49 protein-coding genes (2 of these 49 cut by a window edge) are annotated in these 56,653 nt (G+C 64.7%); 26 read left to right on the forward strand and 23 right to left on the reverse strand.

Translation table 11 applies throughout. From position 1 onward, the window contains the following. The 4 genes in view from RRX38_RS02195 to RRX38_RS02210 are tightly spaced (at most 14 nt apart) and all read right to left on the reverse strand, a layout consistent with a single transcriptional unit that may run on beyond the window. Window positions 1-170: the 5' portion of a (2Fe-2S)-binding protein gene (locus RRX38_RS02195; RefSeq protein WP_315961312.1), read on the reverse strand. 121 nt of this gene lie to the left of the window's left edge; only the first 170 of its 291 coding nucleotides appear in the window; the start codon lies at window positions 168-170; the stop codon falls past the left edge of the window. Window positions 171-184: 14 nt separating this feature from the next. Beyond that, entirely contained in the window at window positions 185-979 is a 795-nt protein-coding gene (locus tag RRX38_RS02200; RefSeq protein WP_315961313.1) for an ABC transporter permease, read from the reverse strand. Between the two features lie 4 nt (window positions 980-983). After that, window positions 984-1,853 (reverse strand): ABC transporter permease, encoded by an 870-nt coding sequence (locus tag RRX38_RS02205; RefSeq protein ID WP_315961314.1) that lies wholly within the window; start codon window positions 1,851-1,853, stop codon window positions 984-986. Continuing rightward, window positions 1,850-2,869 (reverse strand): ABC transporter ATP-binding protein, encoded by a 1,020-nt coding sequence (locus RRX38_RS02210; protein WP_315961315.1) that lies wholly within the window; start codon window positions 2,867-2,869, stop codon window positions 1,850-1,852. The genes RRX38_RS02205 and RRX38_RS02210 overlap by 4 nt, the downstream gene beginning before the upstream one ends. 257 nt (window positions 2,870-3,126) lie before the next feature. On the opposite strand from RRX38_RS02210, the gene RRX38_RS02215 reads away from it, so the two are divergent. Next, window positions 3,127-3,954, forward strand: coding sequence for an IclR family transcriptional regulator (locus tag RRX38_RS02215; protein ID WP_315961316.1), 828 nt, complete (start codon window positions 3,127-3,129; stop codon window positions 3,952-3,954). A gap of 26 nt (window positions 3,955-3,980) precedes the next feature. Here RRX38_RS02215 and RRX38_RS02220 read toward each other — a convergent pair whose 3' ends face one another. Together RRX38_RS02220 and RRX38_RS02225 are read right to left on the reverse strand one after the other, a co-directional pair. Continuing rightward, window positions 3,981-4,439 carry an N-acetyltransferase gene (locus tag RRX38_RS02220; protein ID WP_315961317.1) on the reverse strand — a complete coding sequence of 153 codons (459 nt, stop codon included), beginning with the start codon at window positions 4,437-4,439 and terminating at the stop codon, window positions 3,981-3,983. Continuing rightward, window positions 4,432-4,734: a DUF3144 domain-containing protein gene (locus RRX38_RS02225; RefSeq protein WP_315961318.1), complete on the reverse strand. Its 303-nt coding sequence runs from the start codon at window positions 4,732-4,734 to the stop codon at window positions 4,432-4,434. Before RRX38_RS02225 ends, RRX38_RS02220 begins: the two co-directional genes overlap by 8 nt. 188 nt (window positions 4,735-4,922) lie before the next feature. Here RRX38_RS02225 and RRX38_RS02230 point away from each other — a divergent pair, with 188 nt between their 5' ends. Further along, window positions 4,923-6,977 (forward strand): PAS domain-containing sensor histidine kinase, encoded by a 2,055-nt coding sequence (locus RRX38_RS02230; RefSeq protein WP_315961319.1) that lies wholly within the window; start codon window positions 4,923-4,925, stop codon window positions 6,975-6,977. A 207-nt stretch (window positions 6,978-7,184) separates the two neighbouring features. On the opposite strand, the gene RRX38_RS02235 is transcribed toward RRX38_RS02230, so the two are convergent. Then, entirely contained in the window at window positions 7,185-8,012 is an 828-nt protein-coding gene (locus RRX38_RS02235; RefSeq protein WP_315961320.1) for an aldo/keto reductase, read from the reverse strand. Between the two features lie 206 nt (window positions 8,013-8,218). On the opposite strand from RRX38_RS02235, the gene RRX38_RS02240 reads away from it, so the two are divergent. After that, entirely contained in the window at window positions 8,219-9,400 is a 1,182-nt protein-coding gene (locus RRX38_RS02240) for an MFS transporter (RefSeq protein ID WP_315961321.1), read from the forward strand. A gap of 53 nt (window positions 9,401-9,453) precedes the next feature. Here the strand turns inward: RRX38_RS02240 and RRX38_RS02245 are convergent, their stop codons facing one another. The 5 genes from RRX38_RS02245 to ribBA all read right to left on the reverse strand — a co-directional run bounded on the left by RRX38_RS02245 (window position 9,454) and on the right by ribBA (window position 14,789). Further along, window positions 9,454-10,605, reverse strand: coding sequence for an ABC transporter ATP-binding protein (locus RRX38_RS02245; RefSeq protein WP_315961322.1), 1,152 nt, complete (start codon window positions 10,603-10,605; stop codon window positions 9,454-9,456). After that, window positions 10,602-11,417 carry an ABC transporter permease gene (locus tag RRX38_RS02250; RefSeq protein WP_315961323.1) on the reverse strand — a complete coding sequence of 272 codons (816 nt, stop codon included), beginning with the start codon at window positions 11,415-11,417 and terminating at the stop codon, window positions 10,602-10,604. The genes RRX38_RS02245 and RRX38_RS02250 overlap by 4 nt, the downstream gene beginning before the upstream one ends. 6 nt (window positions 11,418-11,423) lie before the next feature. Then, complete coding sequence (locus RRX38_RS02255) at window positions 11,424-12,395, reverse strand: ABC transporter permease (protein ID WP_410524861.1); 972 nt, start codon at window positions 12,393-12,395, stop codon at window positions 11,424-11,426. Then, entirely contained in the window at window positions 12,380-13,405 is a 1,026-nt protein-coding gene (locus tag RRX38_RS02260) for an ABC transporter substrate-binding protein (RefSeq protein WP_315961324.1), read from the reverse strand. Before RRX38_RS02260 ends, RRX38_RS02255 begins: the two co-directional genes overlap by 16 nt. 277 nt (window positions 13,406-13,682) lie before the next feature. Then, window positions 13,683-14,789 carry a bifunctional 3,4-dihydroxy-2-butanone-4-phosphate synthase/GTP cyclohydrolase II gene (gene ribBA, locus RRX38_RS02265; RefSeq protein WP_315961325.1) on the reverse strand — a complete coding sequence of 369 codons (1,107 nt, stop codon included), beginning with the start codon at window positions 14,787-14,789 and terminating at the stop codon, window positions 13,683-13,685. Window positions 14,790-14,889: 100 nt separating this feature from the next. On the opposite strand from ribBA, the gene RRX38_RS02270 reads away from it, so the two are divergent. Then, the gene (locus tag RRX38_RS02270; RefSeq protein WP_315961326.1) at window positions 14,890-15,177 is read left to right on the forward strand and encodes a DUF1330 domain-containing protein; all 288 of its coding nucleotides are present in this window, start codon (window positions 14,890-14,892) and stop codon (window positions 15,175-15,177) included. A 304-nt stretch (window positions 15,178-15,481) separates the two neighbouring features. Here RRX38_RS02270 and RRX38_RS02275 read toward each other — a convergent pair whose 3' ends face one another. The 7 genes from RRX38_RS02275 to RRX38_RS02305 form a co-directional block, all read right to left on the reverse strand. After that, window positions 15,482-16,201 carry an SMI1/KNR4 family protein gene (locus RRX38_RS02275; RefSeq protein ID WP_315961327.1) on the reverse strand — a complete coding sequence of 240 codons (720 nt, stop codon included), beginning with the start codon at window positions 16,199-16,201 and terminating at the stop codon, window positions 15,482-15,484. Window positions 16,202-16,221: 20 nt separating this feature from the next. Next, window positions 16,222-16,785, reverse strand: coding sequence for an NUDIX hydrolase (locus tag RRX38_RS02280; protein ID WP_315961328.1), 564 nt, complete (start codon window positions 16,783-16,785; stop codon window positions 16,222-16,224). Between the two features lies 1 nt (window position 16,786). Continuing rightward, window positions 16,787-17,539: a GntR family transcriptional regulator gene (locus RRX38_RS02285; RefSeq protein ID WP_315961329.1), complete on the reverse strand. Its 753-nt coding sequence runs from the start codon at window positions 17,537-17,539 to the stop codon at window positions 16,787-16,789. Window positions 17,540-17,733: 194 nt separating this feature from the next. Further along, window positions 17,734-18,219 carry a flavin reductase family protein gene (locus RRX38_RS02290; protein WP_315961330.1) on the reverse strand — a complete coding sequence of 162 codons (486 nt, stop codon included), beginning with the start codon at window positions 18,217-18,219 and terminating at the stop codon, window positions 17,734-17,736. Between the two features lie 14 nt (window positions 18,220-18,233). After that, the gene (locus RRX38_RS02295; RefSeq protein WP_315961331.1) at window positions 18,234-19,715 is read right to left on the reverse strand and encodes an aldehyde dehydrogenase; all 1,482 of its coding nucleotides are present in this window, start codon (window positions 19,713-19,715) and stop codon (window positions 18,234-18,236) included. Beyond that, complete coding sequence (locus tag RRX38_RS02300; protein WP_315961332.1) at window positions 19,712-20,545, reverse strand: alpha/beta fold hydrolase; 834 nt, start codon at window positions 20,543-20,545, stop codon at window positions 19,712-19,714. Before RRX38_RS02300 ends, RRX38_RS02295 begins: the two co-directional genes overlap by 4 nt. Window positions 20,546-20,673: 128 nt before the next feature. Then, window positions 20,674-21,267 (reverse strand): amino acid synthesis family protein, encoded by a 594-nt coding sequence (locus tag RRX38_RS02305; protein WP_315961333.1) that lies wholly within the window; start codon window positions 21,265-21,267, stop codon window positions 20,674-20,676. Window positions 21,268-21,525: 258 nt separating this feature from the next. On the opposite strand from RRX38_RS02305, the gene RRX38_RS02310 reads away from it, so the two are divergent. The 5 genes from RRX38_RS02310 (at window position 21,526) to RRX38_RS02330 (ending at window position 27,920) form a co-directional block, all read left to right on the forward strand. After that, a complete protein-coding gene (locus RRX38_RS02310) occupies window positions 21,526-22,461 on the forward strand; it encodes a helix-turn-helix domain-containing protein (protein ID WP_315962619.1) in 936 nt (311 codons plus the stop codon). 59 nt (window positions 22,462-22,520) lie between these two features. Next, a complete protein-coding gene (locus RRX38_RS02315) occupies window positions 22,521-23,444 on the forward strand; it encodes a transporter (protein WP_315961334.1) in 924 nt (307 codons plus the stop codon). Between the two features lie 11 nt (window positions 23,445-23,455). Beyond that, the gene (locus RRX38_RS02320; RefSeq protein ID WP_315961335.1) at window positions 23,456-24,688 is read left to right on the forward strand and encodes an MFS transporter; all 1,233 of its coding nucleotides are present in this window, start codon (window positions 23,456-23,458) and stop codon (window positions 24,686-24,688) included. Window positions 24,689-24,692: 4 nt separating this feature from the next. Further along, a complete protein-coding gene (locus RRX38_RS02325; RefSeq protein WP_315961336.1) occupies window positions 24,693-26,147 on the forward strand; it encodes an amidase in 1,455 nt (484 codons plus the stop codon). A gap of 333 nt (window positions 26,148-26,480) precedes the next feature. Next, window positions 26,481-27,920: a sensor domain-containing diguanylate cyclase gene (locus RRX38_RS02330; protein WP_315961337.1), complete on the forward strand. Its 1,440-nt coding sequence runs from the start codon at window positions 26,481-26,483 to the stop codon at window positions 27,918-27,920. 1 nt (window position 27,921) lies between these two features. Here the strand turns inward: RRX38_RS02330 and RRX38_RS02335 are convergent, their stop codons facing one another. Both RRX38_RS02335 and RRX38_RS02340 read right to left on the reverse strand, forming a co-directional pair. Further along, on the reverse strand, window positions 27,922-31,050 hold the full coding sequence (locus RRX38_RS02335) for an efflux RND transporter permease subunit (protein ID WP_315961338.1): 3,129 nt from the start codon (window positions 31,048-31,050) through the stop codon (window positions 27,922-27,924). A 21-nt stretch (window positions 31,051-31,071) separates the two neighbouring features. Beyond that, window positions 31,072-32,223, reverse strand: a complete 1,152-nt coding sequence (locus tag RRX38_RS02340; RefSeq protein ID WP_315961339.1) for an efflux RND transporter periplasmic adaptor subunit — start codon at window positions 32,221-32,223, stop codon at window positions 31,072-31,074. Between the two features lie 185 nt (window positions 32,224-32,408). Here RRX38_RS02340 and RRX38_RS02345 point away from each other — a divergent pair, with 185 nt between their 5' ends. The 5 genes from RRX38_RS02345 to RRX38_RS02365 all read left to right on the forward strand — a co-directional run bounded on the left by RRX38_RS02345 (window position 32,409) and on the right by RRX38_RS02365 (window position 35,229). After that, window positions 32,409-32,975: a transcriptional regulator gene (locus RRX38_RS02345; RefSeq protein WP_315961340.1), complete on the forward strand. Its 567-nt coding sequence runs from the start codon at window positions 32,409-32,411 to the stop codon at window positions 32,973-32,975. Window positions 32,976-33,107: 132 nt separating this feature from the next. After that, window positions 33,108-33,491 carry a DUF2946 family protein gene (locus RRX38_RS02350; RefSeq protein WP_315961341.1) on the forward strand — a complete coding sequence of 128 codons (384 nt, stop codon included), beginning with the start codon at window positions 33,108-33,110 and terminating at the stop codon, window positions 33,489-33,491. An 86-nt stretch (window positions 33,492-33,577) separates the two neighbouring features. Next, window positions 33,578-34,186 carry an SCO family protein gene (locus RRX38_RS02355; RefSeq protein WP_315961342.1) on the forward strand — a complete coding sequence of 203 codons (609 nt, stop codon included), beginning with the start codon at window positions 33,578-33,580 and terminating at the stop codon, window positions 34,184-34,186. Further along, window positions 34,186-34,683, forward strand: a complete 498-nt coding sequence (locus tag RRX38_RS02360) for a copper chaperone PCu(A)C (RefSeq protein WP_315961343.1) — start codon at window positions 34,186-34,188, stop codon at window positions 34,681-34,683. Before RRX38_RS02355 ends, RRX38_RS02360 begins: the two co-directional genes overlap by 1 nt. Before the next feature lie 369 nt (window positions 34,684-35,052). Beyond that, window positions 35,053-35,229 carry a hypothetical protein gene (locus RRX38_RS02365; protein ID WP_315961344.1) on the forward strand — a complete coding sequence of 59 codons (177 nt, stop codon included), beginning with the start codon at window positions 35,053-35,055 and terminating at the stop codon, window positions 35,227-35,229. A gap of 113 nt (window positions 35,230-35,342) precedes the next feature. Here RRX38_RS02365 and xthA read toward each other — a convergent pair whose 3' ends face one another. Continuing rightward, window positions 35,343-36,155 carry an exodeoxyribonuclease III gene (gene xthA, locus RRX38_RS02370; protein ID WP_315961345.1) on the reverse strand — a complete coding sequence of 271 codons (813 nt, stop codon included), beginning with the start codon at window positions 36,153-36,155 and terminating at the stop codon, window positions 35,343-35,345. Between the two features lie 183 nt (window positions 36,156-36,338). Here xthA and RRX38_RS02375 point away from each other — a divergent pair, with 183 nt between their 5' ends. From RRX38_RS02375 to RRX38_RS02430, 12 genes are all read left to right on the forward strand, one after another. Further along, entirely contained in the window at window positions 36,339-37,010 is a 672-nt protein-coding gene (locus RRX38_RS02375; RefSeq protein WP_315961346.1) for a GNAT family N-acetyltransferase, read from the forward strand. 67 nt (window positions 37,011-37,077) lie between these two features. Next, a complete protein-coding gene (locus RRX38_RS02380; protein ID WP_315961347.1) occupies window positions 37,078-38,802 on the forward strand; it encodes an autotransporter assembly complex family protein in 1,725 nt (574 codons plus the stop codon). 65 nt (window positions 38,803-38,867) lie between these two features. Beyond that, the gene (locus RRX38_RS02385) at window positions 38,868-42,488 is read left to right on the forward strand and encodes a translocation/assembly module TamB domain-containing protein (protein ID WP_410524890.1); all 3,621 of its coding nucleotides are present in this window, start codon (window positions 38,868-38,870) and stop codon (window positions 42,486-42,488) included. 182 nt (window positions 42,489-42,670) lie between these two features. Beyond that, window positions 42,671-43,171 (forward strand): thiol peroxidase, encoded by a 501-nt coding sequence (gene tpx / locus RRX38_RS02390; protein WP_315961349.1) that lies wholly within the window; start codon window positions 42,671-42,673, stop codon window positions 43,169-43,171. Between the two features lie 185 nt (window positions 43,172-43,356). Then, entirely contained in the window at window positions 43,357-44,670 is a 1,314-nt protein-coding gene (locus RRX38_RS02395) for an MdtA/MuxA family multidrug efflux RND transporter periplasmic adaptor subunit (RefSeq protein WP_315961350.1), read from the forward strand. Then, window positions 44,667-47,777 carry an MdtB/MuxB family multidrug efflux RND transporter permease subunit gene (locus RRX38_RS02400; protein ID WP_315961351.1) on the forward strand — a complete coding sequence of 1,037 codons (3,111 nt, stop codon included), beginning with the start codon at window positions 44,667-44,669 and terminating at the stop codon, window positions 47,775-47,777. The genes RRX38_RS02395 and RRX38_RS02400 overlap by 4 nt, the downstream gene beginning before the upstream one ends. Beyond that, entirely contained in the window at window positions 47,774-50,881 is a 3,108-nt protein-coding gene (locus RRX38_RS02405; protein WP_315961352.1) for an efflux RND transporter permease subunit, read from the forward strand. The genes RRX38_RS02400 and RRX38_RS02405 overlap by 4 nt, the downstream gene beginning before the upstream one ends. Then, window positions 50,878-52,359, forward strand: coding sequence for an efflux transporter outer membrane subunit (locus tag RRX38_RS02410; RefSeq protein WP_315961353.1), 1,482 nt, complete (start codon window positions 50,878-50,880; stop codon window positions 52,357-52,359). The genes RRX38_RS02405 and RRX38_RS02410 overlap by 4 nt, the downstream gene beginning before the upstream one ends. 130 nt (window positions 52,360-52,489) lie before the next feature. Next, window positions 52,490-54,592 carry a putative bifunctional diguanylate cyclase/phosphodiesterase gene (locus RRX38_RS02415; RefSeq protein ID WP_315961354.1) on the forward strand — a complete coding sequence of 701 codons (2,103 nt, stop codon included), beginning with the start codon at window positions 52,490-52,492 and terminating at the stop codon, window positions 54,590-54,592. A 55-nt stretch (window positions 54,593-54,647) separates the two neighbouring features. Next, window positions 54,648-55,394: an SDR family oxidoreductase gene (locus tag RRX38_RS02420; RefSeq protein WP_315961355.1), complete on the forward strand. Its 747-nt coding sequence runs from the start codon at window positions 54,648-54,650 to the stop codon at window positions 55,392-55,394. A 61-nt stretch (window positions 55,395-55,455) separates the two neighbouring features. Further along, window positions 55,456-56,007, forward strand: a complete 552-nt coding sequence (locus tag RRX38_RS02425; protein ID WP_315961356.1) for an MgtC/SapB family protein — start codon at window positions 55,456-55,458, stop codon at window positions 56,005-56,007. Window positions 56,008-56,031: 24 nt separating this feature from the next. Next, on the forward strand, window positions 56,032-56,637 hold the full coding sequence (locus RRX38_RS02430; protein ID WP_315961357.1) for a DMP19 family protein: 606 nt from the start codon (window positions 56,032-56,034) through the stop codon (window positions 56,635-56,637). Window positions 56,638-56,649: 12 nt separating this feature from the next. Here the strand turns inward: RRX38_RS02430 and RRX38_RS02435 are convergent, their stop codons facing one another. Next, window positions 56,650-56,653, reverse strand: the final stretch of a protein-coding gene (locus RRX38_RS02435; RefSeq protein ID WP_315961358.1) for a hypothetical protein. 149 nt of this gene lie beyond the right edge of the window; only the last 4 of its 153 coding nucleotides appear in the window; the start codon falls outside the window, past its right edge; it ends in the stop codon at window positions 56,650-56,652.

The following is a 56,653-nucleotide window of genomic DNA, read 5'->3' on the forward strand; positions in this document are numbered from 1 at the left end:
CAGAAACCGGCGCGCGGCTCGCCACTGAAGTCGCTGCCGCGCAGGTGTTCGCTGCAGGTCAGAATCGCGGTCAGCAGCGTATCGCCCGGCATGCCCTGGGCGGGCTGGCCGTCGAGGGTGAAGGGCAGCGGCTCGCGGTCGGTTTCGGCGACCCGTTTGAACAGAGGCATCGCGGCACTCCCTCTCATTGTTTGCCCACCAGCACGCGATCCAGGCCATAGACCCGGTCGAGCAGCACCATGGTCAGTGCGGTAATGCCGATCACCAGCGCCGAGACGGCGGCCATCATCGGATCGATGGACTCGGTGGCATACACGTACATGCGCACCGGCAGGGTCTGGGTGGCCGGGGAGGTGATGAAGATCGACAGGGTGACCTCGTCGAAGCTGTTGATGAACGCCAGCAGCCAGCCCCCCGCGACCCCGGGCAGGATCATCGGCAGGGTGACCCGGCAGAACAGCGTCACACGCCCGGCGCCCAGGCTTTGCGCGGCCTGTTCGGCGCTGCGGTCGATACCGATGGCCGCGGCCAGAACCAGGCGCAGCACATAGGGGGTGATGACCACCACATGGGCGAACACCAGCCAGGTGAAGTTGCCGTTCACCCCCAGCAGGGCGAACAGGCGCAGCATGGCCACGCCTAGCACCAGGTGCGGAATGATGATCGGCGACAGCAGCAGGCCGTTGATCAAGCCCTGGCCGGGAAAGCGGTAGCGCGTCAGCGCCAGGCCGGCGGGCACGGCGATCAGTGTGGCCAGCGAGGCCGACAGGGCGGCCAGTTGCAGGCTGTTGTAGAAGGCGTCGAGAAAGTCGGCGCGTTCGAACACCGCGCTGAACCAGCGCAGCGACAACCCGGAGGTGGGCAGGCTCAGAGTGCTTTGCGGGGTAAAGGCAACCAGGCACACCACCACCAGGGGGGCGAGCATGAACAGCATCACCAGGGCATGGAAGGACAGGGCCAGCGGGCCGTTGCGGGTCATGGTGTCAGGCTCCCAGGGCACGTTTGTAGCGGCGTTCGACCAAGCGGTTCCAGCTCAGCATCACCAGCAGGTTGATCAGCAGCAGGACGATGGCGATGGTCGCGCCCATCGGCCAGTTGAGTTCGGCCAGGTACTGGTCGTAGATCATCGTGGCGACCATCTTCAAGCGGCGCCCACCGAGCAGGCCGGGGATGGCGAAGGAACTGGCGGCCAGGCCGAAGACGATCAGCGTGCCGGACAGCACACCGGGCATGATCTGCGGCAGCACGATGCGGCGGAACACCGTCCACTGGCTGGCGCCCAGCGATAGGGCGGCCTGTTCGGCGGCCGGGTCAAGCTTCTGCAGTGAGGTCCATACCGGGATGATCATGAACGGCAGCATCACGTGGACCAGGCCGATGATCACCGCGAAGGGCGTATACAGCAGCTTCACCGGCTGGCCGCCGAGGGCGGTGATGGCCTGGTTGACCAGCCCGTCGGCGCCCAGCAGCAGGCTCCAGCCGAACGCGCGCACCACCACCGAGATCAGCAGCGGAGTCAGCACCAGGATCAGGAAGATCGAGCGCCAGGGCGCGCCCATGCGGCTCAGCACCAGGGCCTCGGGTACGCCGATCAGCACGCACAGCAAGGTCACCAGCGCGCTGATCCAGAAGGTGCGCAGGAAGATCTCGTAGTAGTAGCTGTCGGTCAGCAGGCTCAGGTAGTGCGCCAGGGTGTACTGGCCGGCCTGGATGCCGGTGGTGTAGTCGAATTCGTTGAACGACAGCACCAGGGTCAGGCCCAGCGGGAACACCAGCAGGGCGAGGAACAGCAGCAGGGCCGGGCTGCTCAGCCCGTAGCCCCAGGTGCTGTTGTGCGGCTTGGCATCGTTCATGCGGCCACCTCGCCAGCGTCGAGTACACGCAGCAGCCGGTCATCCCAGGTCAGGCTCACCGCGCTGCCGGGTTCCAGCGCGGTGCTGCCGTCGTTGACGCGGACCACGGCCAGGCTGCCCAGTGTGGTATCGACGCGGTACAACCACTGGCTGCCGAGGAAATAACGGCTGCTGATGCGCCCTTCGAGCTTGCCGCTGCCGGACGCGCCGAGGCCGATCTTCTCCGGGCGCAGGCTCAGGGTCAGGGGGCCTTGCGCAGCCACTTGCGGCAGGCCGTCGGGACCTGTTACGCCGCGCAGGCGGTTGGCTTTGCCGACGAAGTCAGAGATGAACGGCGTGCTGGGGTGCTCGTACAGTTGCCAGGGGTTGTCGATCTGGGTGATGCGCCCGGCTTCCATGACCACCACGCGGTCGCTGATCGACAGCGCTTCGGCCTGGTCGTGGGTGACCATCAGGGTGGTGATGCCGACCTCGTTCTGGATACGGCAGATCTCGAACTGCATTTCTTCACGCAGGTGCGCGTCGAGGTTGGACAGCGGCTCGTCGAGCAGCAGCACCGGTGGCTCGATGACCAGCGCCCGGGCCAGGGCCACGCGCTGGCGCTGGCCGCCGGACAACTCGCGCGGGTAGCGCTCGGCGTGTTTGTCCAGGCGTACCAGGGCCAGGGTATGGTCGACGCGGCGGGCGATCTCGGACTTGGCGACCTTGCGCATCTGCAGGCCGAAGGCGACGTTGTCGCGCACGCTCATGTGCGGGAACAGCGCGTAGCTTTGGAACACCACGCCCAGGCCACGGCTGGCCGGCTTGGCATGGGTGATGTCGCGCCCGTCGAGAACGATGCGGCCGCTGGTGACTTCGACGAAGCCGGCGATCATCTGCAGGGTGGTGGTCTTGCCACAGCCCGACGGGCCGAGCAGCGAGACGAACTCGCCTTTGTCGATGGCCAGGCTCGAACTGGCCACCGCTTCGATGGCGCCGTAGCGCTTGCAGAGCTGGTCGATCAGGAGAAAGGTCATGGGCTGTGCTCCAACGCGAACGTAACCGGAACGAACCGGAAGGTTTCATTTGGGCAGAGCGCCAGCGGCGAAGAGCAATGCAGCAATGCTGATCGGACGTTGGCGCTCGCTTCTGTGGCGGCGGCCGATGTTGTGGTATCGCCCTATGGACCCGAGAGTAGGGCAAAGCTTAGGATGCCGACAAAGAGTAATTTCACTGGATGAGCGTTATTTTGAAATTATTCCACTGAGCGAAATTTAAGGTGGGAAAGATAAATATGGATTCCGTTGAGCGAAATGAAGAGGCCAGGGAAGTAGGTGTCAGTGCGGTCTCGCGGCTGTTCGCCGTGCTGCGTGCCTTGGGCGCGTGCAGCGGTGAGGGCGAAAAGGTCAGCCAGCTGGCACAGCGCGTCGGCCTGGCGCAACCCACGACGCACCGCCTGCTGCGCAGCCTGATCGAAGAGGGCATGGTCGAGCAGTGTGCGAGCAGCAAGCGCTACCGCCTGAGCCTGGACTTCTTCGCGCTGGCCGCCAAGGCCGGCCAGGCTGGCAACCTGCGTGACGTGGTACGGCCCAGCCTGCTGCGGTTGTCTGCCTCCCTTGGGGACTCGCTGTTCCTGCTCGCACGCTCAGGCTTCGATGCGGTGTGCCTGGATCGCAGCGAAGGGCCTTACCCGATCCGGACCTTCACCGGTGATATCGGTGGGCGTGTGGCCCTGGGCGTGGGGCAGGGTGGGCTGGCCATCCTGGCCTTCCTGCCGGAAGAGGAGCGCGACGAGGTGATCCGCTACAACCTGCCGCGCCTCAAGGATTTCCACCACTATGACGAAGTGACCCTGCGCGCCGAGATCGACAACGTGCGCAGCCTGGGTTATGCCGGGCGCAACACCGGGGTACTGGACGGCATGGCCGGCCTGGCGGTGCCCATCCTCGACCGCAACGGCCACGCGGTGGCGGCGCTGAGCGTGGCGACCATCAGCGACCGCCTGGGCCCACAGCGCATGCCCACCGTGGTGGAACTGCTCAAGCGCGAAGCCAAGGCCATCGGCGGGCGCATCAACCCCTTCGACCCGGTGCTGCGGCGGCCTTCCCATGTGTTCGGTTGAGGGCCGCTTCACGGGTCTGTCCTGGATCAGGCCTGGCACCGGTATTCCAGGTAACCCTTGGCGTCGGTTGCCGTGCGCACGAAACCGACCTGTTCATAGAGATGCCTGGCCGGGTTGTCGTGGCGCACGCTCAGCGCCAGCTGGCTGAGCCCTTCGGTCGCGGCCGCCCTGGCATAGGCGTGCAGCAGGGCTTTGGCAATGCCTTGGCGTCGGCACCAGGGCGCCACGTGCAGGGTGACCAGCTCGGCACGACCGGCCTCTGGCATCCATAAGGCATAGCCGGCGAAGCGGCCAGCCCGTTCAGCGACGGTCAGCCGACTGAAATGCTCGCTCCAGCGCGTCAAGTGGCGCTCCAGGTCAAGCCGCCAGGCCGCTTCATGGGTCGGCTCCCAAGTCTGGATATAGTCCAGCTCGCCGCGGTAGACAGCCGGCAGGTCGGTGACTCGGGCGGGTCTCAACTCAAGGGGCGCGGCGTGTTCATGCATCGTTGCGCTGGCCGTTCATGTACTGCTCGAACTGCGCGATGTAATCGTCCAGGTTGTCTTCGAGCATCATCCGGTACTGGTCACAGAAGTACTTGAGCATGGCTTCGCGGGCTGCGGCCATTTCCTCGCCAGACTTGAAGCCACGGGCACTCACCCAGGTGCTGAAGCGGGTGGCCGCGAAGGTCATCGAAGCGGCGACCGCCCCCGGGTTATCGCTGTCGCCGAGCTGTTGGTTGGACAGCTCGATATGCGCGTCGGCACGGTCGTAGAAGGCGTTGTCGGTGGCTTGGGTCATGCAAGGTGTCCTTGTTGCAGGCATTCAGGTGAGGTCGCCATTGGAGCATTTTCGTGTGTGTCGCGTCACGGAGGTGACGCGGCGCTTGGCGTGTCTATAATGCCGTGCTCGACTGTCATGGCATTTGGCTTTGCCTGGCAGTGTCCGTGCAGGGCGGCCTGGGCAACGAACGTTAATCGAGACTGTATATGGACTCAAAAGCTTCGCTGCCTCCCAGCTCCGGCAGCCTCAGTGGTGTGTTTGCGGCGGATGCCGCCGAGCGCCTGCAGCTGGCCTTGGATGCCGGTGCGATCATCGGCACCTGGGTATGGGATATCCCCGAAGATCGCGTCACCGCTGACGAGCGTTTTGCGCGGACTTTCGGCATCGCTGCCGAGCGCTGCATGGCCGGCATCCCCATTGCCGAGGCGTTCAGCTCGATCCACCCCGAAGACCTGGAACGGCTGTCCCGCGACATCGACGTCACGATGCAGCGCGGCGGTGCGTTTCGTTGCGAGTACCGGGTGCGCCACGATGATGGCCGTTACCGCTGGGTCGAAGCCAACGGCCGTGCCGAACTGGATGCCGAGGGCCGGGCCGTGCGCTTTCCCGGCGTGCTGATGGACATCGAGTCACGCCGCGCCGCCGAGGCTGAACGCGACCGTTTTTCCGCGCTGCTGCGCACCTTCGCTGCCGCCGTGCCGGGTGTGGTGTACGCCAAGGACCTCCAGGGGCGCATGCTGGTCGCCAACCATGGCGCGACGCTGCTGATCGGCAAGCCGCCGGAGTATTACCTGGGCAAGACCGACCTGGAGTTTCTCGAAGACAAGGTCCAGGCGCGCCAGGTGATGGAGACCGACCAGCGCATCATGCATGGCGGTGTGGTGGAGCAGATCGAAGAACGGGTGGACATGCCCGATGGTTCGGAGACTCACTGGTTTTCCGTCAAGGCGCCGCTGCTCGACGATGACGGCCAGGTCATCGGCCTGATCGGTTCGTCCATCGACGTCACCGCGCGCAAGAATGCCGAGTCGGCACTCATGGACCTCAATCGCACTCTGGAGGCGCGGGTCAGCCAGGCCATCGCCGAACGCGAGGCCGCCGAAGACGCGCTGCGCCAGGCGCAGAAGATGGAGGCAGTCGGGCAATTGACCGGCGGTATCGCGCATGACTTCAACAACCTGCTGGCCGGTATCAGCGGCAGCCTGGACCTGATCCGTCTGCGTCTTGGCCAGGGCCGCACGGCCGATCTGGAACGCTACCTGGCCGTGGCCCAGGGTGCCGCGCAACGCGCCGCCGCCCTGACCCACCGGTTGCTGGCCTTTTCCCGGCGCCAGACCCTGCTGCCCGTGCCCACCGACGTGAACGCCCTGATCGGCGGCATGGAGGAATTGATCCGGCGCACCGTGGGGCCGTCGATCAGCCTCAAGGTGCATCTGGCGGCGATGTTGAAGACCTGCCTGATCGACCCTGCACAGGTCGAGAACGCCTTGCTCAACCTGTGCATCAATGCCCGCGATGCCTTGCCGGGCGGTGGCGCCATCAGTATCAGCACCTGCAACCAACTGCTGGTGCCGGGGGCGGACATCGACCCCGAGCTGGCACCAGGTCAGTACCTGACCATCCGCGTGTCCGACAACGGCACCGGCATGAGCCCGGAGGTGCTGGCCAAGGCCTTCGAGCCGTTCTTCACCACCAAGCCGGTGGGGGCGGGTACGGGGCTGGGCTTGTCAATGGTGTACGGCTTCGCCCGCCAGTCCGGCGGGCAGGTGCGTATTGCTTCGCAGCCCGGTCAGGGCACCTGCGTGTACCTGCAGTTGCCTTGCCATGCCGGCGAAGCTCAGGCAGCGACGCCCCAGCCGCAAGGTGCCGAGACACCCTCGGTGGCCGCGGGTGAGACGGTGCTGGTGGTCGATGACGAGTCTTCGGTGCGCCTGTTCGTCAGCGAGCTGCTCGGCAATTGCGGCTATGTGGTGATCGAAGCGGCCGACAGCCAGGCAGGCCTGCAATTATTGCGCTCGGATATCCGCATTGATCTGCTGGTGACCGATATCGGCCTGCCGGGCGGCCTGGATGGCCGACAGATGGCCGAGGCGGCGCGTCAGGCCCGTCCTGACCTGCCGGTGCTGTTCATGACCGGCTATGCGCTGCCTCATGTATTGGGTGATGCGCCGTTGAGCCCTGGCACTGCGGTGCTGACCAAACCGTTCGCCCTCGAAGCGCTGACCGCCACCGTGGAAGGGTTGCTGAAACGTGCGGGCTAGCGCCAATGCTGTTCGGTCAAGCGGCATGTGGCCCGGTGGGAGCGGCTTTAGCCGCGAAAGCGCCAGGAAATTCAGTGCATCTGTTGTGAACAGGCGGTCGCTTCGCGGCTGAAGCCGCTTTTACCCCTAACCGAACAATATTGCGGTTGAGCCGCTTCTACCGAGGCACGTAACGCCCGGCCGAACGGTATTGAGGCCGGCGCTGGCTCAGTTCAGGGTGGCGGGGTTCGGTCCCAGGCGCTCGCCAGCGTCCAGCGTGGCGATGGCCGCCAGGTCGTCCGCGTCGAGCTGGAAGTCGAAGACCTGGAAGTTTTCCTGAATACGCGATTCGGTCACCGATTTCGGAATGGCGATCAGGCCCAGCTGCAGGTGCCAACGGATGATTACCTGCGCGGGGCTGCGCCCGTGCTTGCTGGCGATCTGCTTGATCTGCGGATGTTCCAGACCCTTGCCCTGGCCCAGCGGGCTCCAGGATTCGGTGCGGATGTTCAGCCGTTCATGAGCCTGGCGCAGTTCACGCTGCTGGAACGACGGGTGCAGTTCGATCTGGTTGAGCACCGGCGTCACGCCGGTCTCATCGATCAGGCGCTGCAGGTGCTCGGGGTTGAAGTTCGATACGCCGATGGAGCGCACCTTGCCCTGTTCGCGGGCCTGGATCAGCGCCTTCCAGGTTTCCACGTAACGATCCTTGGCCGGGGTCGGCCAGTGGATCAGCAGCAGGTCGACATAGTCGAGCTTCAGCCGTGCCAGGCTGGCATCCAGGGCGCGGGTGGCGCTATCGAAGCCCTGTTCGCTGTTCCATACCTTGGTGGTGATGAACACCTGCTCACGGGGCACGCCAGCCTCTTGCAGGCCCTGGCCCACACCTTCTTCGTTCTCGTAGATGGCTGCGGTGTCGATATGTCGGTAACCGGCCTGCAAGGCCTGGCGCACGGCACTGGCTGCCTGCTCGGGACTGGCCTGCCAGACCCCCAGGCCCAGCTGCGGGATACGGTTGCCGTCAGAGAGTTCGATGATCGGTTGCTGCTTGGACATGAATACCTCGCGGTTGATCGAATAGGAAAAGCGAGCCCTGCGCGGGCAGGCTCGCCGTGGCGCTCACAGGGTATGGACCGTCATTGGCGGTGAATGCTCCGCTGAAGGGGCGACGCAGGTCGGTCAGGGCTGAACAGGGAACGGCATATTTGACCGATCGTTCAACAACGCTTAGGCTGGTCGGTTTTTTCCTGACAGAGAGATCCATGACCGATACGTCCAGACTGCCGCCAACCGTCTATTTGCTGGGCCTGACCATTTTCTCCCTGGTCACCGCCGAATTCATGGTCGCCGGGATGATGCCCGCCCTGGCCGATGCCTTTTCCGTGAGCCTTGCCGAAGTGGGCAACCTCATCGCTTTCTATGCGCTGGGCATGGCCCTCGGTGGGCCGCCGGTAACCCTGCTGCTGGTGTCGCGCAACATTGGCAACAAGCCGGCGCTGGTCGGCCTGCTGGCGGTCTACGTGGCTGCCGGGGTGCTGGGGGCAATGGCCAGCAGCTACATGGCGCTGGCGGTCGCGCGCATTCTCATGGGCGTTTCCAGCGCCGCGTGCATCGGCCTGTGCATGACCTTGTGCGCGGGCCTGGTGGAGGAGCGCAATCGCGGTCGGGCGATATCCATCGTGCTGGCCGGGCTGATGCTTTCTCCGGTGGTGGGCGTACCAGCCACCGCCTGGGTCGAACACCACTACGGCTGGCGCGCCAGCTCCTGGCTGGTCGCCGCCCTGGCGCTGGCCTGCACCGTGCTTGCGGCCAGTTGCCTGCCGGCCAGCAAGGCCGGTGACCAGCCGCCCCTGGCGCAGCAGTGGCGCTCGCTGGGCAACCCCAGCCTGTGGGCGGCTTACCTGACCAGCGGGCTGATCATCGGCGCGACCTTCGCCGCATTCAGCTACTGCACGCCGATCCTGATCGAAGAGGTGGGCATCGAGCCGGGCAATGTCGCACCGCTGCTGGCGCTGTACGGGGTGGCCAATCTGATCGGCAACATGCTGGTCGGCCGCGTAGCGGACAGCCATACCTTTTCCGCCTTGCGCCTCGGTCTGGCGGTCATGGTGCTGGCGCTGGCCGGCTTCGCCCTGGCTGGCGAATGGCGCTGGCTGAACCTGGCGTGCTTCTTCGCCCTGGGCCTGACCGGCGTGGCGCTGAACCCGGCAATGGTGGCGCGGGTGATGAAGGCCGCGGCCCCCAGCGCACTGGTCAATACCCTGCACACTTCGGTGATCACGGCTGGCCTGGCCCTGGGCAGTTGGGGTGGGGGCGTGGTGATCGAAGCCGGTTTCGGCCTGCGTGCGCCGCTGTGGGTCGGCGCGGGCATGGCCCTGCTGGGGTTGTTCAGCGTGCTGCGCCTGCCCGTGCGGGCCGGTGCCGCGCAACCCTGTAACGGCTGAAAACGACGATGCCCTCCGAAGAGGGCATCGCGTTCACTGGCCGCTGACGCCGATCAGTGCGCGCCGGCGGCCTTGTTCAGGTCGCTTTCCGCCCACTCGGTGTACAGGCAGGCGTCGCTGGTCGCCCAGCGCACCTTCACGCTGTCGCCGGCCTTGAGTGGCATGCCGGTGGCCGACAGGGCCTTGACCGTCATCGCCGTACCACCGTCGGTGACCACTGCGCAGGTCTGGCTTTCGCCGAGGAACAGCACTTCGGTGACCTTGGCACTGACCTGGTTCCAGCCTTCGGCCAGCGGCGTAGCCTGGGCCTGTTCGACGCTCAGTGCCTGGGCCTTTTCCGGACGCACCATCAGCAGCACATCCTGGTCGGTTTGCAGCCCGGCGGTGATGCGGATCGACAGCGGCTGGCCTTCGAAAGTCGCCACGGCGTTACCCTGGGCCTTGGCGCGCAGGAAGTTGGAGTTGCCCAGGAACGATGCCACGAAGGCATTCGGCGGATTCTGGTACAGGTCGTAGCCGGTGCCCAGGCCGACGATCTTGCCGTGGCTGAAGATCGCGATGCGCTGGCTCAGGCGCATGGCTTCTTCCTGGTCGTGGGTCACGTAGACGATGGTGATGCCCAGGCGACGATGCAACTGGCGCAGTTCGTCCTGCAGGTCTTCACGCAGTTTCTTGTCCAGCGCGCCCAGCGGTTCGTCCATCAGCAGAATGCGTGGTTCGTAGACCAGCGCCCGGGCGATGGCCACGCGCTGCTGCTGACCGCCGGAGAGTTGCGCCGGGCGCCGATGAGCGAACTGCTCCAGTTGCACCAGCTTGAGCATGGCGTCGACCTTGCGGTCGCGCTCGGCGGCGTCGAGCTTGCGGATGTTCAGCGGGAACGCGATGTTGTCGCGCACGCTCAGATGCGGGAACAGCGAGTAACGCTGGAACACCATGCCGATACCGCGCTTGTGCGGTGGCACGTTGACCAGCGACTGGCCGTTGACCAGGATCTCGCCGCTGCTCGGGGTTTCGAAACCGGCGAGCATCGACAACGTGGTGCTCTTGCCCGAGCCGCTGGAGCCCAGGAAAGTCAGGAACTCACCGTCCTGGATGTCCAGGTCAATGTCGTCCACCGCAGCGAAGTCGCCGTAGTGCTTGTTCAGGTTGCGCAGGCGTACCAGCGGTTGGCCGGTTTGTGGCTTGTCTTTGATCACGGCGCTCATGAGGTACTCCGGGCTTCGTTACGGCGACGCAGGGTCGCGGCGATGAACATGACCAGCACCGACAGGCCGATCAGCAGCGTCGAGGCGACGGCGATGACGGGGGTGAGGTCCTGACGCAGGGTGGTCCACATCTTGACGGGCAGGGTCTGCAGGGTCGGGCTGGCCATCATCACGCTGAGCACCACCTCGTCCCAGGAGACCAGGAAGGCGAACAGGGCGCCGGCGACCATGCCGGGGCGGATCGCCGGGAAGGTCACCTTGACGATCGCCTGGATCCGCGACGCGCCGCAGATCACTGCGGCGTCCTCGATGGACTGGTCGAACAGCTTCAGCGAATTGATGATCGAGATGATGGTGAAGGGCAGGGCGACGATCACGTGGCTGACCACGAAAGCGAACAGCGTGCCGGTGTAGCCCAGCTTGAGAAACAGCGCATAGATCGCCACGGCGATGATCACCAGTGGCACGATCATCGGCAGGGTGAACAGCCCGTAGAGCATGTCACGACCGGGGAAGCGTCCACGCACCAGCGCAAAGGCGGTGGGCAGGCCCAGGGCCACGGCGGCGATGGTGGTGAGGATGGCCACCTTGAAGCTCGACAGCGCAGCGTCCATCCACTCCGGGTTGGAGAAGAACTGCTGATACCACTTCAGGGTCCAGCCCGGCGGTGGGAACACCAGCCACTGGGAGGAGCCGAACGACAGCAGGACGATGAACAGGATGGGCAACAGCAGAAACAGCGCGATCAATCCGGTGACGGTATACAGGCCGATCCTTAGCCGTGCGCCCATGGCGTTGGGGGTCAGTAGCATGACCGTTTACCTCGCGTTACTGGCGCCGACCGGGGATTCCGGCTGGAGCTTCAGGTAGAAGTAGAACAGCGCCAGGGTGATGACGATCAGCAGCGCCGCTGCCGCACTCGCCAGGCCCCAGTTGAGGAACGATTGCACCTGCTGGACGATGAACTCCGGCAGCATCATGTTCTGCGCGCCACCGAGCAGGGCGGGGGTGACGTAGTAACCCAGCGACATCACGAAGACCATCAGGCCGCCGGAGAACAGCCCTGGACGGCACAACGGCAGGAACACCCGGAAGAAGTTGGTCCAGGGGCTGGCACCGCATACCGAGCCGGCCTGCAACACCATCGGGTCGATGGCTTGCATGGTGGCCTGCAAGGGCAGGACGATGAACGGGATCATGATGTAGGTCATGCCGATCACCACGCCGGTAAGGTTGTGCACCATTTCCAGGGGTTGATCGATGATGCCCATGGCCATCAGCACCTTGTTCACCACGCCGGAGGCTTGCAGCAGCACCAGCCAGGAGTAGGTGCGTGCCAGCAGGCTGGTCCACATCGACAGCAGCACGATGTTGAGAATCCAGCGGCCCCAGCCCTTGGGTACCAAGGTGATCGCCCAGGCCAGCGGGAAGCCCAGCAGCACGCTGAACAGGGTGACCAGGCCGGCGACCGAGAAGGTGTTGAACAGGACGCGGGAGTAGGCGGAGTTGGCGAACAGTTGTTCGTAGTTGCCCAGGCCCGGCACCGGTTCCATGACACCGCGGATCAGCAGGCCGATCAGCGGTGCGAAGAAGAACAGCCCCAGGAACAGCAGCGCCGGCAACAGGTTGCGGCTGCCGCGCCAGCGTTGGGAAAGGGAAGGCTTGTGGCTCATGTTCGCTCCCTTGTGCGCTTGCGGGGCGTGAACCGCGCATGCGGCGGTGCGCGAGGCACCACCGGACGCAGGGGATTGGCCGCCAACGGCGGCCGACAGCTTTACTTGACCAGCCATTCGTTCCACCGCTTGGCGATATCAGCGCCGTTCTTGGCCCAGTAGGCGAAGTCCAGGGTGATCTGATCGGCCGGGTAAGCGGTCGGCAGGTTCTTGGCCAGGGTCGAGTCCAGGCGTTGCTGACTGCCCAGGTTCACCGGGGCGTAGGCGCTGAGGTTGGAGAAGTCGGCCTGGCCTTTGGCGCTGGTAGCCTCGGCAATGAATTTCATCGCCGCGTCCTTGTTCTTGCTGCCCCTCGGCACGACCAGGAAGTCGGCCATGACCAGGTTCTGCTTCCAGCTCACGCCGACCGGTGCGCCGTCCTGCTGCAGGGCGTAGACGCGGCCGTTCCACATCTGGCCCATCACCGCTTCACCCGAGGCGAGCAGCTGCTGGGATTGCGCGCCGCCGCCCCACCAGACGATGTCTTTCTTGATGGTGTCGAGTTTTTTGAAGGCGCGGTCCAGGTCCAGCGGGTAGAGCTTGTCTTTTTCCACGCCGTCGGCCAGCAGGGCCAGCTCCAGCACGCCGGGGCTCGGCCACTTGTACAGGGCACGCTTGCCGGGGTAGGTGGCGGTGTCGAACATCGCCGCCCAGTCCTGCGGGTTCTTGCCGCCTACCTTGCCTTCGTTGTAGCCCAGTACGAAGGAGAAGAAGAACGAACCGGCGCCATGGTCGGAAACGAAGCGCGGGTCGATCTGGTCGCGCTTGATGGTATTGAAGTCCAGGGGTTCCAGCAGGCCTTCGCTGGCAGCGCGCAGGGCGAAGTCTGCCTCTACGTCTACCACGTCCCACTGCACGTTGCCGCTTTCGACCATGGCCTTGAGCTTGCCGTAGTCGGTCGGGCCGTCTTGTACGACGGTGATGCCGGTCGCCTTGGTGAACGGGTTGGCCCAGGCCTGCTTCTGGGCGTCCTGCGTCGAGCCTCCCCAGCTGACGAAGTTGACGCTCTCGGCGGCCATGGCGGTGACACTTGAGAATGCCAACACGCCAGCAGCCAGGACTGCAGTTGCACGTTTGTTCAACACCATTTTCACGCCCTCATTTGTTGTGTTTTGAGCGGGCCGGTATCCATGCCCGCTTATTCGGAGCAGCAGGCCCAATGCGGACCTTTGAAACTGGAACTGGCGACCGTGCCAGGGGCTGTTTGTTATGGCTCTCCCTGAGACGGGCGCACCTGACAAAAATCTACGGTCTACGGAATATCATATTATGGTATTCCAAACTTTGTGCAAGGGTTTTGCCTCGCCTGAGCACCTCCTGAACGCCTTTTCATCGCGGTGATTTGTAACGCACGGATTGTTCCGTTCAGCCGGTGAACGGAATGCTTTCCACCACTTCCAGATCGTAGCCGGTCAAGCCCGCGTATTTCAGCGGAGGGCCGAGGTGGCGCAGCTTGCCGACGCCCAGGTCCTGAAGGATCTGCGCGGTGCCGACTTCGGAATAGATACGTGACTGCGAGCGGGTGTACTGCCGGGGCGGCTTGGTCAGTTGCGGCACCCGTTCGAGCAGCGCCTGGGAAGATTCATGATTGGCCAGCACCACCACCACGCCGCTGCCTTCTTCGGCGACCTTCTGCAGGGCGGCCCACAGGGTCCAGTTGGCCGGACCGGTGTATTCGGCGCCGACCAGGTCACGCAGCGGGTCGACCACATGCACGCGCACCAGGGTCGGCTGTTCACGCCGGATGTCGCCCATGACCATGGCCATGTGTACGCCGCCTTCGATGCGGTCTTCGTAGGTGAACAGGCGGAAGGTGCCATGCACGGTGGGCAGCTCGCGTTCGCCGATGCGCTCGACGGTGTGCTCGTTGCTCAGGCGGTAGTGGATGAGGTCGGCAATGGTGCCGATGCGGATGCCGTGGCGTGCGGCGAATTTTTCCAGGTCGGGGCGGCGTGCCATGGTGCCGTCGTCGTTCATCACTTCGACGATCACCGAAGCCGGGCTGTAGCCGGCCAGGCGCGCCAGGTCGCAACCGGCCTCGGTGTGCCCGGCGCGGGTCAGCACCCCACCTTCACGGGCGCGCAGTGGGAAAATGTGGCCGGGTTGTACCAGGTCTTCGGCGCAGGCGTTCGGGGCGACGGCGGCCTGCACGGTGCGCGCGCGGTCGGCGGCGCTGATGCCGGTGGTCACGCCAGTGGCGGCTTCGATGGACACGGTGAAGGCGGTGGCGAACACGCTGCCGTTGCTGGGCACCATTTGCTCCAGGCCCAGGCGCTGGCAGTGTTCGTCGGTAAGGGTCAGGCAGATCAGGCCACGCGCTTCGCGGGCCATGAAGCTGATCGCTTCCGGGGTGCAGCGGTCGGCGGCGAGCAGCAGGTCGCCTTCGTTTTCGCGATCTTCGTCATCGACCAGCAAGACCATCTTGCCCTGACGATAGTCTTCAATGATGTCCTCGATACGGTCGAACGGCATTATCTGGATCTCGCTGTCATGGTGTTGGCGTGGTAAATCGTGGTATACCATAAGACAGAATATTTCACAGATTCCCTTCCATTGAAACAGTGAGATCGCGATGAAAGCCTATTGGATTGCCCATGTGGATGTAACCGACCCACAGCAGTACAGCGAATATACCCAGCGCGCGCCAGCCGCGTTCAAATTATTTGGTGGCAAATTCATGGCGCGCGGTGGTCGCTCCGAGGCGATCGAAGGCCGCGACACCCCGCAACGTACCGTGGTGATTGAGTTCGACTCCTATGAACAGGCCATCGCCTGCTACAACTCGCCTGAGTATCAGGAAGCCATGAGCCACCGCCAGGGCGTGGCCAAGGCGGAGATCGTGATTGTAGAAGGCATCTAGCAGGTACCTGTTTGGCCGGATGCCGATCAACCGCACGTCCCCGCCCACGGTCTAACTGACCAGTATTGGCACTAAAGGCAATACTGTTCAGTTAGGCGTCATGTGGCCCGGTGGGAGCGGCTTCAGCCGCGAAAGCGCCAGGAAATTCACTGCATCTGCTATGAACAGGCGGTCGCTTCGCGGCTGAAGCCGCTCCTACCCGGACCAGTATGAGCACTGAGGGCTACGGCTCAACCGCTCTCGGGTGGCTCGGTCTTGATCGGGGGCGAGGGGATGACGAGAGGGGCTTTTATGACCGGCAGCTCTACACCCGACGGAATTCGACCCTTGCTCCTGACTGTTCGAGTTGCTCGCTCAAGCGGCGCAGTCCTGGCTTCACGCCGCTTGCAGCTTTGAGGGGAAGCGCTTCGGCGAGCGCCAGCGCTTCCTTCAATGGTAATCCGCGGCTTTTGCTGACGAGTTGGATGACCTTGAGTTTTTGCGGACCCAGGTCAATCACCAGCAAATCACTCTGTTGATGGTCCGTTGGATCGAAGTTCCCCGTCTCTACTGATGGCGCTTGCGGGGCCTCGGCATTGCGGCGCGCATCGAGAATCTCGCGCCAGAACGCGTTCGACGCATCGGTCTCGTCGAGAACTACGCGTGCGAACGCAGCATCGTCGTCATTCACTTCTGCCAATGTCGCCAGCAGTCGGCCGAAGGCCGCCAGGCTGGGTGCAATCTGCATGGCATCCCAGCGGCCAGCACCGTGTGGTGCGTAATACACCGGGTAACCGCTGTGGGCTTTGGCCGTGGAAATGAAAATGGGGTCATCCAGGCCGGTCATGGCGATGACGAACCAGCTGGGCTGCCAATCGCCGTCGGCGTCGCCTACCAGGCTCTGGCCCGTCAGGCCATGGGTGCGGTAGCCGATCTGCAACGCGTCGAAGCCGTCCGGGGCGGGGTAGTGCACCGGCAGCAGCGCCTCACCGACGACGGTGGCCTGGTCGAGAAAATTCTGCAGGGCTTCTGGAAGCGACTTCATGGTGGGGTCACATTCAAGCACTAGCGAATGAAGTGCACCTTGCCGCTGTCATCGTTGCCGATATAGATGCCATACACCCCGGCCTGCCGCTCGGTGATGTAGCGCTCGAGGATCTGCCGGATGGCGGGGTAGTAGATTGACTCCCAGGGGATTTCCTCGGGGGCGAAGAAGCGGTAGTCCTGGGTCTCCGGGCCGAACTGCCCGGTCACTTCCAGGGCGATGGCGCGGAAGATGATGTACACCTCGCTGATCTTTGGCACGCTGAAGATCGAGTAGGGCGAGATGATTTCGGCGCGGACCCCGGATTCTTCCCACACCTCGCGCAGGGCCGCCTGCTCGGTGGTCTCGCCGCCTTCCATGAAGCCGGCCGGCAGGGTCCAGGTGCCGGGGCGCGGTGGAATGGCGCGCTGGCACAGCAGGTACTTGCCGTCCTGCTCGATGATGCAGCCGGCGATGATCTTCGGGTTGACGTAATGGATGTACTGGCAGCCGCCGCAGACCAGGCGTTCATGGGTATCGCCCGCCGGGGTGCGGTGGGCCAGGTCGGTGCTGCCGCATTGCGGGCAGTAACGCGGCAGCGCCATGTCAGCTTCCTATGCGTGGGTCTTTGATGGCCATCGGCTGCACAATTTCACGTGCCTGGGTGTCGTCGTCCTGCTTGGACTGCAGGTACTCCAGCGCCACGCGGGCGGCGTTGCGGACGTGGTCCACCGAGGCCTGGTGGGCGGCCAGCGGGTCACCGCTCTTGATCGCCTCGACCATGCGCTCCATTTCCTGGTTGCTGGCGCCGCGGCGGTTTTCCTGGGATACCGAGGTGGCGCGCAGGTAGCTGATGCGGGCCTGCAACTGGCGCAGCTGGGTGGCCGCCACATGGTTGCCGGAGCCTTCGAGCAACACGTCGTAGAAGCCCTGTACCGAATCGATGACCTGCTGCAGCTCGCCGTCCTTGAGGGCCTGGCGGTTCTCTTCCAGGGCGTTCTCCAGGGCGCGGATGTCGCGGGGCGTGGCGCGCAGGGTAAAGAGCTGGACGATCAGGCCTTCGAGCACGCAGCGCAGCTCGTAGATGTCGCAGGCGTCTTCGAGGGTGATGATCGCCACGCGCGGGCCTTTGGCGTCAGCGAACTCCACCAGGCCTTCGGACTCCAGATGCCGCAGGGCCTCGCGGACCGACGTACGACTGACCCCCAGGCGGTCGCACAGGTCGCGCTCGACCAGGCGGTCGCCGGGCAGCAACTGGAAGTTCATGATCGCGCTGCGCAGTTTGTCCAACACGATTTCCCGCAGGGTGACGGGATTGCGGTTGACCTTGAAGGTATCGTCGAGGGGCAGGCGTTTCATCGGTTCGGCTCGGAGTTTGGCTGACTGCTTGGCGAAGAAGGGTCCGTTGCACGAACCTTCATACCCCGCGACAGCCAGAAATGGACTGGGGTCATGCAAAGGCCCGGGCACCCTGAGGTACCCGGGCCGTCGCCGAGTTTATCACGCCGTGGCCTCGAACCAGCAAGGCTGCCCATGTCGGCGTTTTCCGAGATTCAGGCCAGTGCCGGCAGGGCGCCGAGCTTGCCGCGATGATAGATCATCGGGGTAGCGGGCGTTTCCGGCAGGATCAGGTTCTTCACCGCGCCGACGATGATCGCGTGGTCGCCGCCATCGTATTCGCGCCACAGCTCGCACTCGATGATCGCCGTGGCCTTGGCCAGCAGCGGGTTGCCCAGTGCGCTGAGGCTGTACTCGATGCCTTTGGCCTTGTCCTTGCCCTTGCCGGCGAAGGCATAGGCTTCGGCCTGCTGGTCGGCGCTGAGCAGGTGGATGGCGAAGCGTTTGCTGTCGCGCAGCACCGGGTAGGTGTCGGAGGCGTAATTGGGGCAGAACAGCACCAGTGCCGGGTCGATGGACAGTGCGCTGAACGCGCTGGCGGTGATGCCTACCAGGTTGCCCTCGGTGTCCAGGGTGGTGACGATGGTCACCCCGGACGGGAAGGAGCCCATGACTTCTTTGTAGATACCGGGTTCGATCATTGCTGCAGCCTCGGTTAACGCATCACGAAGGGATCGGGCATCGGCGCTTGCGAGAGGTTGATCCATACCGTCTTGAGTTCGGTATAGGCCAGCACCGAATCGATGCCGCTCTCACGGCCATAGCCGCTGTTCTTGAAACCGCCGATGGGCGCCATGGCCGATACCGCACGGTAGGTGTTGACCCAGATGATACCGGAACGCACGTCACGAGCCAGCCGGTGCGCACGCCCCAGGTCACGGGTCCAGATGCCGGCGGCCAGGCCGAACTGCGAGTCGTTGGCGATGGCCAGGGCCTCGGCCTCGTCCTTGAAGCGGATGACCGAGGCCACGGGGCCGAAGACTTCCTCCTGCATGATCTTCATCGAGTTGCTGTCGCACTCGAACAGGGTCGGCTCGTAGAACCAGCCGGCCTCGGCGGTATCCGGGCGCTTGCCGCCCAGGCGCAGGCGCGCGCCTTCGGCCAGGGCGTCGGCGACCAGGCCTTCGACCACAGCCAGTTGCTGGGCGGTGGCCATCGGGCCCATCTCGCTGGTTTCATCCTGCGGGTTGCCGATACGGATGCGCTTGGCGCGTTCGATCAACCGCTCGACGAACTCGTCGAAGATCTCGTCTTGCACCAGCAGGCGCGAGCCGGCCACGCAGCTTTGTCCGGAGGCGGCGTAGATACCGGCCACCACGCCGTTGATGGCGCTGTCCAGGTCGGCGTCGGCGAAGATGATGTTGGGTGACTTGCCACCCAGTTCCAGCGACAGCTTGGCGAAGTTCTCGGCGCTGCTGCGCACCACGTGACGCGCCGTGGCAGCGCCGCCGGTGAAGGCGATCTTGCGCACCAGCGGGTGACGAGTGAGCGCCGCACCGGTGCTCGGGCCGTAGCCGGTGACCACGTTGACCACGCCGGCCGGGAAGCCGGCTTGCAGCGCCAGGCGAGCCAGTTCGAGGATGGTCGCCGAGGCGTGTTCGGAGGGCTTGAGCACGATGGTGTTGCCGGCGGCCAGGGCCGGGGCCAGCTTGATCGCGGTCAGGTACAGCGGGCTGTTCCAGGGGATGATCCCGGCGACCACGCCCATCGGCTCGTGCACGGTGTAGGCGAACAGGTCTGGCTTGTCGAGGGGCAGGGTGCCGCCTTCGAGTTTGTCGGCCAGGCCGGCGGTGTAATGGAAGAACTCCGGCAGGTAGCCGACCTGGCCGCGGGTTTCGCGGATCAGCTTGCCGTTGTCACGGCTTTCCAGCTGAGCCAGGTGTTCCTTGTTCTCGGCGATCAGGTCACCCAGGCGACGCAGCAGCTTGCCCCGCGCAGTGGCGGTCAGGCCACGCCAGGCCGGGCTTTCGAACGCCTGCTGCGCGGCCTGCACGGCGCGCTCCACGTCCGCCTCGTCGGCGTCGGGCAGTTGTGCCCAGGGCTCGGCCAGCGCCGGGTTCAGGCTGTCGAAGGTCTTGCCGGACAGCGCATCGACCCATTGGCCGTCGATGCACATCTGGAAGCGGGTAAGGCTCATGCAACATCCCCTTTGATCGGGTTGTGTAAGGCTGCGGACTTGTCGAGGAAGTCCAGCAGCACCTGATTGACCAGGCGCGGCGACTCGACCGGCATCATATGCCGTTGCTCAGGCAGGATCGCCACTTCGGCACCCTTGATGCGCATCGCCAGCTGGCGCGCCATGTCCGGGGTCGAACCGGGGTCAAGCTCACCGGTGGCCACCAGCGTCGGAACACTGATGCTGCCCAGGTCCTCGGCACGGTACATGTCCTGGGTGGCGAACAGTTTATAGGTGGTCAGGTAGCCCTGCGGGTCGTTGTTGGCCAGGTCCTGGCGGATCGCGGCGATCTGCGCCGGGTTGGCCGCCTGGTATTCACGGCTGAACCAGCGCGCCAGGGCTTCGCCGGCATTGGCGTCCGGGCCGTGCTCGGCAGCCTGACTGGTGCGTGCGATGACCCCGGCACGCTGCTCGGGCGTACGGTTGAACACGCTGTTGAGGATCACCAGGCCGGCCAGGCGCTGCGGGTAGTGCAGGGCGAAGGCTCGCGCGACCAGGCCACCCATCGAGAAGCCGATCACCGTGGCATGCTCGATACCCAGATGGTCGAGCAGCTCGAGCAACTGTTCGGCATAGCCTGGCAGGCCGGTGTCTGGCTCAGGGCGCGGGCTGGCGCCGTGGCCGAGCATGTCGTAGGCGATGACCCGGTAGTTGGTGGACAGGCCGACAATCTGCCCGCCCCACATTTCTTTGTTGAGCCCCACCCCGTGAATCAACACCACGGGATGGCCCTGGCCGGTCGTCAGGTAGCTGGTGCCGGCCGGGGTGCGTTCAGCGGAGAGCTGAATCATGGATTGCTCCTGCACAGGTGTTATCGGGCGCTGTTCCGGAGCCGGCGGTCCTGCGGCAGGGCAGTGCAACAGCGCTGCGCGTGCCAGGCAGGTGCCTGCCGACTCCGGTGACAGATGCGTTTGGCAAATTATTGCGCAGCTTTTTCGGCTGCCAGTTCTTCCAGGTCGATATAGCGGTTGCCGATGCGTGGGTGCAGGCGGCCACCGTCGGCGGCACCCAGCACCACGATAATCTCGTCGGCGCGTGGCGAATCTTCGATCTGCATTTCCAGGGTGATGTAGTGCGAACGCAGACCTTCGTCATCCTTGTGCATCATCGGAATCTGGATGGAGGTGCCTGGCCCGCCGCGCTTGTTGGTGAAGCTCAGGTAGCTCTTGGCTTTTACCGCTTCACGGTAGTGGTTGCCGAAGCGCAAGGTGTGGATCACGGCCGAGGCGTGTTCGATCTCGCCATCGGCACCGACCACGGCGGCCTTGCCGTAGGCTTCGATCTTGTCGGCACCACCGATGGCGGCGGTCAGCCGCTCGACCATCAGCGCGCCGAGATCGGAGCACCAGGCACGGATTTCCGGTTTGAGGTCTTCCACGAAGCCACGACCGACCCACGGGTTCTTGATCACCGCTGCCAGGCCGACCATGGTCACCGGCTTGTCGGTGGCCTTGCCACCTTCGATGAAGGTTTCTTCGGAGTAGGTGACGATCTTGCGGATTTCAAAGCTCATGGAGGGCTCCCATCGGTTGGGCGGTTGTATTTCGTATGATGGTATACCATAAGATTGCTTGCGCAAGCCCTTTCTTGTCCCGCCACGAAAAAAGGCCTCACGAGAGGGCCATCGGTCACTATCCGATTCCGGCACAAATCGCCTGCTCCCCGCTGGCAGGGAACGAAACTTGCCTTGATCTTCCCGATTGCGTGGGGGGTTACCAAGATGCACGAGCACAATGCGGCGGACCATGAATCTGCCTGGAACATCCCCGGCATGCGTCATTGCCGGGCCACCGATATCGATGAACATGCGCACAACCTGTCCAGCTGGAAGCTGCACTACGACCAGGTGACGCCCGGACGCTTCAGCGGCGAACTCACCGAGCTGCGCTGTGGCTGGATGCAACTGGTGCGCGACCGTTCCAACCAGTCGATGGTCAAGAGCGGCCAGGCCTGGCCCGGCGCGGTGACCTTCAGCCTGCCACTGGCGCCGCACGGCGACGTCTACTGTGCCGGCCATACTATTCGGACTCCCAGCCTGCTGATCGCCCAGGCCGATGACCTGCCGCAGATCCGTACGCCAGGAACCCTCGACCTGCTATGCATCGCCGTGGAGCGCCAGGCGCTGGAAGAAGTGCTGCAGCAGCAGAACCAGACCCTCGGGATCAGCGCCTTTCCCACCTGTTACCGTCTGGAAGAGGCGGGGTTACACATAGAGCTGTACAACCTGCTCAACGAGCTGTTCAGCCCGCAGGGGCAACTGTCGGCGCTGCGCTATGAGGCGATCCGCCACGGGCTGCGCGATGCGCTGATGCTGCAACTGCTCGACCAGCTTGCCCAGGACCCGGAGCCTCTCAACGGTACGGCACGAAAGCGCATGGTCGACCGCGCCCGCGACTACGCGCTGGCCCACCTCGACCAGCCGTTCACCCTGCTGGAGCTATGCAACAGCATCGGTGCCAGCCGCCGCAAGTTGCAGTACTGCTTCCAGGAAGCCCTGGGCATCAACCCGCTGGCCTACCTGCGCGCGGTGCGCCTCAATGCGGTGCGTCGTGAGCTGTTGGGGGGCGAGGGCGTCATGTCGGTGCAGGACGTCGCCGCGCGCTGGGGCTTCTGGCACCTGAGCCGTTTTTCCGGGGAGTACCGGCAGATGTTCGGCGAGTTGCCATCGCAAACCCTCCGGCGCGTGAGCTGTGCTGAAAATGGATAACGGCGGCTGACCCGTCCGCCACAGGATGTCCCTGTCCACACTCGACCAAGGGGCATCCCATGAACCATAAGAAAAAAAATGCACAGACGCTGGTGTTCGCCGGCCTGATGGGCCTGGCTGGCGGTGCGCTGGCCACGGAAAACGGCGCGCCGACCACGGCCTTCGGTGTCTACGACTTCGGCGCCGGGATGATGCCGCCGACCACGCCCAACGGTACCGTGGGTTTGCGCACCAACTGGTACAAGGCCACCGTGCAGAAGGACCGTCGTGGGGACGACGTGCCCAATGACTTCTCGCTGAGCGTGCTGTCGCTGGGCCTGGCCTACATCCGCATGACCGACTACAACTTGTTCGGCGCTCGCTATGGCTTCAGCACCGTGGTGCCGTTCTTCAAGATGGACGCCGAAGTGGGGATCGACACGCCGGCCGGGCGCCTGGAACTGGCCGCCGACCCGTTCCGCCTGGCGGACATTCAGGTCACCCCGCTGATTCTGGAGTGGAAGCTGGCGCCCAACCTGTTCGTCAATACGCAGTTCCAGATCCAGGCACCCACCGGCGACTACGATCGCAATCGTCTGGTTTCGCCCGGCCTCAACCACTGGACTTTCTCGCCGATGGTCAACGCCACCTGGATCAGCGAGACCGGGTTCGAGGTGTCGTCGAGCTTCCAGGTCGACTTCAACACCCGCAACGACGCCACCGATTACAAGAACGGCACCGAATATCGTCATGAATTCGCCGTGGGCCAGCATTTCGGTCCGTGGACCGCTGGGATCGGTGGCTACTACTACCGGCAGTTCAGCGACGATGATGCGCCGAACCTCACCACCGGCAACCGTGCCAGAGTCCTGGCCGTCGGGCCGGCGCTGGGCTTCGTACAGCCGGGACTGCCGGCCGTCTGGCTGCACGCCTACAAGGAATTCGAGGCACGTAACCGTGCCGAGGGTTATGCCGTCGCGCTGCGCGTCGGCGTGAGCTTCTGAGGAGCATCAGCATGACAACTCTGAATGAGAAAACCCTCAGGACCGCCAGTGGGCGGCGTGAGGGCGCGGTACTGGTGCTGGGCAGCAGCCTGACGGTGATGGGCGCGGTGATGGTTGCCCCGGTGATGCCGCAGATCGGCGCCGAGTTCGGGCCGACCACGGCGCATGCCGATGCGCTGGTGCCTCTGGTGGTGGCCGGCCCGGCGCTGGCCATTGCCTTGTTCGCGCCGTTGGCCGGCTGGCTGGCCGACCGTATCGGGCGCAAGAACCTGCTGCTGCTCGGCACGCTGTTCTACGCGCTGCTCGGTGCCTTGCCGCTGCTGCTCCATGACCTGTTGTCCATCGTCGTCGTGCGGCTGCTGTTCGGTTGTGCGGAAGCCGCGGTGATGACCTGCTGCGCGACGCTGATCGCCGACTATTGGCACGGCGAAGAGCGGATGCGCTACGTCAATCGCCAGGTGGTGACCATCGGCTCGGTTGGCGCGCTGTTCTTCGTGGCCGGCGGCGCCTTGGGCGAGCACAGCTGGCGCCTGCCGTTCGCCCTGTACCTGCTGCCCTTGCTGTTGCTGCCGCTGATGGCGCGCTGGCTGTGGGAGCCGCCACGTCAGGCGGCGCAGCAGCCGGTGGCCGGTGAGCGAGGGCGGGTGGCGCTCGGTTCGCTGCTGATCGGCTACGCCCTGGTATTCGTCGGCATGATTCTGACCTTCGTGGTTCCGGTACAGACGCCCGGCCTGTTGGTGGCCATGGGCGTGACCTCCAGCACGCTGATCGGCCTCTCCGCAGGGTTGGGGCTGCTGTCCACCTTGCTGGGCTCGCTGCTCTGGCCGCTGGTGCGGCGCAGTCTGGGCGTGGCCGGCGGCAACGCCCTGTTGCTGGTGCTGTTGGGTGTGGGCCTGTGGCTGCTGATGCGCGCGACCAGCTACAGCGCGGTGTTGCTGGCGGTGTTCTGCCACGGCGTAGGTGCCGGTCTGCTGGTGCCCAATGTCATGGCCCCCGTGATGAACGCTCTGACGGCCCGTACCCGTGGCCGAGGCCTGGGTGTTTTCACTGCCTGCCTGTACCTGGGCCAGTTCATCAGCCCGATGGTGGTACTGGGCGTGGCGGCGTTCGCCGGCAGTGTCGCCCAGGCGATTTTCTGCATGGCCCTGGCCGGGCTTTGTCTGGCAGCGCTTTGCGCCGCGGTGGCCGTTCAGCGTCGCCAGCTTGCCCGTGCCGACCTTTCTCCTCTGAACCATCAGGAATAACGACATGCAAGATATCCAGGCACTGTTCGATCAGGAAGATGCCACGGCGCTGGCTGCCCGCGTGCGCCAGGGCGAGGTTCACCCCGAAGAACTGCTCGAAGCCGCGATCGTGCGGCTGGAAAAGGTCGAGCCGCAGCTCAACGCGGTGGTCGAGCGGCTCTACGACAAGGCTCGTCAGGCCGCTCAGCAGCCGACCACGCGCCAGGGCCCGTTCGCTGGTGTACCGACCCTGGTCAAGGATCTGTTCTCGCCGCTGGCCGGCGCCTTGATGAGCAACGGCTCGCGTGCATTGGGCGGCGCCCGCCCAGACTTCGATGGCGAGCTGACTGCGCGCCTGCGACGCAGCGGTTGCGTGCTGATGGGCACCAGCACCTCGCCGGAATTCGGCACCTCGTACAGCACCGAATCCGACCGCTTCGGTGCGACCCATAACCCTTGGAACCTGGCGCACAGTGCCGGAGGATCCAGCGGCGGTGCGGCAGCGCTGGTGGCTGCGCGGGTGGTGCCCTTCGCACATGGCAACGATGGCGGTGGTTCGCTGCGGGTCCCAGCCTCGTGCTGTGGCGTGTTCGGCTTCAAGCCCAGCCGTGGTCTGCTGCCTTCCGGCCCGGTCGTCGGTGAAGGCTGGGCAGGGATGGGCACCGGCCATGCGATTACCCTGAGCGTGCGCGACAGCGCTGCGCTGCTGGATGCCACGGCGGGCATCGACCTGGGCGCACCTTATGCGGCGCCGCTGGCGAGCAAGCCGTATCGCCTGGCGCTGCAGGCCGACCCATCGCCCCTGCGCATCGCCCTGGTAGAGCGGGTAGGGCCTTGGGATGTGTCGTCCGAGAGCCTGGAGGCCGCGCGCGATGCGGCGCGGCTGTGCGAGTCCCTGGGCCATCACGTGGTGGTGGAAAGCCTGCCGGTGGTGCTTGAGGAGTTTCTCGACCAAGTGTTCAACATCATCGGCGCCAGCACCCGCAACTACCTGGACGTGCTGGGCCAGATGCGCGGTGCACCGGTCAACGAGGCTGAAGTGGAGGCGCGCACACGGGTCATCCTGCGTGAGCGCGGGCAGGTCAGCGGCGCCTGCTACGCCGCAGCGGTGGAATGGATCCATGCCTTCGGTCGGCGCATGGCGGCGTTCATGCAGGACTATGACGTGGTGCTGACACCGACCCTGGCGCGCCTGCCGCCGCGCATCGGCGAATTGCAGGCGGTGCGGGACGACTGGTCCATCGAACGGCTGATCGAGCACTTCCACAGCTATTCGCCGTACACGGCGCTGGCCAATGCCAGTGGCCAGCCGGCGATGTCGGTGCCGTTGTACTGGAGCCCCGGAGGGTTACCGCTGGGCGCGCACTTCATGGGCCGCTTCGGTGAGGAGTCGCTGTTGCTGGCCCTGGCCGCGCAGCTGGAACGCGCCAGGCCCTGGCAGGGGCGCGTGCCGCCGGTCAATGCGTGCAGCCTGTCCTAGGCCAATACCGTTCGATTAAGCGGCATGTGGCCCAGTGGGAGCGGCTTTAGCCGCGAAAACGCCAGGAAATTCATTGCATCTGCTGTGAACAGGCGGGCGCTTCGCGGCTGAAGCCGCTCCTGCCGGGTCTAACTGATCAGTAATGCGCCTAGCGCCATCGCACCAGGCTGAAGGGGTGATGTCATTATGATGTTGACTGCCCGGCGGTATTGGCGCAGTTTGGCGCCAATACCGTGCATATCGTGCTGACTGGTCGGGTGAGGCTTATTGAAAAGGGATCTTAGGCTAGCCGCTTGGCTGATCTTCCTGGGCTGCATCTGTGTCGTTGTGCTGATGGCCTGGCAGATCGAAACGGGGCGGCGCAATGCCCTGAACGCCATCCGCATTCAACTGAGCAATCTGTCCAACACCCTCAATACCTATAACGAGGGCTTGTTCAAGCAGAGCGAACTGGTGCTGCTCAGCCTCAGCGAGCGGATTGAGGCGAATGATGCCGATCTTTCTCGGCTGGCTGCACTCAGGCCGCTGATCGACCGGCAGATGCGCGCCATGCCAGCGGTCGACCGGATCTCGATCCTGGATGCCCAAGGCGTGAACCGCTATTCCACGCGTGAGCGGTTGATCGGTCTGGACAGCAGCAAACGCGGATTTTTCATGCACCACCGTGACCAGGTCGACCGGGACGTGTTCGTTGGCCAGGCGATCCTCAGTCCTGTCGATGACCGGTGGGGCATCACCGTCAGTCGGCGCTTCGACGATGCCCAGGGACGTTTCGCCGGCGTCGTGGTGCTGGTCATCGACGTCATGGATTTCCTGCAGGTCTACGCGGATATCCAGGTCGGCAAGTCCGGGGTGATTAGCCTGACGTCCAGTGAGGGACATCTGTTGGTGCGCTACCCGTTTCGTCCGGACGAGGTCGGCTCCGACGTTTCGAGGACGCCGATCTTCGCCATGCCGCTGCGCGAAGCGACGGCGGGCACCGTGGATTTTCGCTCCAGCGATGATCGGGTGGAGGGGGTCCACGCCTTTACTCGCAGCCGGATCTACCCGCTGGTGACCACCGTCACGGTGGGTTACGACGAGGTCATGCAGGGCTGGCGCAGCCAGAGTCGATATTCGCTGCTGGTGGTGCTGGCCCTGCTGGCGCTGCTGATCCTCATGGGGCGACGCCTGATGGGGCATATCCGCAGCCGCATTCACGCTGAACAGGCACTGCGCGAGTCGCAGGCGCGTCTGCTGGAACTCAACCGCACCCTGGAATACATCGCCGGTGAAGACACGCTCACCGGCCTGGACAACCGGCGGCGTTTCGACAGGAACCTGGATCAACAGATCGAGTGCGCGCACCGCGAGCAGCAGCCGCTGTCGCTGGTGATCCTGGACGTGGACTTCTTCAAAGGCTTCAACGACCTCTATGGCCATCTGGCGGGTGATGAGTGCCTGAAGATCCTGGCGCGAACCATCCGTCGCTGCGTGCACGGGCATGCCGACCGGGTGGCGCGTTATGGCGGTGAGGAAATCGCCCTGACCCTGCCGGGGCGCGACGCCTCGGCAGCCCTGGTGCTGGCCGAGCAGATTGCGGCACAGATACGCGGCCTGGGTCTGCCGCATCAGGGCAGCCCCTTCGGTGTGGTGACCGTCAGCCTCGGCGTGGCCAGCCTGCAGCCAGGTGGCCATGCCCGGCGCCTGATCGATGAGGCCGACCGCGCCTTGTACGCGGCCAAGGCGGCCGGGCGCGACCAGGCCCTGGCAGTGGATGCCGTGCAGGCCTGACTCAGCTTTCGCTGTTGGCCACCAACGGCTCGCCCTGGGTATGGGGCTTACGGCGCAGCACCGAGAGTACCCAGACGAAGAACACCGGCACCAGCACCACGCCCAGCAGCGTGGCGCTGAGCATGCCGCCGATCACCCCGGTGCCCAGGGCGCGCTGGCTGGCGGCACCTGCACCGGTGGCCAGGGTCAGCGGCACCACACCGAGGATGAACGCCAGGGAGGTCATCACGATGGGCCGAAAGCGCAGGCGCGCCGCCTCGATGGCCGCCTCACGCAATGGCTTGCCCTGTTCCCACTGCTCCTTGGCGAACTCGACGATGAGAATGGCGTTCTTTGCCGCCAGGCCGATGATGGTGATCAGTCCGACCTTGAAGTACACGTCGTTGGGCATGCCCACCGCCGTGACCGCCAGCACCGCGCCCAATGCCCCGACCGGCACGATGAGCATCACCACCAGGGGGATCGCCCAGCTTTCGTACAGCGCCACCATCAGCAGGAACACCACCAGCAGAGCCAGGGCGAAAAGCGTCACGGCTTGGCCGCTGGCGATCTTTTCCTGATAGGAGAGGCCGGTCCACTCATAGCCGATGCCTGCTGGCAGTTCACCCATGATTCGCTCCAGTTCGGCCATCGCGGCACCGGTGCTGACGCCAGGGGCGGCGTCACCGGCGATACGGATCGACGGGTAGCCGTTGTAGCGGGCGATCTGCACCGGGCCTTCTTCCCAGGGGGTGGTGATGAAGGCGCCCATCGGCACTGGTGTGCCGGCATTGTTGGGTACGAACAGCTTGAGCACGCTTTCCGGAGTCATTCGCGAGGCGGATTCGGCCTGTACCACCACGCGCTGCTGGCGACCGGCATTGGAGAAATCACCCACCGTGGCTGAGCCGAAGGCGGTGGACAGCGCATTGTTGATCGACTCGAAGGTCACTCCCAGGGTCCTGGCCTTGTCGCGGTCGATGACCAGGCGTAGTTGGGGGGCCTCGGCCAGGCCTTCCATCATCGCGTAGAGAATCAGCGGGTTGCCGTTGGCCTGCCCGAGCAACTGGTCGCGGGCCTTGAGCAGTGCCTCACGTCCCAGTCCGCCGCGGTCCTGCAGCCGCAGCGAGAAGCCGCCCGAGGTGCCCAGACCCTCGATGGGCGGCGGGGTCACGGCCATCACCGTACCGTCGTCGACGCTGGCGAAGGCTTGGTTGAGCGCGGCGGCTTCATCGCTGGCCGACTGGCCTTCACCGCGCTGCGACCAGTCCTTCAGGGTCGGGAAGGCCAGGGCCGCGTTTTCGCCCATGCCCGAGAAACTGAAGCCGAGGATCATGGTCACGGCCTCGGTGGCGTCGCGCTCCATCAGCCAGCGTTCCACCTGCCCGGTGGTGACATCGGTGCGCGCCCGGGTGGCGCCCGGCGGCAGCTGCACGTCGATGATGGTGTAGCCCTGGTCTTCGATGGGCACGAAGGATTCCGGCAGGCGCAGGTAGAAAAAGCCCAGCAGCGCGACGATACCCAGGTAGATGAGCATGAAGCGCCCGGCGCGCTGCAGCATGCCGCTGTTCAGCGCGCTGTAGCGTTGGGTCAGGCGCGCGAACAGGCGGTTGAACGCGCCGCGCTTTTCATGATGGCCCTGGGCAATGGGTTTGAGCAGGGTGGCGCACAGCGCCGGGGTGAAGGTCAGCGCCAGGAACCCGGAGAACAGGATCGACACCGCCAGCGATAGCGAGAACTGCCGGTAGATCACGCCCACCGAACCACCCATCAGCGCCAGGGGCAGGAACACCGCCGCCAGCACCAGGGTGATACCGACGATGGCGCCCGACACCTGGCCCATCGCCTTGACCGTGGCCGCGGCCGGCGAAAGGCCTTCCTCGGCCATGATGCGCTCGACGTTCTCGACCACCACGATGGCGTCGTCGACCAGAATGCCGATGGCCAGCACCATGCCGAACATGGTCATCATGTTCACCGAGAAGCCCAGCAGGTACATGATCGCCAGGGTGCCGGCCAGGCACACCGGCACCACGATGCTGGGGATCAGCGTGTAGCGGATGTTCTGCAGGAACAGGAACATCACTAGGAACACCAGCACCATGGCTTCGATCAGGGTGTAGATCACCTTGTCGATGGCCACATCGACGAAGCGCGAGGTGTCGTAGGGGATCGAGAACTCCACGTCATCCGGGAAGCCTGCCGACAGCTCCTGCAGGCGTTGCTTGACGGCCTCGGCGGTGGCGATGGCATTGGCGCCAGGCGACAGCTGCACGGCGCCAGCAACCGCCAGCTTGCCGTTCAGGCGCGAGTCGAAGTTGTAGTCCTGGCTGCCCACGGCGATGCGCGCGACATCTCCAAGGGTGACCCGGGAGCCATCCTGGTTGGCGCGCAGCACGATGCGTGCGAACTCGTCGGGGTTGTCGAGGGTGCCCTTGACCGCCAGGACGCCGGTCAGCTCCTGGCCCTGGGCGCCGGGGCTGCTGCCGAAGCTGCCGGCCGGCACCTGGACGTTCTGCGCGCTGAGCGCGGCGGTGACGTCGGCGATGGACAGGCCATAGCCAACCAGTTTCTGCGGGTCTATCCATACCCGCATGGCCGCCTCGGAGGCGAAGAACTGCAGCTTGCCGACGCCCGGTATGCGGCGCAGCTCGTTATTGACGTTGCGCGCAGCGTAGTCGGCCAGGGTCACGGTGCTGCGCCCGGCGGCTTCGCCCTTGTAGCTCAGCGCGTAGATCAGCAGAAAGCCCGAGTTGGCCTGCTCGACCTGCAGGCCTTGGCTGGTCACCGCCTGGGGCAGGCGGGCCTCGGCCTTCTTGATACGGTTCTGCACCTCGACCTGGGCCAGGTCCGGATTGGTCCCGGGCTTGAAGCTGACATTGATTTCGGCCACGCCGTTGGAGTTGCTGGTCGACTCGTAGTAGAGCAGCGACTTGGCACCGTTGAGTTCCTCCTCGATGACGCTGGTGACCGAGTCGACCAGGACCTTGGCGGACGCGCCGGGGTAGGTGGCGGTGATGGTGATCTGCGGCGGCGCGACGTCCGGATATTGAGCGACGGGCAGCGAGGGCAGGGCGATGAGCCCGGCCAGCAGGATGAACAGGGCCACGACCCAGGCGAAGTTGGGCCGTTTGATGAAAAACTCGGACATGAGCGCTCCTCGGAATCGGCCTTAGCGACTGGCGGACGATGCGGCGTCGGGCGCCTTGACCGTCACCTTGTCGCCGGGATTGAGACCGTTCATGGCGCCGACGATGACCTGTTCGCCGTCACTCAGGCCCTCGGTGATGTGCCAACGCGAAGCCTGCATCACCCCGGTCTTGACCGCCCGAGGCTGGGCGCTGCCGTCATTGCCGATCACCAGCACCCGTGCGCTGCCGTCGGCACTGCGCTGCACCGCGCGCTGCGGCAGCAGAATGGCGCGGGGATCGATGCTCTGCGGCGCCCGCACATTGACGTACATGCCTGGCAGCAGCAGGCCGTCTGGGTTGTTGAAGCGCGCGCGCAGAGCCACCTGGCCGGTGCTGCGCTCCACATCCACATCGGCGAACAGTAAGGTGCCGCGGCGCTCGTAGTCGGTGCCTTCGACGATCAGGCTCAAGGCGTCTTCGCCCCCTTTGGGCAGGCGCCCGTCCTGGATGGCGGCGCGCATGCGCAGCGCTTCGGCCACCGGCTGGGTGAAATCGACATAGACCGGGTCGAGCTGCTGGATGGTCGCCATCAGCGTGGCTTCGTTCTGGCCGACCAGCGCGCCTTCGGTGACCGAGGCTCGACCGATGCGCCCGGAAATGGGCGCCTTGACCGTGGCGTAGCCGAGGTTCAGCTGGGCCGTCTCGACATCGGCCTGGGCGGCACGGCGGGCGGCGAGGGCGTTCTGCACGGCGGCCTTGGCGGTGTCATAGGCCTGCTGGCTGACTGCCTCGATCTTGACCAGGGGTTCGTAGCGCTTGAGGGTCGTCTGGGCATCGAACAGCGTGGCTTCGCTGCGCGCCAGGTCGCCCTGGGCCTTGGACAGCGCGGCCTTGAACGGCGCCGGGTCGATCTGGAACAGCACCTGGCCGGCCTTGACGTCGCTGCCTTCGGTGAAGTTGCGATGCAGCACGATACCTGCCACCCGCGCACGCACCTGGGCCACGCGGACCGGTTCAACGCGGCCGGGCAGTTCGCTGATGACGGTGAAGGATTCGGGGCGCACGGTGAGGGCTTCGACCTGCCGGGGTGCGCTGGCCTGCCGAGCTGTCTCGGGTGGCTGCCCCTCGCATCCGTACAGGCCCAACATGGCGGCCAGAGCCAGCGCCAGACGTATTTCTTGCAGTTTGTTCATCACTCACCTGGGCGGCGCCCATCATCCATCGAGGCTGAAAGTGGCGATGATCCTGCTTTGTGCTATATGAGTCAATATTGGCTCATAAGACACTTTGTTGGTGTTTTGACCTTGCCCATTGAGATTGTGAGCGTTTCCTGCACAATGTCGTCGCCCACGTCGTTCAACGAGTAAAAGATCGTCCTATGGATGTAGCCGCTGCAGATTCGAGATTTCTCAAGGCCCTGGCCGTCGCCGTGGTGGATCACCAGAGTGGCACCTTCAAGGACATCGCCCAGGCGGCCGGGGTGAGCAAGGCTACGCTCAACCGCTTTTGCGGCACGCGGGCAAACCTTGTCGAAATGTTGCACGAGCACAGTTCGGCGCTGATGCTGCAGGCCGTACAGCAGGCCGACCTGGATAAGGCCGAACCTCTGGCGGCGTTGCAAAGCCTGATCGATGGGCACCTCGCCAACCGCGAAATGCTGATCTTCATGATGGCCGAATGGCGGCCGGATTTTGCCGAAGACGGTGTCGAAATGCGCCGCTGGCAGCCTTATGCCGACGCCATGGATGCCTTTTTCCTGCGTGGTCAGCATGCCGGGGTCTTTCGTATCGACATCAGTGCCCCGGTACTCACCGAGCTGTTCTGTTCAATGATCTTCGGCCTGGTGGAGTCCGAGCGCCGTGGGCGAGTGGCGCGTGCGGCGATGTCCGGAGTCTTGCGCCAGTTCTTCCTCGACGGTGCCTCGGCCAGGGTCTCCCCGGTGTGATTCCACGCCCCGGTGCGCCACTTTGCCGCATGCCGCGCGCAGCCCGTAGCCGCGTGCCTTTGCACGCCCCCGACAGGCTGACGGTCCGTACGGCGGTGTTCGCCCAGGCATCAGGGTGGTAAATTCGCCGCCATGAAATTCGTCCGCGCCCATCACGTATCGCTGGCCAGGTTGCTGGCCGGCCTGATTCTGCTCGGTGCTCTGGCCTGCAGCGTCGGCCACGGGCAGATGCTGGCTGCCTTGGCCCCGGCGGCCACGGCGGAGATCTGCGGGCCTGATGGCGCAACCTCGCACATGCACGCCGGGCATGGCATGGGGCAGGGCGAGCATGGCGTACTGATGCAGCTGGCGCAGTTCGACTGTGCCTATGCCAGCAAGCTGATCATGGGGTTGGCCGGTTTCGTCGCACTGGGCTGGCTGCTGCGCGTGCTGCGACGCCGCGCTCTGCTGCCCGAAAGCCCGGTTTGGCGGCCAGCGCGCCACAGCTCACCAGGGTGCGCTGCCCAGGCGCCCTGACCAAGGCTCTCAAGGCCCGCGATTGCGCGGGTACACCGACCGTGCGGGAGCGATCCCGTCCCGATCCCTGAGCAGGACCGTAGTGCATGAACCATAACTTTTCCCGCCGCCAGGTACTGGCTGGTCTGTCCATGTTGAGCATGGGCGGCCTGCTGGCCGGCTGTGGCGACTCCAATGTGTTGCCGTTCAAGCACGGCAAGGACATGAGCAATCAGATTCTCGGTCGTAACTTCAAGCTGCGTGACGTGGATGGCAACGTGAAGACGCTGACCAGCTTCCGCGGCTACATGCCGATGGTGTTCTTCGGCTTTACTCAGTGCCCGGCCATCTGCCCGACCACCCTGGCGCGGGCGGCGCAGATCAAGAAGCTGATGGGCGCCGACGCGCCGATCTTCCAGGTGGTGTTCATCACGCTGGACCCCGAGCGTGACACGCCCGAGGTGATCGACCGCTACGTCAAGGCCTTCGATCCCAGTTTCGTCGCGTTGTCCGGCACGCCCGAAGAAACCGCGGCCACGGCCAAGGAGTTCGGGGTGTTCTACGAAAAGGTTCCGATGGGCGACACCTATACCCTCTCGCATACCGCGACCAGCTACGTGTACGACAGCCGTGGCGTACTGCGCCTGAGCCTGGGCCACAAGCTGACTGCGCAGCAATGCACCGAAGACCTGCAAATTCTCATGGAAGTCTGCTGATGAATACGTTGATCCGTAACCCGTTCAAGGCCGCCCTGGCGGCGTTTTCGCTGTTGACCCTGAGCCTGCCGGCGTTGGCCGAGACCCAGGTGAAGGACGCCTGGGTGCGCGCCACCGTGCCGGGCCAGCCGGCCACCGGCGCCTTCATGGAACTGACCGCCAGCACCGACAGCAAGCTGATCGGCGTCGCCTCGCCAGCGGCCAAGACCGTCGAAGTGCATGAAATGAGCATGAAAGGCGAGATGATGAGCATGAAGCCGGTGAGCAGTGTCGAGCTGCCGGCCGGCAAGACCGTGGTGTTCGACAGCGAGGGGTATCACGTGATGCTCATCGGCCTGGTGGCCCAGGTGAAGGAGGGCGACCAGATCCCCCTGATCCTGACCATCCAGGACGCCAAGGGCGAGCGTCAGACCCTTGAGGTTCAGGCCCAGGCACGGGCGCTCAACAGCAGCGCCCACGATGCCCATGCCGGCCACGGCACCCACGCCGGGCATTGAATTGCCCGAAGCGGCTTCAGCCGCGCAAGGCATCCTGGCTTAAGTCAATACTGTTCGCTTAAGCGGTATATGGCCCGGTAGGAGCGGCTTTAGCCGCGAAGCGCCAGGAAATTCACTGCATCTGCTGTGAACTGGCGGTCGCTTCGCTGCTGAAGCCGCTTGTGTCTTTCGACAGGGTAAAGTCAGAGGTGAGAGGGGTGGATGGCAACTGTTAAGCCGCGGTGCCCTGAAGCACGTGTAGGAGCCCAACTGCCATCTACTCTTTTCACTCTGACTCCAAGCTCGAACAGTTGACTGAGTCCGACCTCGAACAACAAGCGTGAGCCCGTTCAGAGTGACCTCTCGCCCTTAAGCCTAGAGGTTTTTCTTATGACCGCCTACGCCGGAATCGATGTCGCCAAAGATACCCTGCAGATTGCGCTGTATCCCCAGAGCAATAGCTTCTGCACCACCAACACCTCTGAAGGAATCCACCAGCTTATCCAATGGTTAAGTGATAACCGGGTCGAGCAGGTACTGGTTGAGGCCACAGGCGGCTACATTTGACCGTTGGTCGATCTTCGGTGAAAGACAGTTGGCTCCTACCCGGCCTAGCTGAACAGTATTGTGGCTGAGGCCGGTCCTACCGGCGTGGATACCCGCCGGCGCAAGCGTACCGGTCAGCTCAGTTCGAGCCATACCGGTGCGTGATCCGACGGTTTTTCCATGCCGCGCAGATCGTAGTCCACTCCGGCTGCCTTCAAGCGCGGCAGCAGTGCGCGGGAAGCCATCACCAGATCGATGCGCAGGCCGCGCTTGGGCTGGTCCTCGAAACCACGGCTGCGGTAGTCGAACCAGCTGAAGCGGTCGTTCACCTCCGGGTGCAGGTGGCGGAAGCTGTCCACCAGCCCCCAGTTCTTCAGGCGCTCCATCCACTCGCGCTCTTCCGGCAGGAAGCTGCACTTGCCGGTCTTCAGCCAGCGCTTGGCGTTGTCTGCGCCGATGCCGATGTCACAGTCCTGCGGCGAAATGTTCACGTCACCCATGACGATCAGCGGCTGCTCGGGGTCGAAGCGGCTCTCCAGCAGCTCCTGCAGGTCGGCGTAGAAGCGTCGCTTGGCGGGAAACTTGGTGGGGTGGTCGCGGCTTTCACCCTGAGGGAAATAGCCGTTCATGATGGTCACCGGCTGGCCGTCGTGGTCGGCGTAGGTGCCCCAGATGAAACGCTTCTGGGCCTCTTCGTCATCGCCCTCGAACCCCTTGTGCAAGGCCAGTGGCATGTGCCGCGACAACAGCGCCACGCCGTAATGGCCTTTCTGGCCGTGGTAATGCACGTGGTAGCCCAGGGCCTCGATCTCGGCCTGGGGAAACTGTTCGTCGGCCACCTTGGTTTCCTGCAGGCCGATAACATCCGGCTGGTATTTCTCGATCAGTGCCGCCAGTTGATGGGGGCGGGCGCGCAGGCCGTTGATGTTGAACGAGACAATTTTCATGGCAGCAGGTCCTGGGAAAAACGAAACCGCGATGCTAGCGAAACTGCCAGCGCAGGACCAGTCTGCAAGCGGCCGTTGCAGGGTGCACAGATTCTTTGAACTGTCGCCAACGAGCATGACTCTGAGCCAGTGCACCCCGAGTACTGCCGCTTCTGCACTGCCTTTTACCATGAGGTCCGCTGTATGTCTGATAGCACCGCTCCCCAGATCGACATTCGCCAACTCGACAGCGGTTATTCGCGCGAAACCCGCAAGCTGTTGTTCCAGGCCTATCGTAACGATCCGAATTTTGCCTATGTGTTCAACGCCCAGCGCGAGGGGTATGAGCAGCGGGTGATGGCCACCGTCCGCGAACTGGTCAAGCAGCATTTCCTGCAGGACCTGCCGGCCTTGGGCCTGTTCGTCGATGACCGGCTCGCCGGTGTGGCACTGATCGCGCCGCCGCAGCGTCGCTTGGGCGTCACCGAAAGCTGGGCCTGGCGCTTGCGCATGGTGATCAGCACCGGCCTGAGCTGCACGCAGCGCTATCTGGACTACTACAACGCGGTACTGGCCTGCCTGCCGAGCGAGGCGGTGCATGTGCTGCCACTGGTCGGTCTGGATCCCGAATACCAGCGCCAGCCGTTCGGTCAAAAACTCTCCGAGCAACTGCTGCAGGCCTTGCACGACTGGTGCGCGGTGGACGAGCACTCCCGAGGCGTGGTGCTCGATACCGGAAATCCCCGCTATCTTGAGTTCTATAAACAACAGGGCTACCAGGAAATTGGCGAAGTGGTGGTGGGGCCGATCCGGGAGCACATCTTCTTCCATCCCAGCCCCCGGGCCGTGCCGCCCGCGACCCAGGCGGCTAGCTAAGAGATTGATATAACTAGATTTTGCGGTGTACATCAGGTGCCGCAAAGTCGTGTTAGCATCCGGACCCATGAAGCTTTCCAGACTAGCCAGCAGCCTGTTCATTCTTTCCGTCAGTACGGGGGCTCACGCCCAGGCGCGTCTGGAGGTCAACGTGAGTCCGGCCAACGCGCCGCTGCGCGAGAACGTCGAGGGCTATATCGGTAGCCTGGGTGACCGCGATGCCGCGGCATTGAAGCAATTTCGCCTGAGCGCCGAACAGCAGGCGCTGACGGCCGCCCAGGCCCTGGGCTATTACCAGGCGCGTGTCGAAACCGAGGTCAAGGACGGCAAGGAGCCGCAGTTGATCGTGCGCATCGAACCCGGCGAGCCGGTGCGCCTGCGCCAGGTGACCATCCGCGTGGAAGGCCCGGCTGCGTCGCTCAAGGCCTTCCGGGTGCCGAAAAGCGATGCCCTGCAGCCCGGCAAGCCGCTGAATCATGGCTACTACGAAGACGCCAAGAAACTCATCCAGAACCAGGCCTCGCGCTACGGCTTCTTCAGTGGCCGCTTCACCCGCCAGCAACTGCGCGTCGATCCCCAGGGCGGTGTGGCAGACATCGAACTGGTATTCGACAGCGGCCCGCGCTATCGGCTCGGCCCGGTCAGCTTCAGCGGTGACACGCCGCTGGACGCGGACCTTCTGCGGCGCATGGTGCCTTTCAAGGAAAACACCCCCTACGACTCGCAACTGATTGCCGACCTCAATCAGGCGATGCAGTCGAGTGGTTACTTCGAAGGTGTGCGGGTGGATGCCACGCCAGATCCGACGCAGGGCGAGGTGATTCCGGTGCAGGTCCAGCTGGAAACCCGCAAGCCACGCACCATGGGGCTCGGGCTGGGCTTCTCCACCGACGTGGGGCCACGTGGCAAGGTCAACTGGACGCGTCACTGGGCCAACCCGCAAGGCCACAGCTATGGCCTGGAGTCCGAGCTGTCGGGGCCACGGCAGAACATCGGGCTGTGGTACGACGTACCGCTCGACCCGCCGTTGACCGACAAACTGCGCTATGCCGGCGGCTATCAATATGAAGAGATCGCCGGCACCGACACCCTCAGTAAATTGCTCACCCTTGGCCCGGAATGGCACAGCCAGCTGCCCAGTGGCTGGGAGCGGGTGCTGTCGTTGAAATGGCAGCGTGAGGAATACCGCCTGGGTGATGACTCGGGGTTGAGTAACCTGCTGATGCCGGGGGTGAGCTATTCCTTTCTGCGCAGTGACAACCGTATCGACCCGCACAACGGTTACCGTCTGCAGTTCGACGCCCAGGTGGCCGCCGAAGGCATGCTCTCCGACACCAACCTGCTGCGTGGCAGCGCTACGCTCAAGGGGCTGACCACCCTGGCGGACAAGCATCGCTTTCTTGGCAGGGTGCAGGTGGGTGGCAACTGGACCAACGGCTATGCATCAATCCCTCCTTCGCTGCGCTTCTTCGCCGGTGGTGACCAGAGCGTGCGCGGCTATGACTACCAGACGCTGTCGCCCACCAATTCGGCCGGTGACCGGATCGGTGGCCGCTACATGGTCGCCGGCAGCGCCGAATATCAATACTCCATTGCCGAGAAATGGCGTGTTGCGGCGTTCGTCGACCAGGGCAACGCCTTCAACAATCTGGAGCTGCCCAGCCTGAAGACCGGCGTAGGCTTCGGCGTTCGCTGGGTGTCGCCGGTCGGCCCGCTGCGCCTGGACCTGGCCCACCCGCTGGATGGCGACGGCGGTGTGCGCCTGCACTTCTCCATGGGGCCGGAGCTATGAACGCCCGCCGCATCACACGCGGCCTGCTGATCGGCCTGGGCGGTGTACTGGCGCTGTTCGCCGTGATGTTGCTGGGGCTGTTCGCCCTGCTGGGCAGCGAGACCGGCAGTCGCTGGCTGCTGCGCCAGGTGCCGGGGCTGGAGGTGGAACACTTCAGCGGCCACCTGGGCGGTCACTGGCAGGCCGAACGTCTGGTGTGGCAACAGGGCGAGCAGCGCGTGCAGGTCGAAGCCCCGGAGCTGGACTGGTCGCCCGCTTGCCTGTGGCGCATGACCCTGTGCATCGAGCGCCTGCACAGTGGCGCGATCAGCCTGCAGCTGCCGAGCAGCGGACCTGCCGAGCCAAGCGAACCGCTGCAATTGCCCGATTTGAAATTGCCACTGAGCCTGGAGGTCAAGGACATTCGCATCGCCAGCCTGCAGCTGGATGGCAGCGATCAGTTCAAGGACTTGCAGCTGGCCGCGCACTGGACCGCAGCGGGCTTGCAGATCGACCAGTTGCAAATCCAGCGTGATGCGCTGGCCTTGAGTGCCAGCGGCCTGGTGCAACCGGGCGGGCAATGGCCGTTGCAACTCCAGGGGCAATTGCAGCTGCCGCCCCAGGGCGAGCAGCCCTGGACGCTGGACCTCGATGTGCAGGGCGAACTGCTCAAGACCCTGGTGCTCAAGGCACACAGCAGTGGCTATCTGCAGGCCACGCTGGATGGCGAGGTTCAGGCGCTGGCCGAAGGCGTACCGGCACGATTGACGTTGCAGTCCGAGGCCTTCAAACCGACGCCCGGCTTGCCGGAGACCCTGACCCTTGAACAACTGCGGCTGGTCGCGCAGGGCGACCTCAAGCAGGGTTACCAGCTGCAAGGTTCGGCCAGCCTGCCTGCCGACAAGGGGCCCGTGGCATTGGCCCTGCAAGGCCGGGTCGACGCCTACGGCGCGCAGATCGCCGGGCTGGACCTGAGCGCCAGTGAGCAGCAGAAGGTTTCCCTCAGCGGCACGCTGGACTGGCGCGAAGGTTTCAAGGCCGATGCCAGCCTGGACTGGCTCGACTTCCCCTGGCACCGGCTGTATCCGCAAGTGGTCGAGCCGCAGGTGCGCTTGCGCCAATTCAAGGCCGTGGTGTCCTACACCGACGGCCAGTATCTGGGTAATTTCCAGGCCGATGCCGATGGCCCGGCTGGCGCGTTCAGCCTGCAGAGCCCGTTCAGCGGCGATCTGCAATCGGTGGCCCTGCCGCAACTGGAGTTGCAGGCCGGGCAGGGCAGGGCCAACGGCTACCTGAAGCTGGGCTTCGCCGATGGCGTGGCCTGGGATACCGACCTGCAACTCAGTGCCCTGAACCCGGCCTACTGGGTCGCCGAATTGCCCGGCACCCTGGCCGGGCCGCTGCGCAGCAAGGGCCAGTTGAAGGAGGGCGCATTGGCCGTGCAGGCCGATCTCGACCTCAATGGCCGCCTGCGCGGGCAGCCGGCGCAACTGCAGGCCAAGGCCAACGGCGACGGGCAGCGCTGGCAGCTCGACAACCTGTTGGTGCGCCTGGGCGTCAACCGTATTCAGGGCCAGGGCGGCCTGAGCGAGCGTCTGCAAGGCCGGGTGGACCTCGACCTGCCGCGCCTGGCCCAACTGTGGCCAGGTCTGCAGGGGCAGGTGAAGGGCCGTGTCGACCTGGCCGGGACCTTGCAGGCGCCGCAGGGGCAGCTCGACGTGCAAGGCAATGCTCTGGTCCTGCAGGACAATCACCTGCAACGCCTGACGCTGGACGGCCGTCTGGACTCGGCGCAGCGCGCGACCGTGAACCTGAAGGGTGAGGGTATCCAGAGTGGCGATACCCGCCTGGGCACCTTGCAGGTGAATGGTCAGGGCACCCTCAAGGCGCAGCAAGTGACCCTCGACCTGCAAGGCCCGTTGCTGCAGCTGGCCCTGGCGCTGGAGGGCGGCCTGGAGAAAGACAACTGGCGGGGCCGCCTGGCCCGCGGCACCGTGCAGAGCGGCGGCCAGCAGTGGCGCCTGCAGGCCCCGGCACGTCTGGAGCGCCTGGCCGACGGTACGCTGAACTTCGGTGCACACTGCTGGGTATCCGGCAATGCCAGCCTGTGCGGCGAGAACCAGCGGCTGATGCCCGAGCCGCGCTTGCGCTACCAATTGCAGAACTTCCCCATCGACAGCCTGGCGCCATGGCTGCCCAAGGACTTCGCCTGGCAGGGCCGGCTCAATGCGCGGGTGGCGCTGGACATCCCTGCGGCCGGCCCCAGCGGGCAGATCAGTGTCGATGCCGGCGGCGGTACGTTGCGCATCCGCGACCAGCAACAATGGCTGGACTTCCCCTACAGCACCCTGCAGCTGACCAGCACCCTCACGCCGCGCCGCGTCGATTCACGGCTGGAATTCGACGGCGGGCGTCTCGGACGCCTGTCCCTCAACGCACGCATCGACCCACTGGCCAAGGACAAACCGGTCAGTGGCGATTTCAGCCTCAACGGTCTGGACGTTTCCGTTGGCCGCCCCTTCGCGCCGATGGTGCAGACCCTGCAAGGCCGCCTCGATGGCAGCGGGCGGATTTCCGGCAGCCTGCTGGCGCCACAGGTCAACGGCAACCTGAGTCTGCAGGGTGGCCAGGTGGCCGGTCCGGAATTGCCCGTGCAGTTTCAGGATCTGCGTCTGAACGCGCAGATCGCCGGCGAGCGGGTACAGCTCAGTGGCGGGTGGAAGAGCGGCGACGCCGGGCAGGGGTCGATCAGCGGACATGTTGCCTGGGCCCAGGCGCTGGATGTCGACGTGCGCGTGCGTGGCTCGAGGCTGCCGGTGGTGGTACAGCCCTATGCGCAGCTGGAGGCGGCGCCGGACCTGGCGATTACCCTGCAGGGCGAGCAACTCAAGGTGGCCGGAACGGTACAGATACCCAAAGGCAAGATCACGGTGCGTGAGCTGCCACCTTCGACGGTCAGGGTGTCCCAGGATACGGTGATCGTCGGCCAGCAGACCGAACAGGGCAAGGCGCCGCTGGGCGTGGCCATGGACGTCGACGTGGTGGTCGGACAGGACCAACTGGCGTTCTCCGGCTTCGGTCTGACCGCCAACCTCGCCGGCCGCGTGCATGTCGGTGACAACCTCGACACCCGTGGCGAACTGAATCTCAACGATGGCCGTTACCGCGCCTATGGCCAGCGCCTGACCATTCGCAAGGCGCGTCTGCTGTTTACCGGCCCCATCGATCAGCCGTATCTGGATATCGAAGCGATTCGCCAGGTCGACGAAGTGGTCGCCGGCATTCGCCTGACCGGCAGCGCCGAGCAGCCCACCACTGTGGTGTTCTCGGAGCCGGCGATGAGCCAGGAGCAGGCGCTGTCGTATCTGGTCATGGGACGCCCGCTGGGCACCAGCAGCGAGGACAACAACATGGTCGCGCAGGCCGCCCTGGCCCTCGGGGTGGCAGGCAGCGCAGGTGCCACCGGCAAGCTGGCCAGCAACCTGGGCATCAATGACTTCGAACTGGACACCGCCGGAACCGGCAACAAGACCAGTGTGGTGGCCAGCGGCAAGATCACCGACAAACTGAGCCTGCGCTATGGCGTCGGGGTGTTCGAGCCGGCCAACACCATCGCCCTGCGCTACCTGCTCAGCAAACGCGTCTACCTGGAGGCGGCCAGCGGCCTGGCCAGTTCGCTGGATATTTTCTACAAGCGTGATTTCTGAGCGAGCCCTGCAGGTGTCGAACATCGATCGCAACATTACCCCGCTAGACTGCCGGGTCACTGGCTACTGCCAGCTGATCGCCGTCTCTCCAGGCGGCAAGCACTTCTGGCACATCGCGCCACCTGCGCGTTTCGTGTTTAACTTCCGGCTTCACCCACTACATTGAACAAGGACACCGTTTCATGGCCCAAGTAACCCTCAAAGGCAATCCCGTCAGCATCCAGGGCGAATTGCCCGCCGTTGGCAGCAAGGCGCCAGCCTTCACCCTGGTGGGCGCTGGCCTGGCCAACGTTTCGCTGGCCGACTTCGCCGGCAAGCGCAAGGTCCTGAACATCTTCCCGAGCGTCGACACTCCGACCTGCGCCACCTCCGTGCGCAAATTCAATGCCCAGGCCAACGACCTGGCCAACACCGTGGTGCTGTGCATTTCGGCCGACCTGCCGTTCGCTCAGGCGCGTTTCTGCGGCGCTGAAGGCCTGGAAAACGTCAAGAGCCTGTCCAACTTCCGTGCCGCCGATTTCGCCAGCCAGTATGGCGTGGCCATCGCCGACGGCGCCCTGGCCGGCCTGACCGCCCGTGCCGTGGTGGTACTGGACGAGAACGACAAGGTGCTGCACACCGAACTGGTCGGTGAAATCGCCGATGAGCCTAATTATGACGCGGCGCTGTCCGTCCTGAAGTAAGGCTTCATGTGCAGAGCGGCCTGAGCCCGGGCCCGCCGTGCTTCCCTGGGGAGTGCGGCGCCCGGTGCCCCAGGCCGTTTTCATTTGCGTATCAGCTGCTTAACGAAGGTAAGCGCTTGGTAAAGGCGCTTTGCTAAGCCGCCTTCTGTGCTTATTGTTCAGCCTCCGAACAAGTCTCACCTGCAATGGTTGATCTTTTCATGCATTCGTCTGGTCCCCGCAATTCCCGTCGCTGGTTGATAAGCCTGCTGGTTCTTCTGGTAATCATTGGCCTTTGCTGGTGGTTCTGGCCAGCCACGGCGCCGCACAAGGGCGCGGAGGCGGCCAAGCCAGCCGCGAGTGCGGGGCGCCATGGCATGAGCCGGCCGGGCTTCGGCAACTCCACCGAGGCGGTCCCGGTGCGCGTCGCCGTGGCGACCCAAGCGGACTTCCCCATCTACTACAAGGCGCTGGGTACGGTCACCGCGACCAACACCATCAATGTGCGCAGCCGGGTGGCCGGGGAACTGGTCAAGATCAATTTCCGCGAAGGGCAGATGGTCAAGGCCGGCGACCTGCTGGCCGAGATCGACCCACGCACCTACCAGATCGACCTGCAGCAGGCCGAAGGCACCCTGGCGACCAACCAGGCCCTGCTGCGTAACGCCGAGCTGGACGTGCAGCGCTATCGCGACCTGTACCGCGAGGACAGCATCGCCAAACAGACCCTCGACACTGCCGAATCGCTGGTCAACCAGTACAAGGGCACGGTCAAGAGCAACCAGGCGGCGGTCAACGAGGCCCGCCTGAACCTGGAGTTCACCAAGATCCGCGCGCCCATCGCCGGCCGCGTGGGCCTGAAACAGCTCGACCTGGGCAACCTGGTCGCAGCCAACGACACCACGGCGCTGGTGGTCATTACCCAGACCCAGCCCATTGCCGTGAGCTTCACCCTGCCAGAACCCAACGTGCCGGCGGTCATCGAGCGCTATCGCCAGGGCGAGAAACTGCCGGTGGAAGCCTGGGACCGTGGCGACGTCAAACAACAGGCCACGGGTGTGCTGGCCAGCGCCGACAACCAGATCGACGTCGCCACCGGCACCCTGAAGTTCAAGGCCCGTTTCGACAACCGCGACGAAGCGCTGATCCCCAACCAGTTCGTCAACGTGCGCCTGCTGGCCGATACGCTCAAGCAGGCGGTGCTGGTCCCGACCCCGGCGGTGCAGTACGGCACCAACGGCACCTTCGTCTACTCCGTCGACGCCGACAAGAAAGCGCGCATCAGCCTGCTCAAGACCGGCCCGAGCAACGAGCAGTACACCGTGGTGACCGAAGGCCTGAGTGCCGGTGCCCAGGTGGTGATGGAAGGCACCGATCGTCTGCGCGACGGTACGCCGGTGGACATCGTCAGCGACAGCAAGGACGTTCCCAGCACCCCCGGCCAGAAACTGCAGGGCAAGCCGGACAAGGCTGAGGACAACTCGGCCTCGGCGAGCGCTGCGGACAACAGCCAAGCATGAATATCTCGCGCCTGTTCATCCTGCGCCCGGTCGCCACCACGCTGAGTATGCTGGCCATCATCCTGGCCGGGCTGATTGCCTACAAGCTGCTGCCAGTGTCCGCGCTGCCTCAGGTGGATTACCCGACCATTCGCATTATCACGCTGTATCCGGGCGCCAGCCCGCAAGTGATGACTAGCTCGGTCACCGCGCCGCTGGAACGGCAGTTCGGGCAGATGCCCGGGCTGACCCAGATGGCCTCGACCAGCTCCGGGGGCGCCTCGGTCATCACCCTGCGCTTCAGCCTGGAGCTGTCGATGGACGTTGCCGAGCAGGAGGTCCAGGCGGCGATCAACGCGGCCAGCAACCTGCTGCCCAGCGATCTGCCGGCGCCACCGGTGTACAACAAGGTCAACCCGGCCGATACCCCGGTGCTGACCATCGCCGTCAGTTCCAGGACCATGCCGCTGCCGCAGCTCAACGAGCTGATCGACACGCGCATGGCGCAGAAGATCGCCCAGGTCAGCGGCGTGGGCATGGTCAGCATCGCCGGTGGCCAGCGCCAGGCCGTGCGCATCAAGGTCAACCCGCAGGCGCTGGCCGCCAACGGCCTGAACCTGGCCGATATCCGCACGTTGATCGGCGCTTCCAACGTCAACCAGCCAAAGGGCAACTTCGATGGGCCGATCCTCACCTCGATGCTCGATGCCAACGACCAGCTCAAGTCTGCGGCCGAATACGCCAACCTGATCATCACCTACAAGAACGGCGCGCCACTGCGCCTCAAGGACGTCGCGCAGATCGTCGACGGCGCCGAGAACGAGCGTCTGGCCGCCTGGGCCAACCAGAGCAAGGCCGTGCTGGTCAACATCCAGCGCCAGCCGGGAGCCAACGTCATCGAGGTGGTCGACCGCATCAAGGCGATGCTGCCGCAGATCACCGACAACCTGCCGGCTGGCCTGGAAGTCACGGTGCTCACCGATCGCACCCAGACCATCCGCGCCGCCGTGCGCGATGTGCAGCACGAGCTGATATTCGCCGTGGCCCTGGTGGTGATGGTGACCTTCCTGTTCCTGCGCCGGGTCAGCGCTACGATCATTCCGTCCATCGCCGTGCCGCTGTCGCTGATCGGCACCTTCGGGGTCATGTACCTGGCCGGCTTCTCGATCAATAACCTGACCCTGATGGCGCTGACCGTGGCCACCGGCTTCGTGGTCGACGATGCCATCGTGATGCTGGAGAACATCTCGCGGCACATCGAGGAGGGCAACACCCCGCTGCAGGCCGCGCTCAAGGGCGCCCGGCAGATCGGCTTCACCCTGGTGTCGCTGACCCTGTCGCTGATCGCCGTGCTGATTCCGCTGCTGTTCATGGCCGACGTGGTGGGTCGGCTGTTCCGCGAATTCGCCATCACCCTGGCGGTGGCAATCCTCATTTCTCTGGTGGTTTCGCTGACCCTCACGCCGATGATGTGTGCCCGCCTGCTCAAGCGCGAACCCCGCGAAGAAGAGCAGGGCGCCTTCTACCGCGCCAGCGGTGCCTGGCTCGACTGGCTGATCGAGGCCTACGAGCGCAAGCTGCGCTGGGTGCTCGACCATCAGGCGTTGACCCTGTTGGTGGCGGTCGCCACCATGGCGCTGACCGTGGTGCTTTACCTGGCGGTGCCCAAGGGGTTCTTCCCGGTGCAGGATACCGGAGTGATCCAGGGCATCAGCGAAGGGCCGCAGTCGGTGTCGTTCAGTTCCATGAGCGAGCGCCAGCAGGCGCTGGCCGAGATCATCCTCAAGGACCCGGCGGTGCAGAGCCTGTCGTCCTATATCGGGGTGGACGGCGACAACGCCACCCTCAACACCGGGCGCATGCTGATCAACCTCAAGCCCCACGCCGAGCGCGACCTGACCGCTGCCCAGGTGATCCGTCGCCTGCAGCCGCAGCTCGACCAACTGGCCGATATCCGCCTGTTCCTGCAGCCGGTGCAGGACCTGACCATCGAAGATCGGGTCAGCCGCACCCAGTACCAGTTCAGCATGTCGTCACCGGATGCCGAGCTGCTCGGCCAGTGGGGTGATCGGCTGCTGCAGGCGCTCAAGCAGCGCCCAGAGCTGATCGACGTGGCCAGCGACCTGCAGGACAAGGGCCTGCAGGTGTACCTGGCCATCGACCGTGATGCCGCCAGCCGCCTGGGGGTGACCACCGCGAACATCACCGACGCGCTGTATGACGCTTTCGGCCAGCGGCAGATTTCCACCATCTACACCCAGTCAAGCCAGTATCGGGTGGTGCTGCAGTCGACCACCGCCAACGAGCTGGGGCCACAGGCGCTGGAACAGATCTACGTCAAGGCCGGTGACAACGGGCAGGTCAAGCTGGCCAGCCTGGCGCGCATCGAACAGCGCCAGGCGCAGCTGTCGATCGGTCACTTGGGGCAGTTTCCGGCGCTGACCATGTCGTTCAACCTCGCGCCTGGCGTATCCCTGGGCCAGGCGGTGCAGGTCATCGAGCAGGTGCAGAAGGACATCGGCATGCCGCTGGGCGTGCAGACTCAGTTCCAGGGCGCCGCCGAAGCCTTCCAGGCCTCGCTGTCGAGCACCTTGCTGCTGATTCTCGCGGCGGTGGTGACCATGTACATCGTCCTTGGTGTGCTCTACGAGAGCTACATCCACCCGGTGACCATTCTCTCGACCCTGCCCTCGGCGGCAGTGGGGGCCTTGCTGGCGTTGCTGCTGTCGGGTAACGACCTGGGCATGATCGCCATCATCGGCATCATCCTGCTGATCGGCATCGTCAAGAAGAACGCCATCATGATGATCGACTTCGCCCTGGAGGCCGAACGCAACCGCGGCCTGGACAGCCGCACGGCGATCTATGAGGCTGCGCTGCTGCGCTTCCGGCCGATCCTGATGACCACCCTGGCGGCGCTGTTCGGTGCCGTACCGCTGATGCTCGCCACTGGCTCAGGTGCCGAGCTGCGCCAGCCGCTGGGCCTGGTGATGGTCGGCGGGCTGCTGGTCAGCCAGATCCTGACGCTGTTCACCACGCCGGTGATCTACCTGTACTTCGACCGCCTGGGACGGCGCTGGCGCCGCCAGCCTGACACTGCGCCAGACGCGCCACAGGCTGAAGCATGAACCTGTCGGCACCTTTCATCCGGCGCCCGGTGGCGACCATGCTGCTGAGCCTGGCGATCATGCTGGTGGGCGCCTTCGCCTTCCGCCTGATGCCGGTCGCGCCGTTGCCGAACATGGACTTCCCGGTGATCGTGGTGTCGGCCAGTCTGCCGGGCGCCAGCCCGGAGATCATGGCCTCCAGCGTCGCTACGCCACTGGAGCGAGCCTTGGGCACGATTGCCGGGGTCAGTTCGATGAACAGCAACTCCAGCCAGGGCTCGACCCGGGTGATTCTGGTCTTCGACCAGGGCACCGACATCGACGCGGCGGCCCGTGAGGTACAGGCCGGCATCAACGCCTCGCGTAACCTGATGCCCAGCGGCATGCGCAGCATGCCCACCTACAGGAAAGTCAACCCGGCACAGATGCCCATCATGGTGCTGTCGCTGACCAGCGATGTGCTCAGCAAGGGGCAGCTCTACGACCTGGCCTCGACCATCCTGTCCCAGAGCCTGGCGCAGAGCCAGGGCGTCGGTGAAGTGCGCATCGGCGGCAGTTCGCTACCGGCGGTGCGCGTCGAGGTCGAGCCGCAACTGTTGGAGCAGTACGGGGTTTCGCTGGACGAGGTACGCACCACCATCACCAACGCCAACGTGCGCCGCCCCAAGGGCTTCGTGGAAAACGACCAGCACAGCTGGCAGGTGCAGGCCAACGACCAGTTGGACAAGGCCAAGGACTACGCGCCGCTGGTGATCCGCTACCAGAACGGCTCGGTGCTGCGTCTGTCCGACGTGGCCAAGGTCCGCGACGACGTGGAGAGTCGCTACAACAGCGGTTTCTTCAATGACGAGAAAGCCGTGCTGCTGGTGATCTATCGCCAGTCTGGTGCCAACATCATCGAGACCGTGCAGCAGATCAAGGATCGCCTGCCAGCCCTGCGCGCGGTGCTGCCGGCCAGTGTGGTGCTGGACGTCGCCCAGGACCGCTCGCTTGTGATCAAGTCAACCCTGCACGAAGCCGAACTGACCCTGCTGATCGCCGTGGTGCTGGTGATCATGGTGGTGTTCCTGTTTCTCGGTAACCTGCGTGCCTCGCTGATTCCAACCCTCGCGGTGCCGATCTCGCTGATCGGCACCTTCTCGGTCATGTACCTGTGCGGCTTCTCGCTGAACAATCTGTCGCTGATGGCGTTGATCCTGGCGACCGGGCTGGTGGTGGACGACGCCATCGTGGTGCTGGAGAACATCTCCCGGCACATCCATGAAGGCAAGTCGCCCATGGAGGCGGCCTATGTCGGTGCCAAGGAGGTCGGCTTCACCTTGCTGGCGATGAACGTCTCGCTGGTGGCGGTGTTCATTTCCATCCTGTTCATGGGCGGCATGATCGAGAACCTGTTCCGCGAATTCTCCATCACCCTGTCGGTGGCGATCCTGGTCTCGCTGCTGGTCTCGCTGACTCTTACACCGATGCTCTGCAGCCGTTGGCTCAAGCCTGAAACACAGGGCGAACCGGGGCGCCTGCAACGCTGGAGCGAACGCGTCCACGGGCGCATGGTGGCCGGCTACGACCGCTCGCTGAGCTGGGTGCTGCGTCATCCGCGGCTGACCCTGGCCAGCCTGCTGCTGACCATCGTCGCCAACGTGGCATTGTTCGTCATCGTGCCCAAGACCTTCATGCCGCAGCAGGACACCGGGCAGATCATGGGCTTCGTTCGCGGCGACGACGGCCTGTCGTTCCGCGTCATGCAGCCGAAGATGGAGATCTTCCGCCGCGCTGTGCTGGCCGACCCGGCGGTGCAGAGCGTGGCCGGTTTCATCGGCGGCGACGGTGGCATCAACAACGCTTTCATGATCGTGCGCCTCAAGCCCATCGCCGAGCGCAAGCTGTCAGCCGATAAAGTGGTTGAACGAATCCGCAAGAACCTGCCGCCCGTGCCGGGCGGGCGTCTGTTCCTGCAGGCCGACCAGGACCTGCAGTTCGGCGGCGCGCGTGAACAGGCCAGTTCGCAGTACCAGTACATCCTGCAGAGCGGCGATCTGGCCAAGCTGCGCGAGTGGTATCCCAAGGTGGTGGCCGCGTTCCGCAGCCTGCCGCAGCTGACCGCCATCGATGCCCGTGAGGGGCGGGGCGCGCAGCAGACCACCCTGGTGGTCGACCGCGACCGAGCCAAGAGCCTGGGCATCGACATGAACATGGTCACCACGGTGCTCAACAATGCCTACAGCCAGCGGCAGATCTCGACCATCTACGACGCGCTGAACCAGTACAAGGTGGTGATGGAGGTCAACCCCAAGTACGCCCAGGACCCGAGCACCCTGGAGCAGATCAAGGTGATCACCGCCGACGGTCAGCGCGTGCCGTTGTCGACCATCGCCCATTACGAACGCAGCCTGGAAAGCGACCGGGTCTCCCACGAAGGGCTGTTCGCCTCCGAGGACATTTCCTTCGACCTCGCCGAAGGCGTCAGCCTGGATCAAGCCACGGCGGCCATCGAGCGTGCAGTAGCGGGGCTGGGCATGCCCAGCGAAGTGATTGCGAAGATGGGCGGTACCGGCGATGCCTTCGCCCAGGCACAGAAGAATCAGCCATTGATGATCCTCGGCTCGCTGGTGCTGGTGTACCTGGTGCTGGGTATCCTCTATGAAAGCTACATCCATCCGCTGACCATTCTCTCGACCCTGCCGTCGGCCGGTGTCGGGGCCTTGCTGAGCATCTATGTCGTGGGTTCGCAGTTCAGTCTTATCTCGCTGCTGGGCCTGTTCCTGCTGATCGGTATCGTCAAGAAAAACGCCATCATGATGATCGACCTGGCCCTGCAGCTGGAGCGCGAGCAGCATCTCGCACCCCAGGAGTCGATCCACCAGGCCTGCCTGCAGCGCCTGCGGCCGATCCTGATGACCACCCTGGCGGCCATCCTGGGCGCCTTGCCTCTGCTGCTCAGCAGCGCCGAGGGCTCGGAGATGCGCCAGCCTCTGGCGCTGACCATCATCGGCGGCCTGGTCTTCAGCCAGGTGCTGACCCTGTACACCACCCCCGTGGTCTATCTCTACCTGGACCGCCTGCGCCACCGCTTCAACCGGTGGCGTGGCGTGCGGACCGACGCTGCCCTGGAAACCCCGCTATGACTCATCGCCCGGCCAACCTTTCCCAGCCCCGCTGGCGCCTGCGCCCCTTGGCGGCGAGCCTGTGCGCCTTGCTGCTCAGTGCCTGTGCCGTGGGCCCGGACTACCATCCGCCCGAGGTGACCAACACCGCGCAGTTCAAGGCCGTCGAAGGCTGGCGCCCGGCCGCGCCCAGCGACGCCATCGCTCGTGGGGCCTGGTGGGAGATCTACCAGGACGCGCAGCTCAACCAGCTGGTGGAGCGCCTGAACCGCTCCAACCAGACCATCGCCCAGTACGAAGCCCAGTACCGCCAGGCCCAGGCCCTGGTGCGCAGCTCGCGGGCGTCGCTGTTTCCCACCCTGGACCTGAACGCCAGCAAGAACCGTTCGGCGCAAGGCACTGGCAGCAGCAGCTCCAGCTTGTCGAATAACAGCAGTGGGATTCGTGACACTTACAACGCGCAGCTGGGCGTCAGCTGGGAAGTCGACGTATGGGGCAAGCTGCGCCGCGGCCTGGAGGCCGACAGTGCCAGCGCCCAGGCGAGCGAAGCCGACCTGGCGGCGATGCGCCTGAGCCAGCAGTCGGAACTGGTACAGAACTACCTGCAACTGCGTGTCATCGACGAGCAGAAACGTCTGCTCGAAGCCACGGTCGAGGCTTACCAGCGTTCGCTGAAGCTCACCGAGAACCAGTACCGCGCCGGCATCTCCGGTCCCGACGCGGTGGCCCAGGCGCGCACCCAGCTCAAGAGCACCCAGGCCGACCTGATCGACCTGGCCTGGCAGCGGGCGCAGTTCGAGAATGCCATTGCGGTGCTGATGGGCATGGCCCCGGCCGAGTTCAACCTGCCGGTGAGCGAGAGCATCCCCAACCTGCCGGCCATTCCGGTGGGCGTGCCGTCCACGCTGCTGGAGCGCCGCCCGGACGTCGCCGCCGCCGAGCGCTCGGTGATGGCTGCCAACGCCAATATCGGCGTGGCCAAGGCGGCTTATTTTCCCGACCTGACGCTGAGCATGAGCGGCGGTTACAGCAGCAGCTCGTTCTCCAACTGGATCAGCCTGCCCAACCGCTTCTGGTCGGTAGGGCCGCAGTTGGCACTGACCCTGTTCGACGCTGGCAAGCGTTCGGCGGAGGTCGACCGGGTCGAGGCGGTGTACGACCAGACGGTCGCGCAATATCGCCAGAAGGTTCTGGACAGCTTCCAGGAAGTGGAAAACTACATGACCCAGCTCAAGGTCTACGAGCAGGAAGCCGGGGTGCGCAACGAGGCCTTGGCGGCGGCGCGCGAATCGCTGCGCCTGACCAACAACCAGTACAAGGCCGGGCTGATCGGCTACCTGGATGTGGTCAACGTGCAGGCCACCGCCCTGAGCAACGAACGCAGCGTGCTTAACGTGCTGCAGAGCCGCCTGGTGGCCAGCGTTCAGTTGATTGCCGCACTCGGCGGTGGCTGGCAGGGGCTGGACCAGAGCGTGGAGCAGGGGCGTCTTATCAAATAGCGGCATTGAGTTGTAGCAAAATGCCATATTTCGGTCGAGCGGTGCGTCGATCCGCCTAGATACAGGTAAACTGGCGCCCATCGCGATTGGCAGGGATGCGTTCATCGGTCCAGGTCAAGAGGCGCCCCCCGTGATTGGCAGCTATACACCTTCGCTCGTCTTCATTTCCCTGCTGGTTGCCATTCTCGCCTCTTACACGGCGTTGAACCTGGCTGGCCGGGTGGCCAGTGCGCGCGGTCACAACGCCTGGGCCTGGATGACTGGCGGCGCCATCGCGATGGGGGTCGGCATCTGGTCGATGCATTTCATTGGCATGCTGGCCTTCGTGCTGCCGGTCGAGCTGGGCTACGACATCCCCCTGACAGCTCTTTCGCTGCTGATCGCGGTCTGTTCTTCAGGCTTCGCCTTGTGGCTGGTCAGCCAGCCGCAGTTGACCCTGCCCAGCCTCGGCCTGGGCGCGCTGTTGATGGGCTCGGGGATCAGCGCCATGCATTACCTGGGCATGGCCGCGCTGCGCATGCAGCCAGGCATCGATTACGACCCTTCACTGTTTGTCCTGTCGCTGCTGATCGCCGTGGCGGCCTCGGCTGCGGCGTTATGGATCGCCTTTCGTCTGCGTCACAACGTGCCGAACGTATTCCTGGCGCGCTGCGGGGCTGCCGTGGTCATGGGGCTGGCGGTGGTCGGCATGCATTACACCGGTATGGCGGCGGCTCGTTTCGCGCCGGGCAGCGTTTGTGGTGCGCTGAGCGCGGGTCTGGTGACCGACGGCCTGGACCAACTGGTCCTGGTCACCAGCCTGGCGGTACTGACCATCGCGCTGCTGACCTCGGTGCTCGACGCCCGCCTCGAAGCGCGTACGGCGCTGCTGGCCAGTTCGCTGTCCAGGGCCAACCGCGACCTGACCCACCAGGCCCTGCATGACAACCTGACCAGTTTGCCCAACCGGATCCTGCTTTCGGAGCGCGTTGACCAGGCAATCAGCAATGCCCAGCAGAACCACAGCGCGTTCGCGCTGATGTTCATGGACCTGGACGGCTTCAAGCCGGTCAACGATGCCTACGGCCACCATATCGGTGATCAGCTGCTGCGCGAGGTGGCGCAGCGCTTGCGTCGCAACCTGCACCACCATGACACGCTGGCGCGGATCGGTGGCGACGAGTTCGTTCTGTTGATGGAACTGCGCGAAACCGCCGACGCCGCCGCGGTCGCTGCCCGGCTGGTGCAGGTGATTGCCCAGCCACTGGAGGTGGGCGGCCACGCCCTGCAGGTTTCTGCCAGCATCGGTATCTGCCTGTACCCGGGCGATGGCCGTGATCAGCACGAACTGTTGATGCACGCTGATGCGGCGATGTATCACGCCAAGGCCAGCGGCAAGAATGGCTACAGTTTCTTCAAAAGCTCGATGAACACCGACGCGCGCGACAAGCTGCAACTGCTGCAGGAACTGCGGTGCGCGATCAGAGAGAAGCAGTTCTGCCTGCATTACCAGCCCAAGTTCGACGCCAGCAGCGGTGCCCCCGTGGGCGCCGAGGCACTGCTGCGCTGGATGCACCCCCAGCGCGGCCTGTTGATGCCGGATCGTTTCATCGATCTGGCGGAAAAGAGCGGACTGATCATCGCCATCGGCGAATGGGTGCTCGATGAAGCCTGCCGTCAGATGAGCCTGTGGGCAGAGCAGGGCTACGGTCACTGGCGCATCGCGGTGAATCTTTCGGCGCAACAGTTCTGCCATGCCGGGCTGGTGGACTACGTGGCGCAGACGCTGGCCAGGCACCGCCTGCCGGCCAACAGGCTGACTCTGGAAATCACCGAAACCACCGCCATGAGCGATGCCGAAGTCAGCACCACGGTGCTCAACCGTCTTTCGGACATGGGCGTTGACCTGTCGATCGACGATTTCGGCACTGGCTATTCCAGCCTGATGTACCTCAAGCGTCTGCCGGCCAACGAAATCAAGATCGACCGGGGCTTCGTGCGTGACCTGGAGCACGACAGCGACGATGCGGCGATCATTACCGCCATCGTCGCCCTGGGGCAGGCGCTGGGCCTGCGCATCGTGGCCGAAGGCGTAGAGACCGACATGCAGCAGAGCTTCCTGACTCGCCTGGGCTGTAATGCCTTACAGGGTTATCTGCTGGGTCACCCATTGCCAGCACAGCGCTTCATGGACGATATTCGCGGGGCTGAAGCGCGTCTCGGGGAAAAGGAGCCCGTGAGCTTCAGTGCGTGATGGCCTTGTAGGCATTACGCTTACCAGGTCTTCCAATCGGGTCATAAGAAATACAATGGATAAAGTCCTTCTCGTTACGGGCAGTTCTCGGGGAATCGGCGCTGCCACAGCGCTTCTGGCGGCCAGCCAAGGCTATCGCATCTGCATCAATTACCTGTCCGACCACACCGCTGCCGAAGGCGTCTGCCAGCAGATCCGCGCCCTGGGCGCAACGGCCATGGCGGTGCAGGCCGATGTCAGCAACGAAGACGAGATCATGCGCCTGTTCGCCCGTATCGACGCCGAGTTCGGTCCGGTCACCCATCTGGTCAACAATGCCGCGAGCATCTCCCAGAGTTGCCGGGTCGACGACATGTCCGAGTTTCGCCTGCTGAAGATCATGATGAGCAATGTGGTCGGCCCCATGCTGTGCACCAAGCACGCGTTGCTGCGCATGTCGAAGCGCCATGGCGGGCAGGGCGGCAGCATCGTCAACGTCAGCTCCATCGCTGCACGCCTGGGCTCGCCGAACGAGTACGTCGATTACGCCGCCTCCAAGGGCGCACTGGACACCTTCACCATTGGCCTGGCCAAGGAGGTCGCCGCCGAGGGCGTAAGGGTCAACGCGGTGCGGCCGGGTTACATCCACACCGACTTTCACGCGTTGTCCGGTGACCCGTTCCGCGTCAGCAAGCTCGAAGGCGGCCTGCCGATGGGCCGTGGCGGTACCGCCGACGAGGTCGCCCAGGCGATTGTCTGGCTGCTGTCCGACCAGGCTTCGTATGCCACCGGCACCTTCATCGATCTGGGTGGTGGGCGTTGAGTGAGGCATTCACCCCGGCCCGCCGCAGGCCGGGGATTTCAGTGGGGTAAGGGGAGTACGCATGAGCTGGTGGCAGGAAGTACTGACGACCGCGCAGGCCGAATTCGCGGGCCTGACCAACGTGGCGGAGCTGACCCGCGTGGCGCTGCGCCTGGCCACCGCCGCCGTACTGGGCGGCATCCTCGGCTTCGAGCGCGAGCATCGCGGCAAGGCCGCCGGCGTGCGCACCCACATGTTGGTGTGCATGGGGGCGGCGCTGTTCGTGCTGGCGCCGGAGATGGCCGGCACCGATGACACTTCGCTGAGCCGGGTGATCCAGGGCATCGTCGCCGGTATCGGTTTCCTCGGTGCCGGCACCATCCTCAAGGAACGTGCGCATAACGTTTCGCAGGTCAAAGGCCTGACCACCGCCGCCGGCCTGTGGATGACCGCCGCCATCGGCGTGGCGGCTGGCACCGGGCGTGAGGTGGTCGCCATTCTCAGCACCCTGCTGGCTCTCGGCATCCTGGGCATGGTGCCGCATGTCGTGGACCGTCACGAACGCAAGCACAAGAACCACCGCCCGTCCGCGCAGTCAGATAGCCAACCCTTGGACAGCCAAGACGTTTCCTGAGCAAAACTGACCAGCAGGCGAGCGATGAGCGAAAAAATCCCCTGCCGCGCATGCGGCAACCTGATCCTGCCCAGCACCGCCGAGCGCACCCAAGGCCTGTGCATGCCGTGCAAGGGGGGCTATCGGGAGAACATCGAGAACGGCAAACGTTTCGCCGAAGAGCGCAAGCATTACCTGGCCAGCCCTCAAGCCCGGTACTGGAGCGCGCTGGTCGCCAGGGTCTACGACGGTGCACAGGGCTTTGCCGGCCTGAAACCTCCCGAGCAGCTCTATTACGTGGTCAGCGTACTGGTGGGCGAGGTCTACAACGGCGGTTTCGACCAGTATTTCGGCAACTCCTCGGGGGATCATTACCAGCAGACCTGCGAGGGCCTGGCCGAACTGGGCGCCACCCGTACGCTGGCGCTGCTGCAAGAGGCCAGGCGGCAGCTGTTCGGCGACGCCCCGGTGCCTACGGACCAGGGCGAGCGACAATTGCAGATGCCGACTTACCGCGATACGCCGGACAGTGCCTGCGAAGCCGCACTGGACGCTCTGGACCGGCGTTTCTATGCCGACGACGAGCACCTCGCCGAGCGCCTTTACCAGTACGCCCTGCAACACCGGCTGTTCACGGCCAGTGAGGCTTGACCGACTGCCGCGTCAC

It is taken from the genome of Pseudomonas sp. DTU_2021_1001937_2_SI_NGA_ILE_001 (assembly GCF_032463525.1).
Lineage (GTDB): Bacteria > Pseudomonadota > Gammaproteobacteria > Pseudomonadales > Pseudomonadaceae > Aquipseudomonas.

What these genes read in the sequence shown, in the direction of transcription:
- RRX38_RS02215 (WP_315961316.1), top strand. Translation starts at nt 3,127, where the DNA reads ATGGATTCCGTTGAGCGAAATGAAGAGGCCAGGGAAGTAGGTGTCAGT.
- RRX38_RS02220 (WP_315961317.1), bottom strand. Translation starts at nt 4,439, where the DNA reads ATGCATGAACACGCCGCGCCCCTTGAGTTGAGACCCGCCCGAGTCACC.
- RRX38_RS02395 (WP_315961350.1), top strand. Translation starts at nt 43,357, where the DNA reads ATGGTTGATCTTTTCATGCATTCGTCTGGTCCCCGCAATTCCCGTCGC.
- RRX38_RS02345 (WP_315961340.1), top strand. Translation starts at nt 32,409, where the DNA reads ATGGATGTAGCCGCTGCAGATTCGAGATTTCTCAAGGCCCTGGCCGTC.
- RRX38_RS02275 (WP_315961327.1), bottom strand. Translation starts at nt 16,201, where the DNA reads ATGAAGTCGCTTCCAGAAGCCCTGCAGAATTTTCTCGACCAGGCCACC.
- RRX38_RS02210 (WP_315961315.1), bottom strand. Translation starts at nt 2,869, where the DNA reads ATGACCTTTCTCCTGATCGACCAGCTCTGCAAGCGCTACGGCGCCATC.
- RRX38_RS02430 (WP_315961357.1), top strand. Translation starts at nt 56,032, where the DNA reads ATGAGCGAAAAAATCCCCTGCCGCGCATGCGGCAACCTGATCCTGCCC.
- RRX38_RS02315 (WP_315961334.1), top strand. Translation starts at nt 22,521, where the DNA reads ATGAACCATAAGAAAAAAAATGCACAGACGCTGGTGTTCGCCGGCCTG.
- RRX38_RS02245 (WP_315961322.1), bottom strand. Translation starts at nt 10,605, where the DNA reads ATGAGCGCCGTGATCAAAGACAAGCCACAAACCGGCCAACCGCTGGTA.
- RRX38_RS02340 (WP_315961339.1), bottom strand. Translation starts at nt 32,223, where the DNA reads ATGAACAAACTGCAAGAAATACGTCTGGCGCTGGCTCTGGCCGCCATG.
- RRX38_RS02230 (WP_315961319.1), top strand. Translation starts at nt 4,923, where the DNA reads ATGGACTCAAAAGCTTCGCTGCCTCCCAGCTCCGGCAGCCTCAGTGGT.
- RRX38_RS02260 (WP_315961324.1), bottom strand. Translation starts at nt 13,405, where the DNA reads ATGGTGTTGAACAAACGTGCAACTGCAGTCCTGGCTGCTGGCGTGTTG.
- RRX38_RS02240 (WP_315961321.1), top strand. Translation starts at nt 8,219, where the DNA reads ATGACCGATACGTCCAGACTGCCGCCAACCGTCTATTTGCTGGGCCTG.
- xthA (WP_315961345.1), bottom strand. Translation starts at nt 36,155, where the DNA reads ATGAAAATTGTCTCGTTCAACATCAACGGCCTGCGCGCCCGCCCCCAT.
- RRX38_RS02375 (WP_315961346.1), top strand. Translation starts at nt 36,339, where the DNA reads ATGTCTGATAGCACCGCTCCCCAGATCGACATTCGCCAACTCGACAGC.
- RRX38_RS02320 (WP_315961335.1), top strand. Translation starts at nt 23,456, where the DNA reads ATGACAACTCTGAATGAGAAAACCCTCAGGACCGCCAGTGGGCGGCGT.
- RRX38_RS02310 (WP_315962619.1), top strand. Translation starts at nt 21,526, where the DNA reads ATGCGTCATTGCCGGGCCACCGATATCGATGAACATGCGCACAACCTG.
- RRX38_RS02360 (WP_315961343.1), top strand. Translation starts at nt 34,186, where the DNA reads ATGAATACGTTGATCCGTAACCCGTTCAAGGCCGCCCTGGCGGCGTTT.
- RRX38_RS02385 (WP_410524890.1), top strand. Translation starts at nt 38,868, where the DNA reads ATGTTGCTGGGGCTGTTCGCCCTGCTGGGCAGCGAGACCGGCAGTCGC.
- RRX38_RS02355 (WP_315961342.1), top strand. Translation starts at nt 33,578, where the DNA reads ATGAACCATAACTTTTCCCGCCGCCAGGTACTGGCTGGTCTGTCCATG.
- RRX38_RS02300 (WP_315961332.1), bottom strand. Translation starts at nt 20,545, where the DNA reads ATGATTCAGCTCTCCGCTGAACGCACCCCGGCCGGCACCAGCTACCTG.
- RRX38_RS02200 (WP_315961313.1), bottom strand. Translation starts at nt 979, where the DNA reads ATGACCCGCAACGGCCCGCTGGCCCTGTCCTTCCATGCCCTGGTGATG.
- RRX38_RS02400 (WP_315961351.1), top strand. Translation starts at nt 44,667, where the DNA reads ATGAATATCTCGCGCCTGTTCATCCTGCGCCCGGTCGCCACCACGCTG.
- RRX38_RS02380 (WP_315961347.1), top strand. Translation starts at nt 37,078, where the DNA reads ATGAAGCTTTCCAGACTAGCCAGCAGCCTGTTCATTCTTTCCGTCAGT.
- ribBA (WP_315961325.1), bottom strand. Translation starts at nt 14,789, where the DNA reads ATGCCGTTCGACCGTATCGAGGACATCATTGAAGACTATCGTCAGGGC.
- tpx (WP_315961349.1), top strand. Translation starts at nt 42,671, where the DNA reads ATGGCCCAAGTAACCCTCAAAGGCAATCCCGTCAGCATCCAGGGCGAA.
- RRX38_RS02285 (WP_315961329.1), bottom strand. Translation starts at nt 17,539, where the DNA reads ATGAAACGCCTGCCCCTCGACGATACCTTCAAGGTCAACCGCAATCCC.
- RRX38_RS02225 (WP_315961318.1), bottom strand. Translation starts at nt 4,734, where the DNA reads ATGACCCAAGCCACCGACAACGCCTTCTACGACCGTGCCGACGCGCAT.
- RRX38_RS02420 (WP_315961355.1), top strand. Translation starts at nt 54,648, where the DNA reads ATGGATAAAGTCCTTCTCGTTACGGGCAGTTCTCGGGGAATCGGCGCT.
- RRX38_RS02270 (WP_315961326.1), top strand. Translation starts at nt 14,890, where the DNA reads ATGAAAGCCTATTGGATTGCCCATGTGGATGTAACCGACCCACAGCAG.
- RRX38_RS02405 (WP_315961352.1), top strand. Translation starts at nt 47,774, where the DNA reads ATGAACCTGTCGGCACCTTTCATCCGGCGCCCGGTGGCGACCATGCTG.
- RRX38_RS02425 (WP_315961356.1), top strand. Translation starts at nt 55,456, where the DNA reads ATGAGCTGGTGGCAGGAAGTACTGACGACCGCGCAGGCCGAATTCGCG.
- RRX38_RS02290 (WP_315961330.1), bottom strand. Translation starts at nt 18,219, where the DNA reads ATGATCGAACCCGGTATCTACAAAGAAGTCATGGGCTCCTTCCCGTCC.
- RRX38_RS02305 (WP_315961333.1), bottom strand. Translation starts at nt 21,267, where the DNA reads ATGAGCTTTGAAATCCGCAAGATCGTCACCTACTCCGAAGAAACCTTC.
- RRX38_RS02295 (WP_315961331.1), bottom strand. Translation starts at nt 19,715, where the DNA reads ATGAGCCTTACCCGCTTCCAGATGTGCATCGACGGCCAATGGGTCGAT.
- RRX38_RS02410 (WP_315961353.1), top strand. Translation starts at nt 50,878, where the DNA reads ATGACTCATCGCCCGGCCAACCTTTCCCAGCCCCGCTGGCGCCTGCGC.
- RRX38_RS02255 (WP_410524861.1), bottom strand. Translation starts at nt 12,395, where the DNA reads ATGGCTGGTCAAGTAAAGCTGTCGGCCGCCGTTGGCGGCCAATCCCCT.
- RRX38_RS02350 (WP_315961341.1), top strand. Translation starts at nt 33,108, where the DNA reads ATGAAATTCGTCCGCGCCCATCACGTATCGCTGGCCAGGTTGCTGGCC.
- RRX38_RS02325 (WP_315961336.1), top strand. Translation starts at nt 24,693, where the DNA reads ATGCAAGATATCCAGGCACTGTTCGATCAGGAAGATGCCACGGCGCTG.
- RRX38_RS02280 (WP_315961328.1), bottom strand. Translation starts at nt 16,785, where the DNA reads ATGGCGCTGCCGCGTTACTGCCCGCAATGCGGCAGCACCGACCTGGCC.
- RRX38_RS02335 (WP_315961338.1), bottom strand. Translation starts at nt 31,050, where the DNA reads ATGTCCGAGTTTTTCATCAAACGGCCCAACTTCGCCTGGGTCGTGGCC.
- RRX38_RS02330 (WP_315961337.1), top strand. Translation starts at nt 26,481, where the DNA reads ATGGCCTGGCAGATCGAAACGGGGCGGCGCAATGCCCTGAACGCCATC.
- RRX38_RS02235 (WP_315961320.1), bottom strand. Translation starts at nt 8,012, where the DNA reads ATGTCCAAGCAGCAACCGATCATCGAACTCTCTGACGGCAACCGTATC.
- RRX38_RS02365 (WP_315961344.1), top strand. Translation starts at nt 35,053, where the DNA reads ATGACCGCCTACGCCGGAATCGATGTCGCCAAAGATACCCTGCAGATT.
- RRX38_RS02205 (WP_315961314.1), bottom strand. Translation starts at nt 1,853, where the DNA reads ATGAACGATGCCAAGCCGCACAACAGCACCTGGGGCTACGGGCTGAGC.
- RRX38_RS02250 (WP_315961323.1), bottom strand. Translation starts at nt 11,417, where the DNA reads ATGCTACTGACCCCCAACGCCATGGGCGCACGGCTAAGGATCGGCCTG.